The organism is Corallococcus sp. RDP092CA (assembly GCF_041903675.1).
Classification (GTDB): Bacteria; Myxococcota; Myxococcia; order Myxococcales; family Myxococcaceae; genus Corallococcus.
This window is the reverse complement of sequence record NZ_JAYESI010000015.1, coordinates 1-57,393: the sequence shown is the minus strand read 5'-3', so window position 1 is coordinate 57,393 and position 57,393 is coordinate 1. Positions and strand designations below refer to the sequence as shown.

46 protein-coding genes (1 of these 46 only partly in view) are annotated in these 57,393 nt (G+C 71.2%); 23 read left to right on the top strand and 23 right to left on the bottom strand.

Features of this window, described 5'->3' with window-relative positions:
- Window positions 1–418, top strand: partial view of an FHA domain-containing protein gene (locus U8525_RS17800; RefSeq protein ID WP_374267210.1) — the 3' portion only. 113 nt of this gene lie to the left of the window's left edge; the window shows 418 of its 531 coding nt (coding positions 114–531); its start codon lies off the left edge, out of view; it ends in the stop codon at window positions 416–418.
- A gap of 19 nt (window positions 419–437) precedes the next feature.
- On the opposite strand, the gene U8525_RS17795 is transcribed toward U8525_RS17800, so the two are convergent.
- The 4 genes from U8525_RS17795 to U8525_RS17780 form a co-directional block, all read right to left on the bottom strand.
- Window positions 438–1,394, bottom strand: coding sequence for a hypothetical protein (locus U8525_RS17795; RefSeq protein ID WP_374267208.1), 957 nt, complete (start codon window positions 1,392–1,394; stop codon window positions 438–440).
- A 307-nt stretch (window positions 1,395–1,701) separates the two neighbouring features.
- Window positions 1,702–2,217 (bottom strand): hypothetical protein, encoded by a 516-nt coding sequence (locus U8525_RS17790; protein WP_374267206.1) that lies wholly within the window; start codon window positions 2,215–2,217, stop codon window positions 1,702–1,704.
- 54 nt (window positions 2,218–2,271) lie between these two features.
- Window positions 2,272–5,391: a CHAT domain-containing protein gene (locus tag U8525_RS17785; protein WP_374267204.1), complete on the bottom strand. Its 3,120-nt coding sequence runs from the start codon at window positions 5,389–5,391 to the stop codon at window positions 2,272–2,274.
- A complete protein-coding gene (locus U8525_RS17780; protein WP_374267202.1) occupies window positions 5,388–5,933 on the bottom strand; it encodes an RNA polymerase sigma factor in 546 nt (181 codons plus the stop codon). The genes U8525_RS17785 and U8525_RS17780 overlap by 4 nt, the downstream gene beginning before the upstream one ends.
- A gap of 207 nt (window positions 5,934–6,140) precedes the next feature.
- Between U8525_RS17780 and U8525_RS17775 the strand changes: the two genes are divergently transcribed.
- The 7 genes from U8525_RS17775 to U8525_RS17745 all read left to right on the top strand — a co-directional run bounded on the left by U8525_RS17775 (window position 6,141) and on the right by U8525_RS17745 (window position 13,203).
- Window positions 6,141–6,455, top strand: a complete 315-nt coding sequence (locus tag U8525_RS17775) for a hypothetical protein (RefSeq protein WP_374267200.1) — start codon at window positions 6,141–6,143, stop codon at window positions 6,453–6,455.
- Between the two features lie 127 nt (window positions 6,456–6,582).
- Window positions 6,583–7,596, top strand: coding sequence for an N-acetyltransferase DgcN (dgcN, locus tag U8525_RS17770; RefSeq protein ID WP_374267198.1), 1,014 nt, complete (start codon window positions 6,583–6,585; stop codon window positions 7,594–7,596).
- A 60-nt stretch (window positions 7,597–7,656) separates the two neighbouring features.
- Window positions 7,657–8,385, top strand: a complete 729-nt coding sequence (locus U8525_RS17765) for a YebC/PmpR family DNA-binding transcriptional regulator (protein ID WP_374267196.1) — start codon at window positions 7,657–7,659, stop codon at window positions 8,383–8,385.
- A 279-nt stretch (window positions 8,386–8,664) separates the two neighbouring features.
- Complete coding sequence (locus tag U8525_RS17760) at window positions 8,665–10,296, top strand: DUF2339 domain-containing protein (protein WP_374267194.1); 1,632 nt, start codon at window positions 8,665–8,667, stop codon at window positions 10,294–10,296.
- A 135-nt stretch (window positions 10,297–10,431) separates the two neighbouring features.
- Window positions 10,432–12,039 carry a patatin-like phospholipase family protein gene (locus tag U8525_RS17755; protein ID WP_374267192.1) on the top strand — a complete coding sequence of 536 codons (1,608 nt, stop codon included), beginning with the start codon at window positions 10,432–10,434 and terminating at the stop codon, window positions 12,037–12,039.
- A gap of 89 nt (window positions 12,040–12,128) precedes the next feature.
- Window positions 12,129–12,536: an MGMT family protein gene (locus U8525_RS17750; protein ID WP_374267190.1), complete on the top strand. Its 408-nt coding sequence runs from the start codon at window positions 12,129–12,131 to the stop codon at window positions 12,534–12,536.
- A 121-nt stretch (window positions 12,537–12,657) separates the two neighbouring features.
- Window positions 12,658–13,203, top strand: a complete 546-nt coding sequence (locus tag U8525_RS17745; RefSeq protein ID WP_374267188.1) for a D-alanyl-D-alanine carboxypeptidase family protein — start codon at window positions 12,658–12,660, stop codon at window positions 13,201–13,203.
- Window positions 13,204–13,226: 23 nt separating this feature from the next.
- Here the strand turns inward: U8525_RS17745 and U8525_RS17740 are convergent, their stop codons facing one another.
- Entirely contained in the window at window positions 13,227–15,626 is a 2,400-nt protein-coding gene (locus U8525_RS17740) for a PAS domain S-box protein (protein ID WP_374267417.1), read from the bottom strand.
- A 348-nt stretch (window positions 15,627–15,974) separates the two neighbouring features.
- On the opposite strand from U8525_RS17740, the gene U8525_RS17735 reads away from it, so the two are divergent.
- Entirely contained in the window at window positions 15,975–17,690 is a 1,716-nt protein-coding gene (locus tag U8525_RS17735) for a tetratricopeptide repeat protein (protein ID WP_374267186.1), read from the top strand.
- 78 nt (window positions 17,691–17,768) lie between these two features.
- Here the strand turns inward: U8525_RS17735 and U8525_RS17730 are convergent, their stop codons facing one another.
- Window positions 17,769–17,975 (bottom strand): hypothetical protein, encoded by a 207-nt coding sequence (locus U8525_RS17730; RefSeq protein WP_374267184.1) that lies wholly within the window; start codon window positions 17,973–17,975, stop codon window positions 17,769–17,771.
- 69 nt (window positions 17,976–18,044) lie between these two features.
- Between U8525_RS17730 and U8525_RS17725 the strand changes: the two genes are divergently transcribed.
- The 5 genes from U8525_RS17725 (at window position 18,045) to U8525_RS17705 (ending at window position 24,353) form a co-directional block, all read left to right on the top strand.
- The gene (locus U8525_RS17725) at window positions 18,045–18,446 is read left to right on the top strand and encodes a hypothetical protein (RefSeq protein WP_374267182.1); all 402 of its coding nucleotides are present in this window, start codon (window positions 18,045–18,047) and stop codon (window positions 18,444–18,446) included.
- Between the two features lie 142 nt (window positions 18,447–18,588).
- Complete coding sequence (locus tag U8525_RS17720) at window positions 18,589–20,826, top strand: DUF4139 domain-containing protein (protein WP_374267180.1); 2,238 nt, start codon at window positions 18,589–18,591, stop codon at window positions 20,824–20,826.
- Window positions 20,826–22,385: a mucoidy inhibitor MuiA family protein gene (locus tag U8525_RS17715; protein ID WP_374267178.1), complete on the top strand. Its 1,560-nt coding sequence runs from the start codon at window positions 20,826–20,828 to the stop codon at window positions 22,383–22,385. Before U8525_RS17720 ends, U8525_RS17715 begins: the two co-directional genes overlap by 1 nt.
- A gap of 11 nt (window positions 22,386–22,396) precedes the next feature.
- Window positions 22,397–23,161: an alpha/beta fold hydrolase gene (locus tag U8525_RS17710; RefSeq protein ID WP_374267176.1), complete on the top strand. Its 765-nt coding sequence runs from the start codon at window positions 22,397–22,399 to the stop codon at window positions 23,159–23,161.
- Between the two features lie 7 nt (window positions 23,162–23,168).
- Window positions 23,169–24,353, top strand: coding sequence for a DUF6348 family protein (locus U8525_RS17705; protein WP_374267174.1), 1,185 nt, complete (start codon window positions 23,169–23,171; stop codon window positions 24,351–24,353).
- 9 nt (window positions 24,354–24,362) lie between these two features.
- Here the strand turns inward: U8525_RS17705 and U8525_RS17700 are convergent, their stop codons facing one another.
- From U8525_RS17700 to def, 5 genes are all read right to left on the bottom strand, one after another.
- The gene (locus tag U8525_RS17700) at window positions 24,363–24,890 is read right to left on the bottom strand and encodes a hypothetical protein (RefSeq protein WP_374267172.1); all 528 of its coding nucleotides are present in this window, start codon (window positions 24,888–24,890) and stop codon (window positions 24,363–24,365) included.
- A gap of 63 nt (window positions 24,891–24,953) precedes the next feature.
- The gene (locus U8525_RS17695; RefSeq protein WP_374267170.1) at window positions 24,954–26,114 is read right to left on the bottom strand and encodes an FAD-dependent monooxygenase; all 1,161 of its coding nucleotides are present in this window, start codon (window positions 26,112–26,114) and stop codon (window positions 24,954–24,956) included.
- A gap of 29 nt (window positions 26,115–26,143) precedes the next feature.
- Window positions 26,144–26,992: an MBL fold metallo-hydrolase gene (locus U8525_RS17690; RefSeq protein ID WP_374267168.1), complete on the bottom strand. Its 849-nt coding sequence runs from the start codon at window positions 26,990–26,992 to the stop codon at window positions 26,144–26,146.
- Window positions 26,993–27,011: 19 nt separating this feature from the next.
- Complete coding sequence (locus U8525_RS17685; protein ID WP_374267166.1) at window positions 27,012–28,079, bottom strand: NADH:flavin oxidoreductase/NADH oxidase; 1,068 nt, start codon at window positions 28,077–28,079, stop codon at window positions 27,012–27,014.
- A complete protein-coding gene (gene def, locus U8525_RS17680; RefSeq protein WP_374267164.1) occupies window positions 28,076–28,702 on the bottom strand; it encodes a peptide deformylase in 627 nt (208 codons plus the stop codon). The genes U8525_RS17685 and def overlap by 4 nt, the downstream gene beginning before the upstream one ends.
- 138 nt (window positions 28,703–28,840) lie before the next feature.
- Here def and U8525_RS17675 point away from each other — a divergent pair, with 138 nt between their 5' ends.
- Window positions 28,841–29,338, top strand: coding sequence for a hypothetical protein (locus tag U8525_RS17675; protein ID WP_374267162.1), 498 nt, complete (start codon window positions 28,841–28,843; stop codon window positions 29,336–29,338).
- 3 nt (window positions 29,339–29,341) lie between these two features.
- Here the strand turns inward: U8525_RS17675 and U8525_RS17670 are convergent, their stop codons facing one another.
- A complete protein-coding gene (locus U8525_RS17670; RefSeq protein WP_374267160.1) occupies window positions 29,342–30,493 on the bottom strand; it encodes a fatty acid desaturase in 1,152 nt (383 codons plus the stop codon).
- 301 nt (window positions 30,494–30,794) lie between these two features.
- Between U8525_RS17670 and U8525_RS17665 the strand changes: the two genes are divergently transcribed.
- A complete protein-coding gene (locus tag U8525_RS17665) occupies window positions 30,795–32,192 on the top strand; it encodes a BamA/TamA family outer membrane protein (RefSeq protein WP_374267158.1) in 1,398 nt (465 codons plus the stop codon).
- A gap of 60 nt (window positions 32,193–32,252) precedes the next feature.
- Here U8525_RS17665 and U8525_RS17660 read toward each other — a convergent pair whose 3' ends face one another.
- From U8525_RS17660 to menA, 4 genes are all read right to left on the bottom strand, one after another.
- Complete coding sequence (locus U8525_RS17660) at window positions 32,253–33,509, bottom strand: c-type cytochrome (RefSeq protein ID WP_374267156.1); 1,257 nt, start codon at window positions 33,507–33,509, stop codon at window positions 32,253–32,255.
- 90 nt (window positions 33,510–33,599) lie between these two features.
- Complete coding sequence (locus U8525_RS17655) at window positions 33,600–34,715, bottom strand: hypothetical protein (protein ID WP_374267154.1); 1,116 nt, start codon at window positions 34,713–34,715, stop codon at window positions 33,600–33,602.
- Between the two features lie 15 nt (window positions 34,716–34,730).
- Window positions 34,731–36,641 carry a hypothetical protein gene (locus tag U8525_RS17650; RefSeq protein ID WP_374267152.1) on the bottom strand — a complete coding sequence of 637 codons (1,911 nt, stop codon included), beginning with the start codon at window positions 36,639–36,641 and terminating at the stop codon, window positions 34,731–34,733.
- A 249-nt stretch (window positions 36,642–36,890) separates the two neighbouring features.
- Window positions 36,891–37,775, bottom strand: coding sequence for a 1,4-dihydroxy-2-naphthoate octaprenyltransferase (menA, locus tag U8525_RS17645; RefSeq protein WP_374267150.1), 885 nt, complete (start codon window positions 37,773–37,775; stop codon window positions 36,891–36,893).
- A 531-nt stretch (window positions 37,776–38,306) separates the two neighbouring features.
- On the opposite strand from menA, the gene U8525_RS17640 reads away from it, so the two are divergent.
- A complete protein-coding gene (locus U8525_RS17640) occupies window positions 38,307–40,751 on the top strand; it encodes a transglycosylase SLT domain-containing protein (protein WP_374267148.1) in 2,445 nt (814 codons plus the stop codon).
- A 54-nt stretch (window positions 40,752–40,805) separates the two neighbouring features.
- Here the strand turns inward: U8525_RS17640 and U8525_RS17635 are convergent, their stop codons facing one another.
- The gene (locus U8525_RS17635; protein ID WP_374267146.1) at window positions 40,806–41,621 is read right to left on the bottom strand and encodes a hypothetical protein; all 816 of its coding nucleotides are present in this window, start codon (window positions 41,619–41,621) and stop codon (window positions 40,806–40,808) included.
- Window positions 41,622–41,897: 276 nt separating this feature from the next.
- On the opposite strand from U8525_RS17635, the gene U8525_RS17630 reads away from it, so the two are divergent.
- Window positions 41,898–43,316, top strand: coding sequence for a M28 family metallopeptidase (locus U8525_RS17630; RefSeq protein WP_374267144.1), 1,419 nt, complete (start codon window positions 41,898–41,900; stop codon window positions 43,314–43,316).
- A 60-nt stretch (window positions 43,317–43,376) separates the two neighbouring features.
- On the opposite strand, the gene U8525_RS17625 is transcribed toward U8525_RS17630, so the two are convergent.
- Window positions 43,377–44,261 (bottom strand): fatty acid desaturase, encoded by an 885-nt coding sequence (locus U8525_RS17625; protein ID WP_374267142.1) that lies wholly within the window; start codon window positions 44,259–44,261, stop codon window positions 43,377–43,379.
- Window positions 44,262–44,482: 221 nt separating this feature from the next.
- On the opposite strand from U8525_RS17625, the gene U8525_RS17620 reads away from it, so the two are divergent.
- From U8525_RS17620 to U8525_RS17610, 3 genes are all read left to right on the top strand, one after another.
- A complete protein-coding gene (locus U8525_RS17620) occupies window positions 44,483–45,145 on the top strand; it encodes a TenA family transcriptional regulator (protein ID WP_374267140.1) in 663 nt (220 codons plus the stop codon).
- Between the two features lie 176 nt (window positions 45,146–45,321).
- Entirely contained in the window at window positions 45,322–45,948 is a 627-nt protein-coding gene (locus tag U8525_RS17615; RefSeq protein WP_374267138.1) for a DUF47 domain-containing protein, read from the top strand.
- Between the two features lies 1 nt (window position 45,949).
- Window positions 45,950–46,975 (top strand): anion permease, encoded by a 1,026-nt coding sequence (locus tag U8525_RS17610; protein WP_374267136.1) that lies wholly within the window; start codon window positions 45,950–45,952, stop codon window positions 46,973–46,975.
- 48 nt (window positions 46,976–47,023) lie between these two features.
- Here U8525_RS17610 and U8525_RS17605 read toward each other — a convergent pair whose 3' ends face one another.
- Window positions 47,024–48,721 carry a hypothetical protein gene (locus U8525_RS17605; protein ID WP_374267134.1) on the bottom strand — a complete coding sequence of 566 codons (1,698 nt, stop codon included), beginning with the start codon at window positions 48,719–48,721 and terminating at the stop codon, window positions 47,024–47,026.
- Between the two features lie 315 nt (window positions 48,722–49,036).
- Here U8525_RS17605 and U8525_RS17600 point away from each other — a divergent pair, with 315 nt between their 5' ends.
- A complete protein-coding gene (locus U8525_RS17600) occupies window positions 49,037–50,452 on the top strand; it encodes a radical SAM protein (RefSeq protein WP_374267132.1) in 1,416 nt (471 codons plus the stop codon).
- On the opposite strand, the gene U8525_RS17595 is transcribed toward U8525_RS17600, so the two are convergent.
- From U8525_RS17595 to U8525_RS17580, 4 genes are all read right to left on the bottom strand, one after another.
- Window positions 50,430–51,260: an acyl-CoA desaturase gene (locus tag U8525_RS17595; RefSeq protein ID WP_374267130.1), complete on the bottom strand. Its 831-nt coding sequence runs from the start codon at window positions 51,258–51,260 to the stop codon at window positions 50,430–50,432. The two genes, U8525_RS17600 and U8525_RS17595, sit on opposite strands and share 23 nt — an antisense overlap.
- Window positions 51,261–51,360: 100 nt before the next feature.
- On the bottom strand, window positions 51,361–55,638 hold the full coding sequence (locus U8525_RS17590) for an AAA family ATPase (RefSeq protein WP_374267128.1): 4,278 nt from the start codon (window positions 55,636–55,638) through the stop codon (window positions 51,361–51,363).
- An 18-nt stretch (window positions 55,639–55,656) separates the two neighbouring features.
- On the bottom strand, window positions 55,657–56,058 hold the full coding sequence (locus tag U8525_RS17585) for a hypothetical protein (protein ID WP_374267126.1): 402 nt from the start codon (window positions 56,056–56,058) through the stop codon (window positions 55,657–55,659).
- A gap of 117 nt (window positions 56,059–56,175) precedes the next feature.
- On the bottom strand, window positions 56,176–56,727 hold the full coding sequence (locus U8525_RS17580) for a molybdenum cofactor carrier protein (protein ID WP_374267125.1): 552 nt from the start codon (window positions 56,725–56,727) through the stop codon (window positions 56,176–56,178).
- Window positions 56,728–56,968: 241 nt separating this feature from the next.
- Between U8525_RS17580 and U8525_RS17575 the strand changes: the two genes are divergently transcribed.
- On the top strand, window positions 56,969–57,274 hold the full coding sequence (locus U8525_RS17575) for a hypothetical protein (RefSeq protein WP_374267123.1): 306 nt from the start codon (window positions 56,969–56,971) through the stop codon (window positions 57,272–57,274).
- The last annotated feature ends 119 nt before the right edge of the window (window positions 57,275–57,393 follow it).

Here is a 57,393-nt window from a genome sequence, read left to right as displayed (position 1 = left end):
CGCCGCGCTCGCGCCCACCCGCATGGCGGACCCCGGCGACGTCGAGCAGGGCATGCTCGCCCTGCTCTTCGAGTTCGACGACCTGCTCGTCGCCACCCTGCCTACCCTCCGGGACTCGGAGGTGCTGCGCATCGGCCGGCGGCTGGACTGCGAGCTGGTGCTGGACGACGCGTCCGTGTCCAAGCAGCACGCGGAGCTGAAGTGGAGCCGCGCGGAGGCGCGCTGCACGGTGCGCGACCTGGGCTCCACCAACGGCACCTTCGTCAACGCCAGCACCATCGGCCAGCGCGAGGTGCCGCTGCGGGGCGGCGACATCCTCAGCTTCGGCAACGTGCAGTTCTGGTACCTGCTCACCGACGCGCTGCATGAACGGCTGCGCGCGGGCGCGGCCTCCGGCCTGGGCTCCCACTCCGGGTGAAGGCCGCCCCACGTTCACGTCACGGGCAGGCGCCGCAGTCCGCCGCGCACGCGTTGTAGGTGTTGGACGCGCCGCAGGACTCCGTCACCTGGCAGGTGCCGTCGCCGCAGACGGCCAGCTCCGCGGCGCGCAGGCGCGTGGTGAGCGGCTGGAAGGCCAGCCCTCCCGCCGTGCAACTGGTGAAGGTCAGCCCCACCGTTCCCTCCGGCGTGCACACGTCCGAGCAGCGCCCCACGTAGGTGAGCGGCGCGCACGTCATGCGGGGCACCCCGGAGCCATCCACCACCGCGCACGCGCGCGTGGTGCTCTGGGTCGCGTCCAGCGGCGGGTTCTGGCTGCCCGCGTACACGCCCTGGCCCTGGAAGAGGTTGCCGAAGAAGCACGACTCCGGCCAGGCGAAGGTGGCCAGCTCCTCCTCGGACGCGGGGATCTCCGTCCCCGCCCCATCCCGGCCCAGCACGGAGATGGGCACGCTCACGCCGAAGGGGTTGGCGTGCGCCGCCAGGCACGCGGAGATCACCTCCTGCTCGGCCACCGTCGCGGGGGCGCCGCCGGCCCACCCCGGCGCCAGGCCCAGGAGCCCCGCCCAGGTGTACTCCGTGCTCGTCTCGGGATCCGTGTACGAGCGCGTCTGCCCGGCGGGGACCGCGCAGCGCACGACGTAGCGCATGACCTCGTCCGCGAGCGCTGGCTCCATGTCGAACCACGCGCTGAACTCCTGGGATGACAAGCCATTGAAGGACAGCCCGTTGAACGACAGGCCGTTGAACGACAGGCCATTGAAGGACAGCCCGTTGAACGACAGGCTGTTGTAGCTGAGCGCCCCCTGCTCCCGCGTGGCCGGCGGATCCGCTGGCGAGGGCTCGCGCGCCCCCGGGCCACAGCCCGTCCCCAGCACCACCAGCGTCAGCCCCACCCTCGCCCACCGCGCGGACATGCCCCCACCGCGGCGCTGCCCGTTCTCCACGTTCCCCATGTGTGCTCCCTCCTGCCACCGCGGATGCTCCGGCCCCACGGTCATTCGGACGAGAAGGGCGTCAAAGACAAACGGGCGAGCTGCGCCCCCTCACGCACGAAAAGTGTGAGCACGTTGTACGTGTGGCAAGGCGCGCGAAGTGCGGGAAACGCGGGAGCAACGGCAGGGCCGACACTCGGGGCGTCTGGGGTTGAACGCGCGGCCCGGCATCCATCCAGGAACGTGAAGGCCGTGGGCCCCCGGGGTGAGGGCACGTGTCCCTACCCCGGCGCCACGGCCGTCCGGCGCTTCGCGTGAGCGACTGGGATTACCGCTGGGCCGGCGTCGCGACCTTCACCTGGGCCTTGTTCAGCTTCATCGCGGCGAGCTCGCGGTTGATGTTGGCCAGGTCCGCCTGGGTGATGAGGCCCGGATCGTGTCCGCCCGGGGGGCCGCCGCCCTTGGGGCGCGGGCCTTCGGGCGCGACGGCGCCGCCGCGTTCCGAATCCACGAAGGCCGTGCCACCCCCGGCCTCCACGGCCGACAGCGCCTTGAAGCCCGAGGTGGCGCTGGCCGCGTCCTTCTGGGTGAGCTGCTTCACCAGGGTGAGCTTCCCGCTGCTCCGGTCATACCGGTACAGCCGGGTCCCCCTGGCGCCCTCGTCCACGGCCACGTCCACCGCGCCGGTGGCCTTCTCCGTCGCCGGGCTCGCGACGGGCTTCGCCGGGGCGACCTTCACCGGGTGGTTCCGAACCTTCGCCTGCTGGGCGCCAGCCTGCGCCGCCGACAGGGTGACGAGTCCCACGGCCACCGCTCCCACTGCGGACTTCCAACGCGTGATCATGCTTCCTCCCAGCTCTCTTACGCACAGCGGCGCGAATATTCGCCGGGACGCTCCCTATTCGAACGCGACCAGATCCTGGACCCACCGGGCGCTGCCCCGCTGGAGCCACCTGGCGCGTGTGTCCCGGAGCGCCTGGGCCGGAGGGGTGCCGCGCCGCACTGACTCCACCAGCGCCTGGAAGAAGGCCCCGGCCTCCACGTCCGGCACCTCCGTGGAGGGCGCGACCACGGCCCGCGCGCCCGCCTGGATGAGCGCGGAGGGAAGGCTCGACACCGCGTGGTAGCGCCACGCGCCCACATTCGCGTCGCAGGCGGCCAGCATCACCACCGGCGCGCCCCGGAGCGTATGCCGCTCCAGCTCCTCCGCGGTGAGCGCGTAGCGGCCGGCCGCGTCCGGGGACAGCGCCAGGAAGGCCGCGTCGGACACGGTCCCGGAGAGGCCGTGCGTGTGCAGCTCCACCTCCGTGGCGTCCTCCATCTCCGCGAGCACCGCCGACGGCGTGGCTGCGCGGCCCCGCAGGTGGACGTCGCCCGGGCCCGCCACGCCCTTCCACGGCATCAGGCGCGCCAGCCCCAGCGTCGCGGGCGGCTCCACGTCCGACACCACCAGCCGCTTCGGGGCGGGCGCCACGGCCGGGGCCTCCACGCGGTGGCCGCCCGGGGCCAGGTAGCTCCACGCGCGGTCCGCGGGCAGCAGCCCCGGGCGCCCCTGGAGGATGGGCTCCGCGAGCACCCGCACCCCGTCGCAGCCGGCGAGCGCCTGGAGGATGGGCTCGGGCACCGCGGGCACCTGCTCGCGCAGGGGGCGCTGGAGGGCGTGGAGGTACTGCCCGCTGCTCGCGCCCGTGGGGCCCCGGGCCACGAAGAGCAGCCGCTCGTCCTGGCCGGCCAGCGCCAGCAGACACGACGTGGGCGCGGCGCGGTCCACCTCCTCGGCGAGCAGGTCCACCGCGGAGCCCCACTCCCTCGCCCGGCCCGCGTCCATCGCCAGCACGTGGTGGCTGTGGGCCCAGGCCTTGCGCGCCTCGATGTCCGTGGAGCGCAGGAGCGCGGACCCGGTGATGACGCCGCGCAGGATCTTCTGCCCCGCCTCGCGGTCACGCTCGATGAGGATGCGCCCTTCGATGTGGTCCACGAGCAGCCGCTCGCCGGGCGTGAGCGACGGGTCCTCGCGCAGCACGCGGATGCGCTCACGGACGCGGTCCAGCTCGCGGCCCGGCACCGTGCTGCCCTCCAGCCGCAGCAGGTCTCCGGCGACGGCGACCTCCAGGAGCGTGGGCGCGGTGGGACAGGAGAGCGAGTCCTGCACCTCGTGCCGGGCCCGCCTCGCGTCCAGGTCCTCCACGAAGAGGAGCGCGCGGGCGTGGTGGTACTCCGAGCGCCGCGCGCAGTCCTCCGGCGCGTGCTGGAGGTATTCGTCCAGGTAGGCGCGGGCCAGCGCCGGGGCGTGGCTCAGCCGCGCGCTCGTCACCAGGTCGGACAGGAGCAGCTCCTCCTGGTACCAGCTGTCGGTGCGGAGCGCCTCCTCCAGCGCGGCGCGCGCCAGCGCCTGTGCCTCCTTGCGGCGATCCAGCCGGTTGTAGAGCGCGGCCAGGTGCCGCTGGAGGTCCACGCAGCGGTACCCGAAGCCCGCGCTCCGGCACGCCGCCAGCCCGCTCTCGAGCGACGCCTCCGCCGTCTCCATGTCCCCCCGGTCCTGCGCCGCCTGCGCCCGTCCCCGGGCGAGCGGGGCGTCGTACCAGGCGGGCTCTCCGGACTGGCGGACCAGCAGCGTCAGCTCGTCGACGAGGCGGTCCTCCTGGTGGAGCAGCAGGATGGCGCCCAGCAGCAGGTCGTGCTCGCCGGAGCGCCGCAGCCGCGCGAGGAACGCGTCCGCCTCCGCGCCCTCCAGCGACCGCGTGCCCGCGAGGAGCTCGCGGTAGGTGTTGGCCAGCGGGCCGCGCTTGCGGAAGTCCCCCGCCGCCACGCGCGTCACGTAGGCGGTCGCGGTCTGCGTGTGGTTGGCGTCGTCCAGCACCTCGGCCAGGGGCATCAGCGCCTTCACGCGCGCCACGGACGGGGCGGCCCGGACCGCGTGGTAGAGGTACAGCCGCGCCAGGTCCGGGTTGCGCCGCGCCATCGAGGCCGGGTACGGCGTGCCGTCCAGCGCCAGCGCCATGCCGGCCGCGTTCATGGCCTGCCACGAGTCCCGCCGCGCCAGCGCGCCCTTGCGCAGGCCGTCCGCGCGCTCGGTGGCCTCGGTGCTCCAGCCGGGCTCCTTCGCCTGCGCCACGCGGGAGAGCTCCGCCGCGGCGGCCAGCTCCAGCGAGAGCGCCTGGAGCGCGAGGCCCCGGTTCCAGTGCAGCCGCGCGTCGTCCGGCGCCGTCTCCAGGCCCACCTCCAGCAGCATCAGCGCGCGCTCCGGCTGGGCGCGGCCCAGGGCCGCCAGCGCCAGGTCTCCCAGGACGGCGGGCGACGCGGGCAGGCGCTCCAGGATGCGCTCCGCGCGCTCGAAGTCCCCGGCCGCGAGCCACGCGGTCGCGACGCCGTGCAGATCGCCCCGGGCCTCCAGCTCCGACAGGGCCTTGAGGTCCAGCTCCGGCCGGCCCTCCGCGCCGCCGCGCAGCGTGCCCGTGGGGCGGTACTCCGCGAGCCCCGGGTGGCTCGGCCGGCCCTCCAGGGGGCGCGCGGAGGCGAGCGCGAAGGGCAGCGCGCGCTCGGCTTCAGTGGAGCGCCACGGACGTCCCACCGCCAGCACCGCGAGCACCACCGCGGCGGCCGCGGCCGCGAAGCCCGCCACGCGGCGGCGATCCCAGGCCGCGCGGGCACGAGGGCGCGCGGACGAGGACCGCGTCGCGGCGTCGGGCGCTGACGGGCTTCCCGTGCCGGGAACGGACCGGAGCCCCGGACCCGAGGCCGAAGCGGCGGAGCCGCCTTGCACACCCGAAGACGCACCGGACCGGACGTCCATGCCGGAGGGCCTCCCGGCCTCCGCGCTCACGGACTCCTGAGGCCGCGCGCCGGACGCGGCGCGGTCCTCCGCGGCGGCCTGCACGAGGAGGCTCGCCTGCACCTGGTCCTCCAGGGCGGACTGGCACTCCGCGCAGGCCGCGAGGTGGACCTGGAAGGCCTCGGCCTCATCGAGCGGAAGCTCCCCGTCCACGAAGGCGGCGAGCTGTTCACAGGAGACGGTCACGTCGGGCCCCCCGCGGTGCCTTGCCGGGCAAGGAGCAGCTCCTTGAGCTTCTTGCGCGCCCGGAACAGGCGGGTGCCCACCGTCATGGACGGGATGCCGAGCCGCCGGCCGATCTCCGCGTAGCTCTGTCGCTCCATGTCCTTCATGCGGACCACCTCGCGCAGCTCCGGGGGGAGCTGTTCCACCGCCTGCCACACGTCTTCCAACGTGTAGCGCGCCCACGTCTCCGGGGCGGGCTCGACCTCCGCCAGGGTATCCCCCATCGCGTCGGTGAACTCCTCCTGGGGGTGGCGCCGGTCGTACCGGCACCAGTCGAGGAAGCGTCGAACGAGGATGGACGCCAGCCACGCCATGGGAGGCGCGGACCGGTCATATGTATGAAACGCGCGGAAGGCCCGCTCGTAGGTCTCCTGCAGCAGGTCCTTCGCGTCCGCCGGGTTGCGGCCCCGGCACAGGATGCGGGCCCGCTCCTCCAGGGCCGGCGCGCACCTCGCGATGAGTTCCTGGAACTCCGCGGCGTCCTCACGAGAAGCCGAAGGCACCTCCGGCGCGGATGCGGAGGACTCTCCGGGTGGCCGGGGGACGGCGCGGGGTGATCGCGGGCGGAAGACCACGGGGGCGTTCCTAGCAGGAGCCGCCCCGCCCGCGAAGTCCGTCGACACCCTCCCCGGCGCTTCCCGCCTCGCGGGTGGGGGTCCCAGGGCGGCGGCCCGGAGGGCTGGCAGGAGGGGGTCCCCAGGCGGACGCCCGTGCGCAACCGGGTCTTGGAGACGCCCAGCGCCGCGCCGATGCCCCTGACGCGCATCTTGCTGGAGCCCGTCCCGCCCGTGCCGCTCTTGAAGCGCAGGAGGCAGAGCCCGTTCGGGAAGAAGATGCCCGGCGGAAGCCGGCTGCCGGCGGTGGTCAGCGAGCCCAGCGCGTACCAGACACCGCGCTTGTCGCCGAACGAGGCCCCGGAGCGCGCCACGCTCCTGCAGGTGCTCGCGTTGACGCTGCTCGACGCCGGGATGACCTCCACGAACGGCTGGGCGAGGCGGCGAACACGAACGCGGCGGAAGACATGAAGCGCATGAGGGGACTCCGGGGCCGAGGGGAAGCCCGTGTCCGGGCTCCTCCCTGTTACGTCCGGTGTCGCGCTTATTCCCCCGCGCCATTTCCACGCCGTTTTTCGGCCGTGCTAAGGCACCGCGCGTGGACATCGACAAGCCCTACCTGCTCTTCCTCGGAGACGTGAAGGATCAGCTCGCGGCCAAGACGGCCCACGGCATCGTGGACTGGCGGCGCGAGTGGTGCGTGGGGCAGCTGCGCCTCCCGGGCTGCGCGGCGGACTGTGGGCTGCCGGACATGGACCTCGCCCAGGCGAAGGATGCTGGCGCGCGCACGCTGGTGGTGGGCGTGGTGAACCCGGGCGGCGTGCTGGCGGACGCGTGGGTGGACACGCTGGTGCGGGCGCTGGAGGCGGGCCTGGACGTGGCCACCGGACTGCACCAGCGGCTGTCCTCCTTCTCCGCCGTGGCGCAGGCCGCGGCGAAGCATGGCCGCAGGCTGCTCGACGTGCGCTTCCCGGACCGGGACTTCGCCACCGGCCAGGGCACGAAGCGGCCCGGCCTGCGCGTGCTGACGGTGGGCACCGACTGCGCGGTGGGCAAGAAGTACACGGCGCTGGCGCTGGAGAGGGAGCTGCGCCAGCGCGGGTGGAAGGCGGACTTCCGGGCCACCGGCCAGACGGGCATCCTCATCTCCGGGCGCGGCGTGGCGCTGGACGCCGTGGTGTCCGACTTCGTCTCCGGCGCGGCGGAGTGGCTCACGCCCGCGAACGACGCGGATCACTGGGACGTGGTGGAGGGCCAGGGGTCGCTGTTCCACCCCTCCTTCGCGGGCGTCACGCTGGGCCTGCTGCATGGCACGCAGCCGGACGCCTTCATCGTCTGTCACGAGCCCACGCGCACGCGCATGCGCGGCGTGAAGCACCCGCTGCCGTCCATCCAGGACGTCATCGACCGCACGGCGCTGGAGGGACGGCTGACGAACCCGGCCATCCAATGCACGGGCATCGCCATCAACACCGAACACCTGGGCGAGGACGAGGCGTTGAAGCTGCTGGAGGCCACCGGCCGGGCGCATGCCCTGCCCTGCGTGGACCCCCTGCGCACGGGCGCGGGCCCCCTGGCCGACGCGCTGGAGAGCCGCTTCCCGCGCGGATGACACGGGCTCCCGCTCCGAAAGCCTCTCCACCGGAGCGGCTCACGATATATTGAGGACACCATGGGACGCATTTTCGAGACACGCAAGGCGACGATGTTCGCCCGCTGGAACAAGATGGCGAAGGTGTTCACGCGCATCACGAAGGACATCGTGATCGCGGTGAAGGCGGGCGGGCCGAATCCGGAGTCCAACCCCGCGCTGCGCCGGGCCATCCAGAACGCCCGCGCGGCGAACATGCCGAAGACGAACGTGGACGCGGCCATCAAGCGCGCCAGCGGCCAGGACCAAGCGGACTACCAGATCCTCCTGTACGAGGGTTACGCCCCGCACGGCGTGGGCATCCTGGTGGAGGCCGCCACGGACAACGTCACGCGCACGGTGGCCAACGTCCGCTTCCCCTTCACCAAGCTGGGCGGCAGCATGGGCACGGCCGGCAGCGTGTCCCGCCTCTTCGAGCACATGGGCGCCATCCGCCTGGACGCGGAAGGGGTGAACCAGGAGGAGCTGGAGCTGGAGCTCATCGACCACGGCCTGGAGGAGATGGGCGAGACGACGGGCGAGAAGGGCGAGAAGCAGCTGCTCCTGCGCTGCAAGTTCGCGGACTTCGGCAAGCTCCAGTCGGCCATCGAAGCCAAGGGCCTGACGCCCGTGTCCACCCAGTCCGAGTACATCCCCCTGCCCGGCACCCTGAAGGAGCTGCCCGAGGATCAGGCGACGGAGGTGCTCAAGCTGGTGGACATGCTGGAGCAGGACGACGACGTGCAGCACGTCTTCCACAACCTCGCCTGAAGCACCGGCATCCGGCCCCCGTGCGAGCCCCCCGGGGGCCGGAGCCAAGCCCGCACGGCGTCAGAGCTGCTGAAGCTCCGCCGAGGTGGGCACCCGCTCGAACACGCGCGCTTCACCGGTGCAGCCGTGGACCGGCGTGCCGCGCTGGGCGCGGCCGGCGCATCATCCGACCTGGCACCGGGCAAGCCGGAGAGTGGATTCGTCGTAGATTGAAGGGATGCCGGGCCCGGGCCCGAAGGTTCCCCGGGCCGGGATGCGTGCGGGTGTACGAGGAAGTCCATGGCGGACGAGGGTGATGGGCAGGACCTGCGGGACACGGTGAAGCGGCTGGAGGCGACGGTCTCGGCGCTGGAGGCGCGGCTCGCGAAGCTGGAGGCTGGCGAGTCCCCGCGCCCCGCGGCGATGCCACCCGCCGTCGCGCCCACCGCGGCGGCGCCCGAGCAGCGGGACCTGGAGGCGCATGTCGGCACCTACTGGTTGAGCCGCCTGGGCATCGTGGCGCTGATCATCGGCATCGCGTACCTCATCACGTACCACTTCGGAGAGCTGGGGGTGCTGGCGCGCGTGGGCGCGGGCTACCTGCTCAGTGCGGGGCTGGGCGCGTTCGGGTTGTGGCTGGCGAGGCGGCACCAGCTGTTCGGGCGCATCGTCTTCGGCGGCGGCCTGGCGCTGGCGTACTTCGTCACCTACGCGCTGCACTTCATCCCGGCGGTGCGGGTCATCGACAGCGAGGTCCTGGCGCTGGTGCTGCTCGCGGGGTTCGTGGTGGCCATCGTCACCATCGCGCACCGGATGCAGTCGGAGACGGTGGCGGGCATCGCGCTGTTCCTGGGGCTGCACACGGGGATGCTCAGCGACATCACCGCGTTCACGCTGCTGTCCACCACGCTGCTCGCGGCGGGCGCGCTGTTCTTCCTGGTGCGCAACCGCTGGGTCATCGTTCCCCTGTCCAGCCTGGTGGCGGTCTACAGCACGCACGTCGTCTGGGCGGTGCGCACGGGCCACATGGCGCCGGGCGCGCCCGAGAGCGACCGGCTCTTCTTGAGCCTGAGCTTCCTCGCGCTCTACTTCCTGCTGTTCTCGGTGGCGCTGCTGGTGCGCCCGCGCGACCTGCCCGTGCGCGCGAGCCTCGCGTTCACCCTGCTCAACTGGGTGGGCCTCACGTCGCTGGGAGCCTACGAGGTCTCCCAGGAGCAGGACTCGCGCCTCTTCGGCTTCCTCCTCGTCGTCGCGGTGGCGCACGGCGTGGGGGCGGCCGTGTCTCGCCTCCAGCGCGCGCCCGCGGCGCTGACGCACGCGTACCTGGCCCTGACGGCGGTGACGTTCGCGCTGGCCATGCCCGCGCGCTACGAGGACGTCGCGCTGGTGGCGGCGTGGACGGTGACGGGGCTCGTCGCGGGCCTGGCCGCGCGCGGGGTCGAGTCCCCGGTGCTGCGGGGCGTGGGCGTGCTCATCCTCTACGTGGCGTTGGGCGCGTGTGAATGGGAGACACCGGGGCGTCTGACGCTGCTCACCGGGCTGGTGGTGGCGTTCGTGCTGGTGGAGCGCGGCGGGACGGTGCGCGTCGCGGGGCTGCCCGCGCCCGAGGCCCGCGTGCCCTTCACCGCCCTCTGCGCGGCGGGCGCGGGCCTGGCGCTGGTGGCGCTGGTGGGCGCGCGGATGCCCGGGGGGCTCGTCACGCTGGGCTGGGTCATCGCCGCCTTCCTCCTCTTCGGCGTGGGCTTCGCGGTGCGCGAGCGCTGGTACCGGCTGGCCGCGCTCGCGGTGCTGGGGCTCGCGCTGGGGCGGCTGGTGCTGGTGGACGTGGCGAAGCTGCCGCCGGATCAGCGCGTGCTCACGTTCATCCTCCTGGGCGTCATGCTGCTGCTCGTCTCATTCACATACACGCGGGTGCGCGACCGGCGCGGGTGAATCCGGGGGATGTCTCCGGACACCGCGCGGCGGCGCCGACGACCTTCCAGGCAGGCGGAGGCGGCGAACGCGTACCGGAGGAACGCGCTGCTGGCCTAAGCTCCCGCCGTCCTCCCGCCGCGTCACCACTCCCCCATGAGCCAAGCCGTCACGCCCCCTGTCTCCGAGAAGCACGGTCCACTCGGGCCGCTCGCGCTGTGCCTGTCCGGTGGGGGTTACCGCGCGGCGGCGTTCCATCTGGGGGCGCTGCGGTTCCTCGACACCGTGGGGCTGCTGTCCGATGTCGTGGGCCTGTCCACCGTGTCCGGCGGAACGCTCACGGGCCTGGCCTGGGTCGTGAGCCAGCTGGACGGCAAGCCCTTCAAGGCGTTTCACGAGGCGTTCTCCGCGTACCTGCTGCGGACGAACGTGATCGCCGAGGCGCTGACCGGACTGACCTCCAACCGCGACCACGGCAGCCACGCGTGGGCCAGCCTCATCCGCTCCGCCGCGGACGTCTACGCCCGGCCCGACTTCCTGGGCGACCGGCGCTTCGGAGCGGTCCTGGACTCGGGCGGCCTCCAGCTCCAGGAGGCCATCTTCAACACCACCGAGTTCCACACCGGCCTGGACTTCCGCTTCCGCTACAGCACCAACCCGAACAGCATCCTGGGCAACAACGGCCACCGGCTGCCGCGCCCGGTGGCCAGCCACGCCCGGCTGGCGGACATCGCCGCCGCGTCGTCGTGCTTCCCGGGCGGCTTCGAACCGCTGGTGTTCCCGCAGCAGTTCCACTGGCCCCGGGACTACCCGCTCGACACCGCGCTCGCGGCGCTGGGGCCGGGCTACCAGAACGGCCTGCCCCTGATGGACGGTGGCATCTACGACAACCAGGGCATCGACAGCCTGTTGCTCGCGTTCACGCGGGCGGAGCCGCCGCCCACGCTCGTCATCTCCGACGTCAGCGTGCAGAACCCGGAGATGTACAACGTGCCGGAGAACCCGACGAAGCGCGGCTGGGTGACGCTGAACGGTGTCTCCTGGTTGGCCTACGGCCTCTTCTTCCTCACCCTGCTCTCCGCCGCCATCCTCGCGTGGCGAGGCATCGAGACGGCTCGCGCGGGCGACTGGGAGCCCCGGGACTCCTTCCTCTATCTCGTCCCGGGCGTGCTGACCGCCTCGGTGGCGACGGCGCTGGTCTGGGTCCGTGCGCGACTGACGGACGTCATCACGCTGGTGAAGCGGCAGCTGGACCTGGACGTCTGGCCCTCCTTCAAGAAGCTCACCGTGCCGGAGTTCGCCCAGATGCTGGTGCTCCGCGCGACGTCGCTGCTGGCGCTGACGTCCCAGGTGTTCATGAAGCGGGTGCGCGGGCTCGTGTTCGGGCAGGTGTATGGGGACTCGCGGTTCAAGGACCGGCGCATCTCCAACCTCATCTCCGCGCTCACCGTGGACCGGCCGAACCTGTTCGCGAAGCACCCGTGGCTCAAGCCCGGCGCGCACCTGGTGGCCGCGGGCACGCAGGCCTGTCAGATGCCCACCACGCTCTGGTTCACGGACGCGGCCCAGTTCACTGTCGTGGAGGGCGCGGGCGCGGCCACCCTCTGCTACGTGCTCCTGCGACACATCGTGGAGCACCACGCCGGGCAGTACGAGGCGCCGGGCCTGCCGCTGAATGACCTGTACGAGCGCCTGCGCAAGGAGTGGGCGGTGCTCAATCAGGCCAGCGCTCCGTCCCAGGAGCGGCAGGCCGTGGCGGCCTAGCGCTCCCGGGGCTGGCGGATGCCTCGGGTTTGGCGTGCACCGATGGATGCCGTGAGTAGGATTCGGACAGGCCCTCTCCTGGAGACCCCATGACGTCCCCCACCGACCTGCAGGACCCCTACGAGCGCATCTACCGGGTCTGCGAACAGGTCCCCGCCGGACAGGTGGCCACCTACGGGGACATCGCCACCATCGTCGGCGGGGCCTGCGACGCGCGCACCGTGGGCCATGCGATGGCGGCGCTCGGGTCGCGCGCGGCCACCGTGCCGTGGCAGCGCATCATCAACCGCACGGGAGGGATCAGCACCTCCGGCTACCGCCAGCGAGAGCTGCTGGAGGCCGAGGGCGTCGCGTTCGACGACAAGGGCCACGCGCGCATGGACCAGCACCACTGGAAGGGTCCGAGCGAGGCCTGGGCACGCGCCCACGGCTTCCAGGTGCTGCCGCCCCGGGACGCGCCCGCGCCCGCCCCCGAGGCACAGCTCAAGCTCTTCTGAGCCTCACCGGGCGTCCGGGCGACCGGGCACGAGGGGAGAGCGCTCGGCGGCACGCCTGCTTTTCACGGGGGAATAAAGGCGGCAGCCTCGTGTCCTCGCCCGCTGCTTGGACCTCCGAAGAATGTCCTCTCCCCTGCTCCGTCGAGGCCTCGTGCTCCTGGTCTGTCTGCTGGCACCTGTCGGGTTCGCGAAGGACGTGAAGGTCCGCAAGGCCAAGGCGAAGGTCCCGCGGCTGGTGCGGATCCACACCGGCCACCGGCTCCACCGCGACGCGGCGGACGCCTTCGAGCGCATGGCGGCGGACGCGCGCACGGCGGGACAGAGCCTGCTCGTCACGAGCGGGTGGCGCTCGTATCAACAGCAGCGCTACCTGTGGCGCCGCTACCGCCAGGGCCTGGGGCCCAAGGCCGCGCGTCCGGGCCGCTCCAATCACAACCGAGGCCTCGCCGTGGACCTGGTCGTGGGCAGCGAGGAAGCGTCTCCCACGTATGACTGGCTCGCGGGGAACGCGTGCCGCTTCGGCTTCCGCCGCACCGTGGCGTCGGAGCCCTGGCACTGGGAGTACCGGCCGAAGACCACCCGCGCCCCCGCGGACGGCGAGGACTGCCTGGGCCGTCCCGTGACCGAGGAGCCCACGACCACCGTGGTCCGCCAGGACGCGAGCTAGACGAGTCGAAGCCGCACGGCCTGTCAGTGGGCCGCGAGATGCGGCAGCTCCACGGTGAACCTCGCGCCCTGCCCCGGCTCGCTCTCGACGTGGATGCTTCCGCCGTGGGCCTCGATGACCCGTCGCGTGATGAAGAGGCCCAGCCCGAGTCCTCCGTAGCTGAGGGAGGCGGCGCGCTCGAAGCGGTCGAAGATGCGCCCCTGCGCTTCGAGCGGAATGCCCACGCCGTGGTCCTCGACGGTGATCCGCGCCCTGCCCTCGCGCGCGGTCACCTCCATCCGGATGGGGTGCCCCTCGCCATACTTCATCGCGTTGGTCAGCAGGTTGAGCATGACCTGCTCCATCCGCAGCCGGTCCCAGCGCCCCCAGACCGGCGCGCTCGACACCAGCTTGAAGTCGCAGCCTGACTGCTCCAGCTGCTGTGCGACGTGGCCTGCCACGTGCCGCGCCACCGACACCAGGTCCAGCTCCTCCCTGCGCAGGTCGATCCGCTTCTCGTGGACGCGTGAGACATCGAGCAGATGGTCCGCCAGGTTCGACAGCCGCTGGAGCTGTGTCCCGAAGACCTCCAGCATCCGCTCCACCTTCTCCGGGGGCAGCGGTCGCGGAGACTTGAGGGCGGACTCCATCTGCTGCACCCGCAGCCGCATGGAGGTCAGCGGGGTCTTCAGCTCATGGGACGCAATGGACAGGAACTCGTCCCGAGCGCGGATGGAGTCCTGCGCCGAGAAATAGAGCTGGGCATTCTCCATGGCGAGCGCGGCCCGCCGGGCCAGCTCCTCCGTCAGCGCCAGCTCCTCCGGCGAGTACGCGCGGTTCGGTTCGGGAGAGACGAGATACAGCACGCCCAGGATGTGGCCTCGCGCCTGAAGGGGAACGCTCAGCGAGGAGCGGCCCTGGAGCGTCCGCACCTCCGCCCACCGCTCCTCCTCCAGCGCCCCTGCGTCCAGCAGGCCCTGTGGCACGTCGGACACCTCCGGCTTGCCGGTGGCCAGCGCCCAGATCGGACCGTGCGGGGACTCGGGCACCAGGGGGTGGCGTCGCAGGAACTCCCGCACGCTCGCGGCGCGGGCCGGTGAGCGGTCCGCCACCGCCACGGGCAGCAGGGCCACGGTGTCCGTCCGCACGAAGAAGACACACAGCTCCGCGAGCAGGGGCACGGCCAGCTCGGCGACGCGCTGGAGCGTGGTGGCGGGGTCGAGCGAAGCCACCAGCTCGCGGCTCGCCTCGGCCAGGAACCGCTGTGACACCTCGGCCCGCTTGCGCTCGGTGATGTCGGTGGCGATTCCGCAGAGCGCGTAGGCCGCGCCGGCGGCGTCGAGGAGCGGGAACTTCTGCGTGAGGTGGACGTGGATGCCGTCATCGTGCAGGAGCCGCTCCTCCCGCTGCACCGGGATCCGACTCTGGAGGATGTCCCGGTTGGCGTGATGGAGGGCCTCGGCGATGTGCCGGGGAAAGACGTCGAAGACGAGCTTCCCGGCGACCTCTTGCCGGGTGCGGTGGAAGAGCCGCTCCCACTCGCGGTTCACGAACAGGAAGCGCTCCTGCGTATCCAGCAGGAAGAACACGGTCGGCGCGTTGTCCAGGATGGCGCGCAGCCGCATCTCGCTCTCCTGGAGCGCCTCCTCCGCCCGCTTCCGCTCGGTCACGTCGATGAGCACCGCGAGCGAACGGACCATCTTGCCCGCGGCGTTCCGCTCCACGATGGCGGACAGGAGGACGTCGACGACCTCTCCGTTCTTCTTCACGATCTGGTACGGCACGTCCCGGCACGCGCCGGTCTTGAAGTACTCGGGCAGGACGACCTCGCGGGCGAAGCGCCGGGACTCCGGCGTCAGGAACTCCACCGACTCACGCCCGAGCACCTCCGCGCGCTCGTACCCCAGTGTGTCCAGCCAGTAATCGCTGACGCTGATGAGCCGTCCGCGCGAGTCAATGGATTGCATCATCACGGGCGTGTTGTTGTAGAGCGACCGGTACTTCTCGGCGCCCTCGCGCGCCGCGTCCTCGGCCCGCTTGATGTCGGTGACATCGCTGAAGACGGAGACGCCGCCACGGACCATGCCCGTCAGGTCGTGAACCGGACTGGAGCTGACGTGCAGCCAGGTCCCCGCCGGCCTTGAGGCGTTGCGCAGGAAGACCACCGCGCGGTTGACGGTCTCGCCGCGGAGCGCCCGGCTCATGGGCAGGCGCTCGGGCGGATAGAGGGTGAGCTGGTCGGGCAGGTAGAACCCGTAGTGCCTCGGCCACCGGCTGACGGGCGCGTCGGTCGCCCCCATCCCCAGGATGTGCTCCCCCTTCGGGTTGATGAACACCAGACGCTGGTGCTCATCCGCCACCAGGAGCCCTTCCCCCATGCTGGCGAGGACGGCATCGAGGAGACGACCGTGCCCTGGTGGTGGGATTCGAGGAGGCGGATACATGGGGCTGTCGTGCAGGCGAGCCATGGGACGCATGGAGGAGAACAAGCTCCGCTCCCCTCAACGATGGGGGCTCGCCAGCCCATGTGCCAGACGTCGCCGCCTCCATCGGCACACCTGGCACTCAGCCAACGCCAACGCATGACCTCGTCGCCAGGACAAGGACCAGGCGTGGCGACCTACGCCTGGGTCCGTCCCTCTGTTTGACGGACGGCCTGCTCGCGGAGCGCACCCAGTGGGCGGAAGCCCTGGTGCGTGCGGCCCGACCTCGGGCGTGCGTAAAGACAAACGCAAGCCCGACGCCATGCAGGCCGTGCCCCCACGATCCCGAGCGGGCACCGGAGTGTTCCCGTGCTCTCAGCGAACGCCCTCCGCTCACCCGATCCCAGCTTCCATGCCGCCCGCGAGATGAGGCTCCCCATTCCTGACGCAGTGCGCTCCAGCGGGAGCCTTGACGCCGCCTTTCGCATTCCCCAGGGGCTGGTGGATCTGCTGGAGGAATGGAGGCCCCTCGGGCCCCAAGGGCCTTGGGTCTTCGTCTGTAACAACTTCGAGCACGGTGGCGCGCTGAATCGGTTGTTCTTCAGGGAATTGATGCGCCGACGGGGAACGGTGCTGGACTTGCGCCTGGTGCTGGCTGTCGCGCCTGGAACCGGAGACGACGTGGCGCGACAGTTCGACCTGGCGGTTCCGCGGGTGCAATGCCCCCTGGACCTCCCTGGAGATCCGCCGACCGCTCCGCCTGAGCCCGATGAAATGGCGCGCAGGGCTCGCGAACTTGCTCCCGAAGTGCAGGATCTCGCCGGACTGGAGGATGTCCTCCCGCGGCTCATCCGCTATTGGCAGGGAAGCAACGAGCCCGGGCGAGCCCTTCAAGCCCTGGTCCACGCGGCCTCCGTCTACACCTCGCGAGGCTTCTACGAGGATGCGCTCGTCTACGGTGAAGCGGCGCTGGCGCAGTTGGAGCGTCAATGTCCTGACAACATCGAGCAGCGCATGCACATCTACAATCGGCTCTCCAACTGCTACTCCGGGTTGCGCCGCGTGGATGAGGGGCTGGCGATCGCAGACAAGGCCATGGCCTCGACGACGGACCCCGGCTATCTGCTGGCCTGGTGTTACATCCAGGCGATGTATTACGCCCGCTACCTGCCACGGCGGGACTACGCTCGGGCCGAGGCCTATCTGGAAGAGGGGCTGGAGCACATCGCGCGGGCGGATCTGCCGCTTCATGGGCGACTGTTCCGCAAGGCCTTCAATCGCAATGGCCTGGCGATGATCCGCCACTTCCAGAAGCGCTACGACGAGGCGATCGAGCTGTGCCGTACCGCCTTTGACGAGCTGGATGCACACCTGGCGCCGGGTAAGCACCAACTCCACCGCTCTGTGCTGCTCTACAACGTGGCGCAGGTCTACACGGTGCTGGGAAAGATGGATGAGGCGATCGAGATGTACACGGCGGCCATGCGCATGGACCCCCACTACTCCGAATACTTCAACGAGCGCGGCAGCCTGTACTTGAAGGTCGATCGCCTGGAGGAGGCCGAACGGGATTTTCTGCGCGCCATCGAGCTGAGCCCTCCGTACATGGAGGTCTGGACGAACCTGGGGCAGTGCTACAACCAGATGGGCAGGACTGAAGAGGCAGTGAGTGCCTATTCGCGCGCCTTGGACCTGCATCCCAATCAATGGCTGGCGTTGGCAGGGCGTGGCTACGCCTACGATGCGTTGGGCGACACCGAACGCGCGCTGGCGGATTTCGACGAGACGCTGCGCATCAATCCATCGCAGCCTCTTGTCTATGCGAGTCGCGCGGTCCTGCGCTATCAGGGAAGGCGCGTCGTCGACTCGCTGAGCGACCTGGATCAAGCCATCGCCCTTGCTCCCGACATGGCGGAGTTCTACCAGAACCGTGCCGCTGCGCTGAGCGACCTGGGCCGCGTGGAGGAGGCCGCGCGGGATCTGCGAAAGTTCCTGGCGCTGAGCCCTGCCGCGGAGGATCGAACGGAGGTCGAACTGAGACTCCAGGCGCTGGAGTCCCGAAGGGCAAGCGCGATGGAAGCGTGAGCTGACGCGACGGAGCGGCGGCCTTCGAATCCTCCAGTCGGCCCGACCCGTACAACTGGGTCGGGCCATCGGCTCAGCTCACTGGAGCTGTTCGAGCAGGGCAGCCTGGAGCGCCTTCCGGTTCTCGTGGAAGCGCTGGTTGGGATACGGCCGCGCGCCGCTCAGGATGGCTTCGTACTGCAGGACCGCCTTCAGCGGACGTCGGGGCGTGGGGTCGGGGTCGGAGGACTCCGAACAGGCGCTCAGGACCAGCACGGCGGGGCAGATCAGGGCTTTCCAAGTCACTGCGGTCGACCTCGGGGAATGGACGGCCGCTGGCGCGCGGACAGTCCAAGGCGGGATGATGGCAGGGCGATGCGCGACCCGAAGCGGATGATGGCGGTGGGGGTATTCCTGGCGGCGACGCCCGCGTGGGCCAGCGACATGTGTGGATTGGGCGGCCTGCTGTTGCTCCCGCCCGTCTATCTATGGGTCCCCATCGCATGGATCATCGGTCTGGTGGTGAAGAAGCCTGTCTCCGCGCGCATCGCCATGGGGACACTGGTCGTCCTGGGCCTCCCCGCCCTGGGCACGAGCGTCCTCTGCCTCAATCGTTCCTTCCACGGAGCGGTGCTGCACCACCCGTCGATGCTCTTCTGGTCCGTGCTCGCCCTCGCGCTGCTGGCCGCGTCCCACGGCTGGGCCTTCTGGCGGCTCATCGCGCGTCTCTCAGGGCCGCCGGAAGGCAGCAAGCCTTCACCGCCGACGGCTGGCTAGCGCATGAGAACTACTGACCGCGCAAGCCTCCCACGGCGCGGTGCGTGATCCACGCCGTGGGCGCAGTCAGTTCCTTCCTCTCCGTCGCCATCCATGGGTGCCTCGGGGTAGCGTGCGGCCCTCTCCACGGAAGAGGGGGCCCATGCGCGTCGTACCGTCCGTCCTGGAATCCGTCACCGTTCACGCCGAGGGCGCGCTCTGCACGCGCGCGTTCGTGCTCTCACCTGAGAACGGCCACCTGCCCGGCCAGGTCCGCATCGACGGCCTGCCCCTGGCGCTTCGCACGGGCTCGCTGCGCGCGCGGGTCGTGGAGGGGCCCTCCGGGCTCCTCGTCCGCGACCTCAAGCCCACCTTCGACGTGCGGCTGCCACCGGAGTCGGAGCTGCCCGCAGAACAACACGCGCTCGAAGCGGCGGAGGCCGCGCTGGCGTCCGTGCACGGCCGGCTGGAGCGGGTACGCGAGGAGCTCGCGGCGCTCCGTGGCCTGACGCCCACCTGGCCGGCCCAGCCCAAGGGCCGGCCCCCACGCGAGGCGCCCCTGACCGCGCTGCTGTCGCTCACGAGCTTCGTGGACTCGGAGCTGGCGGAGTTGCAGGCCCAGGAGCTGGACCTGGCGCGCCAGCACCGCGACGCCACGAACGAGCTGGAGCTGCGCCGCCGCCGCGTGCAGGAGCTGTCCTCCGCGAAGAGCGTGGACCGGGCCCGGCTGTTCCGCGCCGCGCTGCTGACGCTGTCCGGACCCGTCGCGGCGGACACAGACGCACGGCTGGTGCTGGAGTACGCGGTGGCCGGCGCGCGCTGGGTGCCCACCTATGACCTGCGCCTCCCTCGCACGCTGGAGGAAGGCACGCTGCGCATGCGCGCCGCCGTCATCCAGCGGACCGGCGAGGACTGGGCCGGCGTGCGGCTGGCGGCCTCCACCGCGAGCCTGGAGCGGCGCGCGGAGGTGCCGGAGCTGAAGTCGCTGCGCATCGGCCGCAGCCAGCCCCCGCCCGCGCGCTCCGGCTGGCGTGAGCCCGCGCCGGGCCTGGAGGAGCTGTTCGCGGGCTACGACACCCTGTACAGGGCCCGCCCGGAGCTCACCCCGCCCAAGCCCCCGCCCCCTCCGATGCCGGAGCCCGTGCTGAAAGAAGCGGACGGCGCATCCGCGGAGCTCGAGTCCTTCAAGGACCGGGCCTCGTTCGGAGGCGCCCCCGGAGCGGCGCCCAGCGTGTCCGCCCCTCCTCCGATGCCGCCGCCCATGGCGGCCCCCAAGTCCTCGGGAGGCTTCCTGGGCGGAGCCCGTCCCTCGATGTCCCGTCGCAGCATCACCGGCGACGAAGCCATCCCCGCTGCGAGCCGCCCCTCGGCCCGCGGCGGTGGCGGCATGGAGCGCCTGCGCAGCAAGAAGCGCAGGGCCATGGAGGAGGAGCTCGATGACGCTCCGATGGCGGACCTCGCGGACGACGAAGGCTCCGGCGGCGACGGGCTTCGCCGCGCGGCGGGGCTGGAGCCGGCGGAGGGCCTGTTCGACTACGACTCGCTGACGCTGGCCTCCGCGGCCGCCCCGGGACAGCGCGGCAGGCTGCGGCCCCGCTCCGCGCTCGTCTCCCAGGCGATGCTGTCCATCACCTCCGTGAACGTGCAGGTGGAGGTGGTGCGCCTGGAGGCCCAGGCCTTCACCTTCGCCGAGTCCGTGAACAGCGTGACGCCCCCCACCTGGTCCATGCCTCCGCGCGACTCCGCCCGCCACTTCGATGCGCGCTTCGACGCGGAGGCGCTCGCGGACGTGCCCTCCGATGGCGCGTGGCACACCGTGCCCATGCTGACGGTGCCGCTGAGCCTGCGGGCCGAGTACGTCTGCGTGCCGTCGGTGGAGCCGCGCGTCTTCCGCACGGTGCGCCTGGACAACGCCTCGCCGCACCCGCTGCTCGCGGGGCCGGTGGACGTGACGCTCGGCGACGAGTTCCTGATGACGTCGCCCCTGCCCACGCTGGGGCCGGGCGAGACGCAGCGGCTGGGACTGGGCGTGGAGGAGGCGCTCCAGGTGGCGCGCAACACCCGCTTCGACGAGGCCTCGGGCGGCCTCTTCGGCAACGGCACCGTGCTCACGCACCATGTCTCCGTGGAGGTGGCCAACCACCTCTCCCGCCCCGCGACCATCGCCATCTCCGAGCGCGTCAGCGCGGTCCCCGACTCCCAGAAGGACATCAAGGTGGAGGAGGCGGAGGTGGTGCCCCCGTGGCAGAAGCCCACGCCGCTGCCGGGTGAGGACGCGGTGGAGGGCGAGCGGGTGTGGCGCGTGAGCGTCCCCGCCGGAGAGAAGCGCTCGATGAAGGCGACGTGGGTCGTGAAGCTGCCCGCCAGCAAGATGCTGAGCGGCGGGAACCGGAGGACGTGATGCGCACTTCCATTCTGTTGCCCCTGGTCAAGGTGACGGTCCTGGAGGACCGCGCCCTCGTCGAGCGCAGCGGCACGGTGACCCTGCCGCCGGGCCCCTGCCGGCTCGTGGTGGACGGACTGCCGGCGGTGGCGGTGGACCGCTCGCTCCAGGCGAAGCTCACCGGCGGCCTGGTGACCCAGGCCAGCCTGCGCCGCTCCTTGCGCGCGGTGCTGCCGGAAGCGCTGCGCGAGCACCACTCGGAGCTGGCCCGCCGCGCCTTCGAGCGCGAGCAGGTGCTGGCGCGCGCCCAGGCGGAGGTGCGGCGCCTGGAGGCGAAGCACGGCCTGCTGGAGACCGCGCGCCGGGACATCCTCCGCGCCATCGCCGAGCGCACCGGCGCTGGCGAGGCGGAGCCCTCGCGGTGGAAGGAGCAGCTCGCCACCATCCGCCAGGAGCAGACCGCCGCGGACGAGCAGCTGCGGCAGGCCCGCCGCGACCTGGGCCGGCTGGAGCGCCAGCACCTCCAGGAGCGCCGCGACGTGCTGTCGCGCACGGAGGCGCCGGAGCCCACGGTGGACGTGCGCGCGGAGCTGGACGTGAGCCACGCGGCGGGCGGCGAGGCGACGCTGACGCTCACCTACCTGGTGCCCTGCGCCGCCTGGCGCCCGGCCTACCGCGCGGTGCTGGGCCTCGCGGAGGCGGCGTCCTCGGTCACGTTGGAGTGCGAGGCGGTGGTCTGGCAGAACACCGGCGAGCCCTGGAAGGACGTGACGCTGGCCTTCTCCACGGCGCGGCCCACGCTGGGGGCCACGCCGCCCAGGCTCACCGAGGACTGGCTCTACCTGCGGGACAAGACACAGCGCGAGAAGCAGGTGGTGGACGTCTCCCTCCGCGAGGAGTCGCTCCAGGAGACGGGCGAGGCGGGGACCCCGAAGGCGGCGGACGCGCTGCCGGGCATGGACGACGGCGGCGAGCCGGTGACGCTGTCCGCGCCGCACAAGGCCACGGTGCCGTCGGATGGCGAGGCCCACCGCGTGGCGCTGTTCGCCTTCACCTCCCCCGCCACGTCGGAGCTGGTGGCCTGCCCGGAGCAGTCGCCGCTGGTGCACCGCGTGGCGCGCTTCGACAACACGGGGCCGGCGGTGCTGCTCGCGGGTCCGGTGGACCTGGTGCGCAACCACGGCTACGTGGGCCGCGCGCAGCTCAAGTTCGCGGGTCGAGGCGAGCGCGTGAAGCTGGGCTTCGGCAGCGAGGACTCGCTGCGCGTGTCGCGGCAGGTGGACGTGGGCGAGGAGACGGCCCGCATCACCGGCCGGCGCACGCGCACGCAGAAGGTGAAGCTGTTCGTCTCCAACATGGGCGCGAAGCCCGCGGCGCTCGCGGTGGAGGAGCGCATGCCGGTGTCTGAGGTGGAGGCCGTGGAGGTGGCGCTGCTCAAGGACGCCACGAAGCCCGCGCCCGCCAAGGTGAGCGACGAGGGCATCGTGCGCTTCGAGCTGAACGTGCCGCCGCGCGCCCGTGAGGCGGTGACCTTCGGCTTCACGGTCTCCAGCGCAGCGAAGGTCGCGGGCCTGTAAGGAGCCTCTCCATGCCTTTCGCGACGAAGTCCGGCCGCCGCATCCACTACGAGGTCCAGGGCAGGGGCCCGCCGCTGCTGCTCCTGCATGGCCTGCTCCAGGTGGGCGCGCACTGGGGGCTCAAGGGGTACCTGCCCGCGCTGACGGACCAGTACACGGTGGTGACGTTCGACTCGCTGGGGCACGGCCAGAGCGACACGCCGCACGACCTGGAGGCCTATCGGCTCCGGCACCGGGTGGAGGACGCGCTGTCGGTGCTCGACACGCTCTCCATCGACCGGGCGCATGCGTGGGGCTACTCGATGGGAGGCTGGACGGTGTGTGGCCTCGCGTCCCTCGCGCCGGAGCGGCTGGCGTCCTACGTCGTGGGCGGCTGGGATCCGGTGGTGGGCCTGCCCGTGGCATACGCGGCCCTGGAGAAGCAGCTCAAGCCCGGCACGACCCCGGACTGGTTCCAGGTGCTCATCATGGGGGCACGGCGCGCGCCGGAGCTGGCGGAGGCCATCGACGCGGGAGACCTGGAGGCGCTCCGGCTGTGCCTGGAGGCCTGTGAGACGTCGGCGGGCCTGGATGAGGCGCTGGTGCAAGCCAGCAAGCCGGGGCTGCTCTATTGCGGCGCGATGGACCCGTACCACGACTCCATGAAGGCCGTGGCGCAGCGGGCCGGCGCGGCGTTCGCGACCATCGAGAACGCCGACCACGGCGGCGCCTGGGCGAAGGCGCCCAAGGTGCTGCCGCACGTGCTGCCGTTCCTCGAGTCGGTCACGCGGTCCTGAGGATTCCATGACGCCCACGTCCGCGAACGAACCCCTGGGAGAGCTCCTCCGCGCCCACGGTGTGCCATTCCAGGAGGAAGACGGCTGGCTCCGCGTGGAGCCCGGAGGTCCCCGTCTTCAAGCCCAGATCATCGCCACGCGAACCGAGCCCGACCTCTGTCTGCGGCAGCTCGATGTCGTCCTGGAGCCCTGGACGGGCCGGTGGGTCATCGAATCCGCGGGAGGCTTCGGCCCGACGGAACAGGAGGCATGGGAGGACGGGCTCCAGAACTTCACGCGAGGAAGTCTCCACGTCCTCCTGTCCACCTTCCTCCTGCCTCCCGATGATCACGTCACCGTGGAGACGTGGCGCGTCGGCGGCATCGACAGGAAGGTCATCCTCGGCGACATCGTGAGTCGCGGTGATGGCACCGCCCCGAGTCACGAGGAGCCGTGGATCGCGACGCTCGAGGAGGCCATCAAGTCGCTCCCCCTCCCCTCCGGCACGCATTGGGTGCGCGTCTATTACTGCCAGATGGATGGAGCCCGGCTTTCATTGGAGGTGCTGCTCGACAACGAACCCTGGCAGGCGCTGGCGGACCGGCTCGACAAGGCCTCCTGGCCAAGCGCTCCGGGGTTCCTCAGTCGAAGGTTGTTCCTGACGCTCCAGGGCGGCGTGGACGTGAGCCGCGCGGTCGCGACCTGGCTCGGGCTCTCCGAGGACGATGATCCGATTGCCCTTTTCCAGGAGCAGGGCGCGACCCGATTGGAGGCGGAGAAGCTCGACGCGTATCTGCCCCTGGCCTTTGGCGAGCCCATGCTGAAGCGGTTGGGCGCGATGGCGCCGATCTCGGCCGAGTTCACCGCCAATCCCCCGATGATCCAGCGGACAATATTGTTGGCGGAGGAGCCGCTGTGGCGCGAGGCCGTTCAGCTGGCTGAGGAGGCCTTCCAGGGGAAGACCCGCCTCACGCGCGAACAATTGGTCCACATCTCCAACTCCGGAGCGACGGTCCGAGCCCTCAATGGCTTGCTGAACCGGGGCTCGGATCCCAAGGACGTGCGTTTCACCCCAACCCTCATCGTGCTCTCGCCCGAAGCGATGTCGGAATGGTCGACGTCGGTACCGTTCGTCCCACCGCCTCCCGCCGCTCCGGTGACCGTGGCCACTGCCCCGGTGGCACCCCGACGCCCCTGGTGGAAGTTCTGGTAGCCGTCCGTTTCACCTCGATGACTGGATGGCGATCACCCGGACATCGAACTCCTTGCATCCGGCGTCCTTGCAGACGCCGTTGAGCCAGGCCTCACCCTGGCCGAACATCACGCCGTCCGCATTGACGAAGAGGTCCGCGTAGCGCTGCCGCGTGATGACCCTGGCGATGTCGGGCGTGACGATGGCCTCGTAGTGCCGCATGAACGCAGCGGCATCCGGCAGCTTCACCTTCCTGCCGCCCACGTTCGCGGTGAAGGGATACGCCACCAGGGCGGCGACGGCCCTCACGTCGTGCGCGGCCACCGCCTTCTGGAACGCCGTGAAGGTCTGTTCATACTTCGAGGGATCTCCGAGGACATTCTGGATGCGCGCGTTGACCTCGGCGGCGCCTTCGGCGGTCCCGGCATCCGGAGGCACGACGGCGAGGGACGGCGGCGTCGCGGGAGGTCCTGCCGTGGCGGCCTGCGGCTCGGTGCGCTGACACGCGGACGTGGACACGAGGACGAGGGCGGCAAGCCGCTTCGGTTTCGTCTGCATGTGTTCCCCCGCCAGGGCCCCGACAGCGCGCCCCTGGCAAAGACAAACTCTACTGAGCTCGCCTCAGCGCGTGTCCTGGACAAGCGTCCGTAGCTGCCGTCGCGCGGTCGACTCAGGAACCCGGCGGAATAGCGCATCGCGGACAAAGCACGCGAGTCCACTTTCCCATTGAGCCACGCGTCCCACCTGAAGTGAGCGAACGACCAGCGTGTTGGCGCGTTTCACCCGGCGGGCCTCGTAGGCCCGCAGCGCGTCCTCCACGCGCCCTGGCGCCGCGAGACACTCTCCCAGCACGACGCCATCTTCGATGGCCTGACACCCGCCCTGCCCCAGGTTCGGCGTCATCGGGTGCGCGGCGTCCCCCAGCAGCGTCACCCGGCCCCGGCTCCAGCGCCGCACCGGCGGACGGTCGTGGATGTCCGTGCGCAGGACGCGCTCGGGCGACGTCGCCGCGAGCAGCCGCGCGATGGGCGCGTGCCATCCCTTGAAGCGCTCCTGGAGGACAGCGAGCGTCTGTCCCGGCGCATCCTCCGCGCCCGCGGGCGCGTTCAGCGTGGCGTACCAGTACACCTCGCCATGCCCGATGGGCACGACGCCGAAGCGCGCGCCCCGGCCCCACGTCTCGGTGAAGTGGCCCGCCTGCACCAGCTCCGCGCCCGCGCAGACACCGCGCCAGCTGGTATAGCCGGAGTAGCGGGTGGGCCGCGCTCCCAGCAGGCCGGTCCGCACGGAGGAGCGCAGCCCATCCGCGCCCACCAGGACATCGCCCGTGAGGGTGCCGCCATCCGACAACGTCACCGTGACGCGCTCGCCGTCATCCTGGAAGCCCGTCACGGCGACGCCCAGCCGCACGGCGTCCTCCGGGCCCGCGTGGGCGCGGAGGACGGCCTGGAGGCGGGCGCGGTGGAGGGCCACCATCGGAGCATCCAGCTCCGCCTGGAGCGACCGCGCGTCCACGCGGGTGATGGGGGCTCCGGTGGGTTCGAGGATGACGGTCCGCTCGGCGCGCTCGCCCTCCGCGACCACCGCGTCACACAGGCCGATGCGGCGCAGCGCGACCGAGGCGTTCATCTGCACGATGAGGCCCGCGCCCACGGGACGCAGGGCATCGGCGCGCTCGAACACGGTGGCGTGGAGGCCCGCGCGCTGGAGGGCGCAGGCCAGCGTCAGGCCTCCAATGCCAGCACCGGCGATGAGGACGTGACGCGGGGATGAGGACGTCATGGCAGCCTCCAGGCAGGCCGGCCCCCGGGTCAACCGAACCAGCGGCCGGCGTCAGGCGCGAAGACTCGCACGCGCTCGAGCAGCGACGCGGGCAGCCGGGCCTGGAGCGTCGCGTGGACCTGCGCGGGGCTGTAAGCCTGACTGAAGTGCATCAGGACCAGCGCCTCGTTCTGGAAGCGGTCCGCCAGGGAGGCGATCTCCTCCAGGTGGATGTGGGCCCGCTCCTGCGCGTCGCGCACGGTGCGCTCCGCGTCGATGAACGTGCATTCGAGGATGAGCACCCGGCTGTCGAACAGCGACGGCTGGCGCTCCAGCACGTTGGAGAGCGTGTCGGTGCAGTAGGCCAGCTCCAGGCGCTCGACCTCGTCGAACAGGGGCTCGCCGGCCCGGCGGCGACGGCCGATCTCCGCGGGCGGCAGCTCGCGGAACCCGGCCTTGAGCTTCGAGACGCGGCGCAGGAACTGGTACCCCAGCGACGGCACGGGGTGGTGCGTGCGGAAGGCGCGGACCCACACGTCCTGCTGCACCTTCACGGTGTCGCCGGGGCGCAGCGGGACGGTGCGGATCTCCGACTTCATCCGGTGCAGGCGCCCCAGCGCCGCGAGCGCCTCCTGCACCGGCGCTTCGATCTCCGCCGGCAGGTAGATGAACGGCGGCCCCCTCCCCACGAGCGCGCGGATGCCCAGCAGCGAGCCCAACGCGCTCGCATGGTCCGCGTGCCCGTGGCTGAGGAAGATGCGGTCCGTGGTGGCGAAGGAGCGGATGGGGATGCCCGCGTCGAGCAGCACCCCCAGCTCCGGCACCAGGAGCGACGTATACACGCCGCCCACGGACACGCCGCGCACGGTATAGGGGCCCGCCTGCACCTCGGTCAGCATGCGCGGGAGCCTACGCCGATCAGTTCTTCGCGCGCTCGTACTGGTGCGGCCACAGCACGTCCGAGCGCAGCTCCTTCGCCGCGCGCAGCGGCCAGTACGGATCCCTCAGCAGCTCCCGCGCCAGGAAGACGACGTCCGCCTGCCCCGAGGCCAGGATGTGCTCGGCCTGGTACGCGGAGCGGATCATCCCCACCGCGCCCGTCAGCAGGCCGGTCTCCTTGCGCACCCGCTCCGCCAGGTGCGTCTGGTAGCCCGGCCCCACCGGAATCTTCGCGGACGGCACCACGCCGCCGGACGAGCAATCCAGCAGGTCCACGCCCTCCTTCGCCACCAGCCGCGCCAGCGCCACGGAGTCCTCCGGCGCCCAGCCTCCCTCCACCCAGTCCGTGGCGGAGACGCGCATGAAGAGCGGGAGCGACTCCGGCCACTTCGCGCGCACGGCCCGCGTCACCTCCAGCGCGAAGCGCGTCCGGTTCTCGAACGTCCCGCCGTACCGGTCCGTCCGCTTGTTCGACAGCGGCGACAGGAACTCGTGCAGCAGGTAGCCGTGCGCCGCGTGCAGCTCGATGACCTGGAACCCCGCCGCCTTCGCCCGCACGGCCGCGTCCGCGAACGCCTTCACGATGCGCTGGATGCCCGCCTCGTCCAGCGCCGTGGGCACCGGGTAGCCCTCCTCGAACGCCTCCGTCGTGGGCCCCAGCACCTGCCAGCCGCCGTGCTCCGGCTCCACGCGCTTGCCCGCATCCCACGGCCGGGGCGTGGACGCCTTGCGGCCCGCGTGCGCCAACTGGACGCCGGACGCGGCGCCGTTCTGGTGCATGAACCGGTTGATGCGCGCCAGTTGCTCCACGTGCGCGTCCTTCCACAGCCCCAGGTCCTGCGGCGAGATGCGGCCCTCCGGCTCCACCGCCGTGGCCTCCGTCAGCACCAGCCCCGCGCCGCCCACCGCGCGGCTGCCCAGGTGCACCACGTGCCACTCGTTCGCGAAGCCGTCGTCGCTCGAGTACTGGCACATGGGAGACACCACCACGCGGTTGCGCAAGGTGATGTCCCGCAGCTTCAAGGGGGTGAACAGCTTGCTGCTCATGTCGGGTCCTTTCGGGGAGTCGAGGGGGGCTGCTCCGGCAGTCCCAGCGCCGTGCGCACCTGGGCCGTGCTCCTGCCCAGCCAGTGCCGGCGGTGGTTCTCCTGCGTCGTGAGGCTGCGCGTCTCCATGCGGTCCACGTAGAGCGTGCCGTCCAGGTGGTCCAGCTCGTGCTGGAGGATGCGCGCGTACCAGCCGCGCGCGGACACCGTCACCGGCCGCCCGTGCTCGTCCAGCGCCTCCACGCGCACGCCGCGCGCCCGGGCCACCAGCGCCGCCAGCCCGTTCACGCTCAGGCAGCCCTCGTGGAACTCCATGGGCGTGGGGTCCTCCACCACCAGCCTGGGGTTGATGAGGACGTGGAAGGCCACCGGCGCCCGCTCCCGGAGCGCCAGGTCCGCGGGCGACGCGCCGGCCTGGTACTCCGCGCGGTCCTCGATGACCACCAGCCGCAGCCCCACGCCCACCTGGGGTGCCGCGAGCCCCACGCCGGGCGCGTCGCGCATCGTGTCGCGCATCAGCTGGATGAGCCGCCGCGTGTCCTCGCTGCCGATTTCTTCCGGGGTCAGCTCCCGCGCGCGCTGGCGCAGCACCGGCTCCCCCGCCTGGACGATCTTGAGCACCATGGTGGCCCCACCGTAACAACCGCTCTCCCGCCGCGCCGCATCGCCGTGGGGCCGACATGGGCCCGGCCGCCCGGCGCCCCACGGAGAGGGCAGCCCCTGGCGTGGAGGGGTGCCACTGACGGTAGGCTGTGTCGCACCATGGCTCGCCGCAAGAAGGCCGAAGAAACCTCCGCGCGCGTGCGCAACCTGCTCGCCCTCGACGCCGCGGGCATCATGCGCCGGCTGGCCGCGCGCCGGGACGAGATGTTCCTCCTCTTCTCCCGCCTGCGCAGCCGCGACCCGCTGGTGGAGACGGTGGCCTCGCGCTACGCGGACGGCGCCTTCGCCCAGCTCATCCACCTCACCGAGCAGGAGCAGGCGGTGGTGGACCACTTCTACGCCCGCCTGGACGAGCTGCGCTGGTACTTCACCTACACCGAGGACATGCCCGGCACCGCGCACCAGACCTTCGGCGCGCTGCACCGCCGCCTGGAGGAGAGCTACCGCCTGTTCGTGGAGACGCTGGGGCTGCCCGTCCAGCCCGACGGCACGCGCGTGGTGAACGCGGAGGCCGTGCGCCGCGAGGACACGGCGCCCGAGGCCACGCCCGTGGCGCTCGCCCCGGTGTCCCGCCGCCGTCGCGCGCCGCCCGCCTGACGCTCAGGCCGCGGAGGCCTCCGCCCGGGCGTCCGCGGCGGACATCGCGGGCGCCGCGGCCTTCACCAGCCGCCTCATGGACGCCTTGCCCACGACGACGTCCACCATCTTCCGCGCGCGCGTCCAGACGCTCTCCTGCACGTAGGGGATGCCGTACTTCTCGCAGAGCGCCTTCACGTGGGGCTGCGCCTCGCGGTACTTCAGCATCGGCAGGTCCGGCCAGAGGTGGTGTTCAATCTGGTAGTTCAGCCACAGGTGGGCGAAGTCGTTGAGGTCGCCGCCCGTGCGGTAGTTCGCGCTGCCCACCACCTGCTGCACCATGCGCTCCGCCTTGTTCGCGGGCGCCGAGTCGAAGCGGTACAGGTCCTCGCCGGTGTGGTTGGGCCCCACCACGAAGAACGTGTGCAGGTTGGTGACGACGTCCGCCAGCACGGAGTTGCAGAGCACGCTGAACGCCGCCCACGGCCCCAGCACCAGGAACGCCGCCGGGTACAGCCCGAAGTAGACGGCCGCGTAGGGCAGGTAGCAGCGCGAGACCAGCTCCCAGACCTCCGCGCGCGTCAGCGCCCCGCCCTCGCGCCGCCCCTTGCGGCGCAGCGAGCCCAGCGTCTCCGGCGCGTAGTAGCTCGCGCGCCACGTGAGGGCCAGGAGCCCCAGCTGCACGTAGCGCAGGGGCAGCGGCCGGCCGGTGTCGCGCAGCGTGCCCTCCGCGTTGCGCTCCAGCAGGTCCGGATCCGCCTCCTCGCCGGTGTGCGAGTGGTGCAGCACGTTGTGCTCGAAGACCCACGCCTCCGGCAGCATCCAGTCCAGCCAGTCCACGAACCGGCGGGCGCCCTTCGCGAAGCCCTTGCTGGTGCGCGACGCGGGCATGCCCGGCACGCGGTCATAGCCGCGGTGCCCCACGTGGTGCATGAGCAGCCAGCGCGTGGAGCGGCCCAGGCCCAGCGCCACGGCGGAGAGCGGGTTGGGGGCGATCCACGCCGTGGCCACGCCCAGCACCGACGCCACCCTGCCCCAGCGCTCCATCTTCCGCAGGTGCGCCGCGTCCGCGTCCCCCAGGTTCGCGTCCAGCCGCGCGCGCAGCGCCTTCAGCTCCCGGTAGAAGCCCTCCACGTCCACGGAGGCCAGGTCGAAGTCGGGGGCGGCGCGGGACATGCGAAGGGACTCCTCGGGTGCGGGACGGGGACCACGGCCGATGCGGGCCGCACGGTAGCCTCCACCCGCCCCCGCGCAAAGCGCCCCGTCCCGCTCACCCGCCCGGCGGGAAGGCGTCCGGTCCGGGAGCGCCGCCTCGTCGACGAGGCGGGTGGGCCCGCGTGTCGGATGGTCCTCCCGTGGAGCCTCGGGCAACCCGGCCCCCGGGCGGCGCGCGCCGAACGTTGAGCATCGCGCGCCCGCGCCGGCCGACACGCGCCGAAACAGCCAGGACCCAAGGAGGGTGCGGTATGAGCAGGGCGTGATCCCCCACCGCGTCCGCCGTCACCTGTCCGTCCTCGCCATGGCCCTGCCGGGCCTGGGAGCCCCCCTCGCCCACGCCGACGAGGACACGCCCGCCTCCACGCCCGACCGCCGCGAGGTGGCGGAGGTGACGGTGGAGGGCGCGAACAAGACGACCTCCGGGACGGTGCGCTCGTTCGGGCGCGTGGACGTGGGCGACGAGGTGGACAGCGAGGAGCTGGAGAAGGTGGAGCGGCGCCTGCTGGCCACGGGCCTCTTCCAGGAGGCCCGCGTGAGCACGGAGCCCCTGTCCGACGGGCGCGTGCGGCTGGTGCTGCGGGTGAAGGACAAGGCGTCGTGGGTGGTGGCCCCCACGGTAGCCCTGTCCTCCGCGAACACCGGCGGCGGGCTGCTCTACGCGGAGAACAACCTGGGCGGCCGCGCGAAGAAGGTCGCCGTCGCGGCGCAGGTGAGCACCGGCGAGAGCGGCCTGTACGTGGGCTACCTGGACCCCATCCTCTTCGGCCTGCCGCAGCTCAAGTTCAGCCTGGAGGGGCAGCTGAAGAGCGACCGCGTGGATGAATACCGCCCGGGCCCCAGCCAGGACGATCCGGAGATCCTCCGGCGCACGCGCCTCAACTCCGCGTCCATCAGCTCCGAGCTGGGCTTCATCCTCTTCGAGCGCGTGCGCGCGGCGGCGAAGTACCGCCTCGCCAGCATCGACGCGCAGTCCCCGGACGCCAAGAAGCCGGTGACGAGCCAGGCGTTCTCCACCGGCCCGGCCCTGCGCGACACGTCGCTGCGCTTCATGGTGGGCCTGGACTCGCGCCAGACGCTGCACGCGGTGACGGAGGGGCTCAACCTGGAGGCCTCCTACGAGGTGTCCTCCCCGGGCGTGTGGAGCGACTTCCGCTACCGCAAGTTCGGCCTCCTCTACCGCCACGGCCTCCGCTTCTTCACGGAGAACAACCTGGTGCTGCGCGGCGAGCTGGCCCTGGGCAAGGACCTGCCCTTCCACCAGGAGCTGGTGATGGGCGGCAACACGCTGCGCGGCTTCCAGTACCGGCAGTTCCGCGGCGACACCCGGCTCACCTTCACCGCCGAGTACCACTTCCCGCTCTTCAAGGTGAAGTCGCTGGCCTTCCGGGGCGTGGGCTTCTCCGACACGGGCGCCATCGCCTGGAGGGAGCTGCCCTCGGACGGCGTCCTGCTCGACCCGAGCGGCCGCCTCATCCGCGGCTACCTGCCGCAGACGCTGGCGCAACAGAAGGCCGTCACCGTGGCCCAGGGCGTGGGCGCGGGGCTCCGGCTGTACCTCAACAACGTGGTGCTGCCCCTGCTGGGCGTGGACGTCGCCTACGCCGTCAACTCCGGCCAGGTGCGCTTCTACCTCGTGGCCGGCGTCACGCCCTCCTGAAGCGGCCCGCCCCCGCGTGTCGACACTCACGCGGGGGAGCAGCTCACACCGACGCCAGGCTCAGGGCGTGGTGCCTTCGCTCACGCCGCCGCCCGTCTTGCCCAGGACGTACCTGGCCAGGGTCAGGGCGTTGTTCTCGTCGACGAGCGACTCGTAGGTGGGCATCTGAGTGCCGGGCTTGAAGGACTCCGGGTTGCGGATCCACTTGGCCACCTCCTCCGGGGACTTGCCCTTGGCGCCCTGGAGCTTGGCCTCGTAGGCCTTGCCGGGGGCGTGGCAGGTCGCGCAGCCGAGGGCGCTGAACATCTTCTCCGGGTCGCTGTTGGAGGGCTCCACCTTGGGGCGGCCGTGGGTGGGCGGCGGCACCACCGTGTCGTTGGCCTTCACGGAGCGCAGGAAGGTGTAGAGGGCCGCGAGCTCCACGTCGTCCGCGTAGCGGTACTTGGGCATGGGCGGGCGCAGGATGAAGCCCCCGGGCGTGATGCCGGTGATCATCGCGTGCTTGAACTCGTCCAGCGTCCACTTGCCGATGCCGGCCGTCTCGCTGGGGGTGATGTTGGGCGACAGCAGCTTGCCCTCGCCGCCCAGCGGCACCAGGTCGAACTCGAAGCCGCCGCTCAGCAGCGTCTCCGGGTGCTGCATCTTCACCGCGCTGCTCTCCAGGCCCGGCGAGTGGCAGAAGGTGCAGTCGTAGACGGCGGAGGCGAGGTAGCGGCCGTACTCCACGGAGTCCGCCGCCTTCGCGGGCACGGGCACCGGCTCCGTGCGGCCCTTGTCGTTGATGCCCATGGCGAACGCGAACGCCATGCGGCCCGGCGGCGTCAGCTCGGAGCGCGGCGGCTGCTGCTTCTCCGGCGCGAAGTCCGGGTGCCCGGAGCGCATGAACCCGATGACCGCCGCGATGTCCTTGTCACCCATGTTGGGGAACGGGGGCATGGGGCGGAAGTGGTGGTTCTTGTCGATGCCGTTGATCACCATGCGGGCGATCTCCTGGTCCGTCCAGGCGCCCACGCCCTTCTCCATGTCGGAGGTGATGTTCGCGGAGTAGAACGTGCCCAGCTCGGCCGGGAAGTCGTGCATCCGGCCGCCCACGGGCTTGGTGTTGCCGCCGCCCGCGTGACACTCGCCGCACACCGCGCGGAACACCTGCTCACCGCGGGCAATGCCCTCCGGAGTGCTGTCCCGCACGATGTTGGGCAGCGCGACGTAGTCATACGTCTTGTTGATCTTGTGGGTGGCGACACCCATGGCGGTACCCGCGCCAATCAAGGCCAGCGCGACCAGGACGCCTACGGCGATCAGGATCTTCTTCATCATGGGGACGGTGCTCCGAACGAACGGGGACACGGCACTCCGCCACCCCACGGGACGGGGATGGACGGAGCGGAGGCGTTGCGACGGCGACTGCTACTGCCCGGGCAGACAGGTGGTGAGGGGCGGGATCGACACGGTCGTCGTGGGCACGGTGCTGTTCAGCTGGAGACCGGCGAACGTGACGAGGCCCGGGACCTGCGGGACATCCAGCGGCTGGAACACGAAGCGCGGCCCCTGCCCCGGCGCGATCTCCAGCGTGTCCTTCACCGTGTAGGTGATGGTTGCCGGAGGCCCCATCAGCGGAGGCTGCACGACGACGATGATGCCCACCGAGCTGCTGGCCGCCGGCGGGCCCGGCGGGATGAAGAAGCCGCGCGCGGACTGCAGCGGCGCCAGGGCCGGAGGCAGCGCGCCCGGGGGCGCCCACTCCACGTGGAGCACCCGGCCGCTGGACGCCTCCACCGTCGTGTTGTCCGCCGGCACGCGGAACACGGGGAAGCCCGGGGCGTAGAGCCAGAACACCGTCACGCCGCCGTACTTCGCCGGGTTGAGCAGGTCCGCCACCGTCACGGTCGCGGGGGCGCTCTCCGCGCTCAGGGAGCGGGCCACCGCGTCCAGGATGCCCTGGTCGCTCATCTGGAGCGCTTCGAGGCCCACGCACGCGCTGTGGGCCGGCACCACCGGGCGCACCGTCATGGTGGTCAGGTAGTTGCCCGCCGGCACGGGCGGCAGCGGGAAGGGCCCCGCGACGTCGTTGGCCACCGTCCCCGGCCCCGGCACGGACAGGACGAAGTACGGCGCGCCCCTGCGGGTGGGCACCTTCTCCATCGTCCACAGGCCCTGCGCGTCGGAGGGCACGGGCGCGCCCGGCGCGGGCGGCTGGCCGGTGGCGGGATCCGGCACCGTGTCCTGCAACGTGACGAGCGCCCCGCGCACCACCGAGCGCTGGAACAGCGGGCTGAACTCCGCGTACAGCGGCGGCAGCGGGCACTGCGCGGGCGGCACGGCGCAGTTGGCCAGGTTGAAGAAGTAGGCCTCCGGGTCCACCGCGAAGCCGGAGAGCCGGGTGGTGAGCCCCTCCGGCTCGCGGTTCTCGTAGACGGGGCGCGGCGTGAAGTTCGACGCCGCGGGGGTGGAGGAGTTGTCCTGGCAGCCGGCGTTCAGCAGGGCCGCGCCGAGGAGCGTTCCGACGAAGAGGGCTCTGTGCATGGCGGGTCGCGTCCCCTACTTCGCGGGGAGGATGTGGCTGGAGGGAACCTGATCGCCGCCGTGGCACGTCTGCGCGCAGTTCCCGAACTTGCTGGGCGTGCCGCGCTGGCTGAAGGCGATCTGGAAGAACTCGTCACCGTGCTGCGAGATGTGGCACGAGCCGCACAGCCCCAGGCTGGGCCGCTCGGCGCTCTTGCGCGTCAGGTGACACACGGTGCAGTCCGCGCGGTTCGCCGGGTAGTTGGGCGAGTTCATGTGGATGCGGTGCACCATCTCCTGCGTGCGGCCCACGGTGTCCGTGTCGTAGTGGTGGCAGACCTTGCAGCTCTCGATGTGATCCACCGACAGCCCGTGGCGCAGGTTGTCCAGCGACAGCACGCCGCGGTGGCACAGCTGGCAGTTGCCCACGTTGCCCGGGTACGTCGTCGGCTCGTCCTGGCCCACCTGGAAGAAGAAGGGGTTCAGCTTCGCGACGCGCTCGCCCATGGACCCGCGGTTGAACTTCACCAGCGCCACGTAGGTGCCCGGCTTCGCGTTCTCCGGCAGCGTGAACGTCTGGCGCGTGGGCCACTTGTAGTCGATGAGGCCCGGCGTCAGGCCCGTGAGCGTGGCGTCATCATAGACGGGGAACGGGAACGGCCTCGCGTAGAACTGGGGCGCGTCGCTGGGGTTGCCCAGCACCTTCAGGTCCTGCAGCGGCCCCGCGATGGCCACGTTGGACATGGTGTCGTTCTCCCCCGTGATGGAGAAGACGCCGGGGACGAACGTCAGCACGCCGTTGGACTGGCCACCGATGATGTCCCGCGCGCTGGGCAGCAGGTCGCTGGAGTGCAGGTGGGCCCCCGAGCTGTCGCGCAGGTCCACGTAGACGCTCACGTCCTCGCCGGGCTTGTAGAAGCTGCCCTCCTTCGGGGGCGAGAACACCAGCCGCGAGTCCAGGCCCGGGCTGCACTGCACCGGGTTGCCGGCGTCGTCGGTGCACGTGGACGGGCGCTCCTCCGGGATGACGTACGTCACCGGGAAGTAGAACGGCTTGTCCGGCAGCTGGCTCCAGGTGGCCTTGAGCGCGCCAGGGCCCGACAGGCGCGGGATGCGCAGCACCTTGAACGGGTTGGTGCTGCCCACCCAGTCCACGCGCGCGATGGTGCGCGTGGTGGGGCTCTGATCCAGGCCGCCCGCGAGGCCCGTCACCGTGCCGGGGTCCTTGTCGCCGGGGAAGCGCGGCGCCTTCAGGTTCTCCGAGCGCCAGGCGAAGCGGCTGTGGCCGGCGTAGGGCGAGGAGGCCAGCAGCTCCGAGCGCAGGTACGTCTGGCTCGCGCGCGAGGCGCCCGTCTCGTCCAGCACCTCCACGGTGATGGTGTCGTCCTTCACCTTCTGCCAGTTGGCGTTGCCGAACTGCACCTCACGCGTCCAGCAGTCCTCCACCGCGCCCGCGAGGCTGTAGAAGGTCCACTCGTCCGGCCCCTGGTTGACGTTGGTCCAGTCCAGGCCGGCGAACACCGACTGGGTCTTGATCCAGTTGAGCGCCGGCGTCAGGTCGGTGGGGTTGGTGTGCTGGTTGACCACGCTCTCCGTCACGGAGAACTGGTTCAGGAAGTACTGCGTGTCCGACAGGATCTGCATCGTCCCCGCCGGGGGCGACAGCGTCAGCGGGTTCTGCGCGAGCGGCGTGATGCACACGTCCGGGTATGGGATGGGCACGCCGTTCTTCGCCGCCATCTGGCCGTTGGGCAGGAAGGCGCAGCCGTTGATGTACTGGAGGCTGAGGCGGATCGCGCCGGAGTTGAGGCCCTGGTACGGGTCGAACCGCTTGGCGCCGCGGCCCGTGGTGGACCCCTCGTCGTCAGTGACCTTGAGGAGGTTGCAGGACAGCAGGGGCACCAGCAGGGCGCACCACGCGCTCTTCAACAGGATTGAGCGGTTCATGGAAGACGAGGCCGGAGGCAGTCAGGGGGAGGAAGGGGAGCAGGTGTCCTCACGCGCGGGCCCACGCGACCCACCATTCCCGACGCCGCCAGCGCTCCGCCACGCGGAGACGGTGAGGTCCGGGAAGGGTTGGGAGGAGAACACCTCATCGGTTCAAACTGACCACATTATGAGAGTCCGCGCAATTCGTGGACTTCGAATCGCGCGGGGGGACTTGGGTGGCCCGGTCGCATGACTCGGGGCGTCGGGCTAGAGGCTGAGGCCGGCGGACAGGAGCAGCGCGAAGACGAGCCCGAGCGCCGCCGTCTTCCCCAGGTAGGGGTTGAGCGCGCCGCCGTCCTCGCGCCAGATGGCGCGGATCTGCTTCACCGCGAGCGGCAGGGCGGCCAGCGTGAAGAGCCAGGCCTTGGGGTGCTCGGGCATCACCGCCCAGGCCACCACCGGGAGCACGAACGCGCCCGCCACCGCCACCGTGTACTCCCACTGCCCGAAGCGCTGGCCGAAGCGCACCACGAGCGTGCGCTTGCCGGCGACGACGTCCGTCTTGCGGTCGCGCAGGTTGTTCACCGCGAGGATGCCCGCGGAGAACAACCCCATGGACAGCCCCGCCAGCACCACGGCCGGCGTGACGTGGTGGGTGAGCACCCCGTAGCTGCCGCTCACCCCCAGGAGCCCGAAGATGATCAGCACCAGCACGTCGCCCAGGCCCAGGTAGCCCAGGGGGACGGGGCCCGCGGAGTAGAAGACGGCGCCTCCCAGGCAGAAGGCGCCGCCCAGGAACACCGGCCACCCATCCGCCTGGGTCAGCAGCAGCAGCGCCAGCGAGGAGCCGGTGAACGCCAGCGCCGCGGCCGTGGCCACCTCGCGCGCCGTGAGCCAGCCCTTCTGCGTGACGCGCGCGGGGCCCAGGCGCGCCTCGGTGTCCGCGCCCCGCTCGAAGTCCGCGTAGTCGTTCACCAGGTTGCTGACGATCTGCATGAGCACGAAGCCCACCAGGAACGTGAGCGCCGGGAGGGGCTGCCAGTGCCCCTCCGCGTTGGCGAAGGCCCAGCCCAGCAGCGTGGGGGCGATGGACGCGGTCAGCGTCTTGGGCCGCAGGGCGAGCCACCAGACGCGGGCCAGAGGGGGTTTCACTTCAACCGCGACACTCGACGACGGGGGAATCGGGGCGGCCATGAGTCTCCGGGGGAGGGAGCAGGCCCACGGTAAAGCTACAGACCCAGGGGCTGCAAGAGGAGCCAATGATTCACATCGATTCTCCTCATGTATCACCTGTCACATGCCTCCCCCACTCCGGGGTCGGAGCGAATTGTCACCACCGCGTGACGACGCGGGGGTGACAGGAAAGGCAGACGTCACTCGCACCTCCGGTGAATGGCTGGCCGCGCGGTCGGGACCCCTACGAGGTGGCGCTCCGCATCCCGCGCGACGCGCCGCGCGGAGCGCCGCGCCCTCACGGCAGGCGGGCGCCCCTGGGTATGTAGCGCCCCAGACGCCACCCGCGCGGGCGCCGGGCCGTTGGCTTTCGTGCAGCGCTCCCGGTGTGTGCCGTGGGGCGGATGCACGAAAGCCAACGCGGGCCTGTCAAGCGGACAGGCGGGCAGGTTCCAAGCGGGGTCGCAGTGCCAATCCATCGGGGTCCCTGACGGATGAACGAGGGCTGGCATGGACGGACTTCGAGGAACGGCGGCGGTCTTGCTCGCGTGCGCGGGCCTGTGGGCTCCGGGCGCCGCGTGGGCGCAGGCGCCCGACGAGGACGACTCCGGCGACGTGATGTCGGAGGAGAAGCTGGAGGCCCTGCTCGACACGCCGACGGCGCAGCCCTCGCAGGACGAGGTGACGGCGGAGGCCTTCGGGCCGGAGCGGCTGACGCCCTACTTCGCGGAAGGGCTGCTGGCGAAGGCGAAGGCGGAGCTCGACCGGGGCCGGTACAAGTCCGCGCGGGCGCTGCTCGCGACGGAGGCCCCCCCTTCCCTCCCCGGCCGCTTCCTCCAGGCGCAGAGCGCGTTCCTGGCGCGCGACTTCACCACCGCCGCCGCGGAGTTCACCGCGCTCGCGGAGGACTATGTCCCCTTGCGCGACCACTGCCTGATGAAGGCCGCGCAGGCGCATGAGCGGCTGCACAAGCCGCTGCGCGCGGCGGAGCAGTACGGCGCGGTGAGCCCCAGCTCCCCGCTCTACCCGGAGGCGCGCTTCACCATGGCGCGCGTGCTCAAGCGCCAGCTGAAGATCCCCGAGGCGCTCGCCGCGCTCCAGGAGTTCATCGACCACCGGCAGGCGCGCGGGCCGGATCCGCTGCGGATGAAGGCGCTGCTCGCGTACTGCGACCTGGCGCGCGCGCAGGGACAGTACAACGCGGAGCACCGCGCGCTCCTGGAGGTCTGGGCCACCGCGCCCCTGTCCCGGGAGGCGGACCGCGCGCGCACCCTGCTGCGCGACCTGCCCCTGCCCATGAAGTGGCGCGTGCGCCGCGCGGAGGCGCTGGTGGAGCTGCACCAGAACGTCGCGGCCATGAACCTGCTGGCCCGCTCGGGCCCTCGCACGGAGCTGCCGGACGAGCTGGCCTGCCGCGCCCAGCTCACCCTGGGCCGCGCCCTGCGCAAGGAGCGCCAGCACCGCCGCGCCATCCAGGTGCTGGAGCCTGTGGCGCGCGAGTGCCAGTCGCCCGAGCAGCGGCCGCAGGCGCTGTACCTGCTCGCGTACTCACAGTCGGTGGTGCAGCCCGAGGCGGCGGTGGACACCTACGCCACGCTGGCCCGCGACTACCCGGAGCACGGCTACGCGGACGACGCGCTGTTCTTCCAGTCCTGGACGCAGCAGCGCCTGGGCCGCGCGGACGAGGCGCTCCAGAACTACGAGGCGCTGGCGAAGCGCTACCCCGCCGGCAACTTCGCCGCCGAGGCCCTCTTCCGCGCCTTCTGGCTGCACCTGCGCAACGGCGAGGCGCAGCAGGGCCTGGCGTCGCTGATGGCGGTGGAGCAGCTGCCGGAGGCCGCGCGCACCGATGACGCCCTCTGGCGCGCGCGCTACTGGCAGGCCCGCGTCCAGGAGAACGGCGGCGCGCTGGACGCGGCGCTCGCGCGCTACGAGCTCATCGCCACCGAGCGGCCCACGGGGTGGTACGGGCTGCTGTCCCGGACGCGCCTGGCGCAGCACGCGCCGGAGCGCCTGGCCCGGCTGGCGGAGGCCTCGGCCCGGCCCGCCGCCGCGAAGACGGTGAACACCGCCGCGCCGGCCGACGACGAGGTCTGGCCCCTGCCGCCCGGCCCGCTCCGGAAGGACCCGCGCTTCGCGGCGGGCGTGGAGCTGCTGCGCCTGGGCCAGCCGGGCGTGGTGGAGGAGCTGCTCGCGGTGGACACGCGCGGCCTGGCGGAGGCGCCCGCGCGGCTGCTCTACCAGACCATGCGCCGCACCGGCCGGGGCCGGGCCACGCGCCAGGTGGCCCGCGTGACGCTGCGCCAGGAGGCCGCGGGGCCGCTCAGCGCCGCGTCCCGCCCGGTGTGGGAGGCGACGTGGCCGCTCGCGTTCCGGCCGCTCATCCAGGGCTACTCGCGCGCCGCGCGCGTGGACCCCGACCTCTTGCAGGGCCTCATCCGCGAGGAGAGCCGCTTCAACCCGAGCGCGCGCTCCGCCACCGGCGCGCTGGGGCTCGCGCAGCTCATGCCCGGGACGGCGAAGCAGGTGGCGGACTCGCTCAAGCTGGCGTCGTTCGAGGTGTCATCGCTCCTGCAGCCCGCGCAGAACATCCGGCTGGGCGCGGCGTACCTGGGCTCGCTGCTCAAGCACTTCGACGGCAACCCGGCCTACGCGGTGGCCGCCTACAACGCGGGCCCCGCGGCGGTGGAGCGCTGGCGCAAGGCCCTGCCGGACGCGGAGCTGGACGAGTGGGTGGAGCACATCGCCTTCGACGAGACGCGCGACTACGTGAAGCGCGTGCTCAGCAGCTACAGCGCCTACAAGCTGCTCTACGCGAACGAAGTCCCCGCCTCCTTCGCGCCGGCCCGCAAGGCCCCGCTGGAGGCGACGCGCGCGGTGAGCCCCGCCGCGGGCGTGGGCGGCAGCGGCCGCAACATGGCGACGCCCACCTCCTCCGTCTCGGGACAGCGCTAGCCGCGCGCCGGACGGGAGCGGGGCTCCCGTCCGGCGCTTGGAGCGGGGTCCGCGCTACTTCGCGCCCTTGGGCTCGGTGATGGACTCCGAGCGGATGGTGTACTGGCTGGCGATGGCGCGCGTGTCGATGCCCGTGAAGTGGCGGTACGGGTACGCGCCATCCGCGATGGTCTCGATGAACTCCACCGAGTCACCGGTGATGGACTTGCCGTCGATCTCCACGGTGAAGGTGCTCTTCTCCGCGTCCACGCGCCACACGCACGCGCCCACGCTCGTCTCCGCGGAGCCGGTGGACAGCCCGTCGACGTCGAAGTTGTTCAGGAAGTGGTGGTTCAGCTCCGCCCAGCGGATGAAGTCCCGCCAGTTGGTGAAGACGATGACCATTCCGGCCGGCTGGTGGCTGGTGCCCTGGAGCACGCCGCCCTGGTAGATGTTCATCTGGTACGCGGAGCCGCCCGGCGAGCCCGTGAACGCGGGGGCCATGGTGACCGTGTTCGCCTCACGGCCCGGCGTCACCTTCAGCGTGCTGACGACCTGATCGCCGTCGCGCGCGGCCAGCTGGTAGCCCCCCCTGGCGCCCAGGCTCATCGCCACGCGCTGCTCCCACTTCACGGCCTGCGCGAAGCCGCTGGAGACGCCGTCCTTCTGGGTCGCGAGCTTGGACACCGCCAGGCCGTCCTCCACCGCGTCGAGCCGCGCCTGGCCCAGCGCGCAGCTGGTGATGCCGTCGAACCGCTTCACACACTGGGACGCCGCGGCCTCCTGCGCCTCCAGGGAACCCGAGGGCTGGCCGTCGTCGGCGCCGCCCGCGCAACCCGTGATGCTCAGCAGCATGGAAGCCAGCAGGAGCCCCGTCCTCTTCAGATGCATGCACTACCTCTTGGTGTGGGTGGACTGCGCGCCGCTCCACTGCACCCCGCGCGCCAACACCTGAAGTCCGTCTGCCTTCACTCGTGCCATGCGTTGTTTGAGAAAACGGAGTAGCGCGGAATGTCACATGAAACATGTGATTTGTAGCAAGGCGGGTCTCACCCGGAGCAGCAGGACCGCCGCACTTCCGGGCGGAAACGCTCCGCGGCACACAACTCCCGGGCGGGTCGGGTGGATAATGAGGGGAGCGCGGTTCCTCCCCCCGGATTCCCCACCATGGCCTCGAAGATCAACGACAGCACGCGTCCCCTCACCTCCCTCTCGCGGCTGTCCTCGCAGGACGCCCGGACGTCGGAGGCGAAGCCCCGGAACCGCCCCCTCGCGTTCAAGGACGGCTTCGAGTCCTCCAGCGCGCGCCCCGCCCCGGGCCAGCTGCCCCAGCTGCCCGCGCCGCCGCCGGTGCTGTCGCTGCCCGCGCCCACCACCCCGGCGCCGACGACGCCGGTGCCCCCGGAGGCGCCCACCGAGCCGCCCGTGTCGGCCGACTCGGACCCGATGACGCACATCGAGTACCTGTCCTCGGACGCGCTCCAGGGGCGCGACAGCCCCTCCGCCGGCCTGGACGCCGCTTCCGCCTACGTGCAGGCCCACGTGCAGAAGTACGGCCTCGAGGGGCCCAACTCCAACAACCCGGAAAACCCGTTCCAGCAGAAGTTCAACGTCTACTCCTGGCTGGGCGCGGAGAAGGCCGGCGAGACGGCCGGCGCGGCCCACGCCGAGCACGCCGAGCACAAGGAGTTCGGCCACACGACGTTCCAGGAGGGCTTCTACCTGGATGAGAAGATGCCCAAGGACACGCTGAAGCTGCTCAACCAGCAGTACGAGCAGGCGATGAAGGCGACGGGCCAGACGGCGGTGCCGGCGCGCGCGGGCAAGCAGCGCAGCGTGGAGGAGCTCCAGCAGGTGGCCACGGCCACGGGCCAGGCGGTGAACACCATGGCCCTGCTCAAGGGCAGCGGCCCGCACAAGGACGAGGTCATCGTGGTGATGGCCCACCTCGATCACGTGGGCGTGGACCGCAAGGGCCAGGTGTTCAACGGCGCGGACGACAACGCGTCCGGCAGCGCGGTGCTGATGGCGGCGGTGCCGGAGCTGGCGGAGGCCGCGAAGAACGGCAAGCTGGACCGCTCCGTGCTCTTCGTCTGGACGGGCGCGGAGGAGAAGGGCCTGGTGGGCTCGCAGTACTTCGTGGACCACCCCATCCCCGGGCTGGAGATGAAGGACATCGCGGGCGTCATCAACACCGACATGGTGGGCCGCTGGGATGATCAGCGCCTGTCCGTGGTGGACACCAACACCAAGGGCCAGCCCAACTACTTCCGCGACGTGGTGGACCAGGCGAACCAGCAGCTGGCGGATCCGTTCGACCGCATCAACCGCGACATCAACGTCTACCGCGACCGGCAGGACGGCGCGTCCTTCGGGAAGAAGGGCGAGGACGTGCTCTTCCTCTTCGAGGGCCTGTCCAACCCCGAGGGCGGCGGCGACCTCATCCCCGAGTACCACCGGCAGGATGACGACATCGAGAAGATCATCGAGGACAACGGCGGCAACAAGCCGCGCCGCGTGAAGGACCTGCTCGTCAACGTCATCGGCCTCGCGGCGAACCGTACGACGGAGCCGCAGTCGAACTAGCGCCCTGCCTCCCGCCGGAAGCAGGGCTTCCGGCGGTGGCCACCCGGGGAGTCTGGACCGCTAGGCGGCCAGCTTCTCTTCGCCGCCCTCCACGGGCCCGCCGGTGAGCGCCGCGAGCTCGTGCTCGCTCAGCACGAGCTTCTCCTCCGAGCCGCGCCAGACGAACGGGATGCCCGGCTGCCGGTACAGGTTCGCGGGGATGTCGCGCGCCAGCTGCGCGTGCAGCTCCGGCAGCTTGGACCAGTGCAGCCCGTGCCGCGTGTGATGCGCGGTGTGGTAGCCCAGGTTGCCCGTCATCAGGTTGTAGCCCTTGTGGAGGATGTTGTACGACGCCTCCGAGTGGTTGGCCGTCTCCAGGCCCACGTGGTGGAAGTACGTGGCCCAGGTCGTCACGTAGAGCGACGCCATCATGGGCAGGAGGAACACGAACAGCGCGTTGTAGGGGTTCACCCAGAACAGGCCCGCCAGCAGCACCAGCTGGAGCGCGGCCATCCCCACGAACGTGCGCAGCGCCTTGGGGTGGTGCTTCCGGCCCACCCGGAACGCGCGCGGGTACGCGGTCAGCGCCGTGCTCAGCGAGTACTCCACCTCCCCCATCGTCGTGCCGTCGTCCCGCTTCCAGCGCGACTCGTCCTGCGTCTGATCCAGGTAGTTCTTGTGGTGGCCCAGCACGTGGTGGAGGAACCACGCCTGCGACGTCACGCCCGTCTGGAAGCCGAAGACGATCTCCAGCAGGCGGTTGGGCAGCGCGTGCTTGAAGAACGACAGGTGCTGGTGGTGGTGGTTCCACGAGCAGATCCACCCCTTGGGGATGATGCCCAGCCCGAACCACAGCACCGGCACCCACCAGCTGCGAGCCGTGAGGAACACCGTCACATCGAGCGCGAACACGCCAAGGAACATCAGGACCGGGATGCGATCTTCAGGGTGCCGGAACAGGGTCATGCGCCTTCCGTGACAAGGGGAGCCACTGCAGAAATGCCGCTTTTCCAACTGTAGGCCGCATTCCCCCACCCCGAACAGCCCACCCTCGCCCGCCCGCACGTTCCACGCTGGCGGTAAACAACGTAGTCGCGTTGAACTTGTATTTCCATATTTCCAAGAATAGCAGTCCTGCATTGTGATAAACGCCGACCCAGCCCTTTTGGACCCACCTGGAGGCGGCAATGCGGAACCAGACCATCGAGGCGGCACTGGCGAGGAATCCCCACCGTGAGCAGCTGATCAAGCACCGGTTCTTCGAGGTCGTGGACGAGAAGGCCTTCACCCGCGATCAGGCGGAGCTGGTGCTGGGGCAGTGGTGGCACCCCCTGCACTACTTCCCCAGCTTCCTGGGCAAGCTCATCGCCGTCTGCCCGCAGATGGAGATGAAGACGGCGGTGACGCACATCCTCAACCAGGAGGTGGGCGAGGGAGACCCGGCGCGCGCGCACGAGCGCTTCTTCATCCAGACGATGACGGACGCGGGCTTCACGAAGGCGGGGGTGTCGGAGGCGGACATGACGCCCGCGACGCGCCGGCTCATCGACGGCTACCAGCGCGCCACGGACGACCACCTCACCGGCCTGGGCTTCCTCTACGGCACGGAGGTGGCGGACCTCACCATGGTGGCCAAGCTGGGCAAGCTGGTGCGCCGCACCACGGGCCTCAAGGCCCTGCCCTGGGTGGACATCCACGTGAAGCAGGAGCCGGACCACGTGGAGACCGCCGGCCACACCGTGGGCCTCCAGTACTCGGACGAGGAGCTGGCCACCATCACCCGCGGCGCCGAGGAGATGTGGCAGCTCTGGGTGGGGTTCTTCGAGGAGCTGCGCAACCGCGTCGTCTGAGCGGCGGCCTGCGTCAAGCGCAACCCCTCGGAATCCGTACGCTTTCGCACGGAACACTGGCGAATCTCTCCAGGTAGGGTAGTCACTCCCGCGTCACGGGAGTGCCACCCCCAGAGGCGCCACCCTCCTCCCGCGGCGGACCGTGTCTGTCCCTCCAGGCGCCGAGGGAGATCCCCATGCTCGAAAAGCTGATGCCGAAGTCGGACGAGTTCTTCGACGACTTCGACGCGCAATGCGCGAGGACCGTCCAGGGAGCAAAGCTGCTGCACGAGCTCTTGAGCGACTACCGGGACGTGCCCGCGCGCGTCCAGGCCCTCAAGGACGTGGAGCACCAGGGCGACGAGGTCACCCACGCCGCCTTCAACCGGCTCCACCAGCAGTTCATCACCCCGTTCGACCGGGGGCAGATCCACACGCTGCTGTCGCGCATCGACGACGTGCTGGACCTGACCAACGCGGCGGCGGCGCGCCTCTTGTATTATGAGATCGACTCCAGCCGGGCGGACGCCACGGAGCTGGCGCGGCTGCTGGTGCTGTCCACGCAGAAGGTGCAGGAGGTCGTGGCGGCGCTGCGCCTCATCAAGAAGCCGGAGCAGATCCTCGCGGGCTGCAAGGAGATCAAGCACCTGGAGACCCAGGCGGACGAGGTGCTGCGCGCGGGCATGGGCCGGCTGTTCAAGAGCGGCGTGGACACCCTGACCATCATCAAGTGGAAGGAGATCTACGACCTCATCGAGACGGCCACGGACAAGTGCCAGGGCGTGGCCAACGTCATCGAAGGCGTCGTGCTGGAGCACTCCTGAGATGCTGCTCGCAGCGGTCGTCACCATCGTCGTCGTCGCGCTCGTCTTCGATTTCATCAACGGCTTCCACGACGCGGCGAACTCCATCGCCACCGTGGTGTCCACGCGCGTGCTGTCGCCGAACCTGGCCGTGGCCTGGGCCGCGTTCTTCAACTTCGTCGCCGCCTTCGCGGGCGGCGTGCACGTGGCCAACACCATGGGCAAGGGCATCATCAACTTCGACATGCTCCGCGCCGCCGGCCCCACCGCGGTGCTGATGGTCATCTTCTCGTCGCTGATGGGCGCCATCGTCTGGAACCTGCTCACCTGGTGGTGGGGGCTGCCCTCGTCGTCGTCGCACGCGCTGGCGGGCGGGATGATTGGCGCCACCCTGCCCGTGCTGGGCCTGCCGGGGCTGGTGGGCAGCGGCATCGCGCGCATCGCGGCCTTCATCGTGCTGTCGCCGCTCATCGGCATGGTGCTGGGCGTGGGGATGATGCTGGCCAGCACCTGGTCGGTGCACCGTCAGACGCCGCTGCGCGTGGACACCTGGTTCCGCCGGCTGCAGTTGGTGTCGTCCGCCATCTTCTCCTTCAGCCACGGCACCAACGACGCGCAGAAGGTCATGGGCATCATCGCGGTGGTGCTCTTCGGCACCATCTGGCGCGACCGGCCGTTCCACATCGACTGGTGGATGATCATCGCCTGCCACGCCGCCATCGCGATGGGCACCTTCTTCGGCGGCTGGCGCATCATCCGCACCATGGGCCACAGCCTCACGAAGCTGGCGCCCATTGGCGGCTTCAGCGCGGAGACGGGCGGCGGCGTCACCATCATCGCGCTGGCGGAGCTGGGCATCCCCGTCTCCACCACGCACACCATCACCGGCGCCATCGTCGGCGTGGGCTCCACGCGCGGCTGGCGCGCCGTGAAGTGGGGCACCGCCGGCCGCATCATCTGGGCGTGGGTGTTCACCATCCCCGCCGCCGCGCTGGTGTCCGTCATCGTCTACGGGCTCACGCTCGCGGTGGTGCGGCTGGTGGGCTGAAGCCGGGCGGGCCCCGCCTCGAACAGGCGGGCCCGCCCCTGCCCCCGGCTACTCCGGGCTGTTGAGCGCGTTGACCACGGACGGCGCCCCGCCCAGCGCCGGGGGCACCCAGGGCACCACCTTGCGGTTGCGCCACTGGACCAGCTTCAGCGACGGGTCATCCAGCGGCACGTCGAAGGTGAAGGAGATGCGCGTGGGGCCCTCCGCGTCCGCCTCCTCGATGCGCGCCTTCATGCCGCCCACGTCGAACTCCTGGCCCTGCTTCACCGGCCAGTTCTTGCCGCGGTAGATGCGCTCCTCGAGGATGTTGAGGTAGTGCTGCCCCTTGGGCAGGGACAGCTCCAGCGAGTTGGGGCCGGTGCGCGTCACGTGCTGCTCGCCCGACTTGTAGGACAGCACCCACCAGTTCCTCGGCAGCGGCATGCCCGTGGACCACCACTGCACGGAGCCGTAGATGCCCACGGTGCCGTTGGGGGCGTTGAGCACCACCACCCGCTGCTCGGGCAGCTGCTTCAAGTCGAAGGCCTCCGTGTAGCGGTCGTGCACGCGCTTGAACATCGCGTCCACCTCCGAATAGAGGGTCGCGGTCTGCCACCAGACGTAGGGCGCGCCCGCGATGTGGATGACGGCCATCACCGCCGCGCCCGCCAGCACCGCGCCCGCGCGCGGCTTGAGCGCGCGGCCCCGCCACGCGGCGCGGAGGATGACCGCCAGCGCCACCGCCATGCCCAGGCTGGGCACGATGAGCGTGCGCGCGCCGGCCAGCGGCGAGCTGCCCAGCCACGTGGACGCGAGCGAGCCCACCAGCAGCCACTTCAGCGTCTTGCGCTCCGCCGGCTCCACCTGCGGCCACACGCCCCACAAGAGCAGCGCGAAGAACACCAGGCCCACCAGGCCCAGCACCTGGAAGGTCCCCACGTAGGACGGATCCAGGATGTAGTCGTTGGGCGCGCTGAGCGTCAGGCCCGCGATGGCCGCTGGCACGCGCTCGAACATCGCCAGGAACCACTGCACCGGCGCGCCGGCGAGGTCCAGGTGCGTGTCCTGCCGGGCCGCGCCGTAGCCCAGGACCTTGTACATCGTCAGGAAGGCGGCCATCAGCGCGCTGAACGGGATGAGCGCCTTGAGCCGCTCGGACGGCTTGCCCGGGCCCGCGAAGGCCTCGTAGGCGAGCACGTAGGGGATCATGATCAGCGTCGTCTCCGCGCTCGCCAGGCCCAGCGCGAAGGCGATGAGCGAACCGGCCAGGGCGCCCTTGCGCTGGCGCTCGCGCCACTCGATGTGGAGCCAGAAGCCCAGCACCGCGAAGAGCATGGACACCAGCAGCACGCGGTAGGACAGCCAGCCCACCGCGGCGCCGTGCGAGCCGTTGACGGCGAAGAGCACCAGCGCCAGCCCCGCGATGCCCGTGGGGAGGATGCGGCGGAACAGCACGGCCACCAGCGCCACCAGCCCCACGTACCAGAGCAGTGAGTGCACGTGGTAGGCGACGGCGACGCGGTTGTAGAGCAGGTGATCCAGCCCGAAGAGCGCGCTGCCCAGGGGCCGGAAGAAGGCCAGCTTCACGCCCGGCTCCACGAACCACGGGAAGATGCCGGCGTGGGCCATCTGGGCCGTGTGCTCCGGGATGCCCGTGGCCGTGCGGTACACGTCGAAGTGGGTGTTCGCCAGCGGCGCCGGCTGCGGCAGGTTGTCCCAGACGCCCAGCCAGACGTAGTCGTCGAACATCCAGCCGGTGTTCAACATCGTCAGGCTCAGGAGCGCCGCGGCCGCGACTGAAATCCAGAAATAACGTCTAAACGGCCAACCCGGGGCGGCTGGCGGAGGGGAGGTATCCATGTTTCAAAGATCTATCAGCCCCGCCCCCACACGAGATAGGTCCTCCCGGGTCGTCCGCTGACACCGGAAGCACGCGGAGTGCGGCGCGCGCGACGGAGATCCTTTGCCAGCGCCCGGACTCCGGGTGATCCTCGAAGGACGAAGGGGGACGCGGTCCGGCAGGTGAGAACACGAACGCGCGCGCCGTCTCATCCGCTCCGCGCCGCCGCCGGGCCCGCACGCATGCGCATCGCCATCATCGCCACGTACACCCATCCGACCCGCCTGCGCATCAAGGAGCCCTCCATCATGCAGTCCTCCGTGCCGGAGCTCATCGCGGGCCTGTGTCCGGAGCACGCGCACGTGGAGATCTTCAACGAGAAGGAGGCGGACATCCCGCTGGACCGGCACTGGGACCTGGTCTTCTTCTCGTACCTGCACTCGTACTACGAGCACACGAAGGTCCTCTCCACCCTCTTCCGCCAGCGCGGCATGACGACGGTTGCGGGCGGCCGACACGCGAGCCACTTCCCCGACGACGCAGCGAGGTACTTCGACGCGGTCATCACCGGGGAGCCGGAGCCCAACGTGCCCGCGCTCATCGCGGACTTCGAGAAGGGGGCGCTGAAGCCCCGCTACAGCCTGCCGTCGCAGGGCGCCGCCGCCATCCGGCCATACCGCTACGAGCTCATCGACTTCACGCACAACAAGGTGCGGCTGCCGGGCATCGAGGCGTCGCGCGGCTGTCCCTTCACGTGCAACTTCTGCGTGCTCACCGGCCACGAGCGCTACCGCTTCCGCCCCATCCCGGAGGTCATCGACGAGATCCAGACGCGCATGCGCTGGAACCCGAACTTCCTGGGGTTGATGGAGGACGCGTTCATCTTCCTGGACAACAACCTGGGTGGCTCTCCCAAGTACCTGCGCGCGCTGTGCGAAGCGCTCATCCCCCTGAAGAAGACCTGGGGCTGCGCCCTCACCTTCAACGTGCTCAAGGACGAGGCGCTGGTGAAGCTGATGGCGAAGGCGGGCTGCCGCTACGTCTACACCGGCCTGGAGTCGCTCAACCCGGACTCGCTCAAGGCGATGAACAAGGGCCAGAACAAGCTGTCGGAGGTGGACGCCGTCATCCGCCGCGTCTTCTCCTCCGGCATCCTCCTGTCCTTCGGGCTCATCGTGGGCTCGGACGGCGACACCAACGAGTACCTGCACCGGCTGCCGGAGTACCTGGCGGACCTGAAGTACTTCTCCGTCACCTTCCTGGGCATCGTGTGCCCCTACCCGGAGACGCCCTTCTTCCGCGAGCTGAAGGCGCAAGACAGGCTGCTGCCCGGCACCACCAGCCGCGACTACGACGGCTACACGCTGTGCCACCGGCCCAAGCACCTGCACGCGTCGGAGGTGGTGGAGCACTTCCAGCGGCTGTGCCGCACGCTGGGGAGCCTGCCCAACATCGCCCGGCACTACGCGTCCAAGCTGATGATGAGCGACCTGCCCCGCTACAAGCAGACCATCCTCTTCTCCGGGCCGGAGATCGTCAGCATCCGCAACCCGGTGAAGAACCCGGCGCGCCGCTACATCGCCGGGCTGGATGCGCTCGAGGCGTGGGACGCGGAGCGGATGCTCGCGCTGGGGCTCACGCCGCAGGTCCTGACCTGAGCCGGGACGGCAGGCGCACGTCCCACGCCAGCCCCAGGGCCTGGAGCGCGCGGATGAAGAGCCAGCCCGGGTCCCACTGCCACCACACCCACCCGTGGCGCGCGGACGCAGGGAAGGCGTGGTGGTTGTTGTGCCAGCCCTCGCCCAGCGCCAGCACGCTCACCCACCACACGTTGCGGCTGAGGTCGCGCGTGTCGTGGACGCGCTGCCCGAACGCCGCGTGGCACACGGAGTTCACCGCGTAGGTGCTCTGCATCCAGCACACCACCGGCAGGAAGAAGTACGCGGGCACCGTGCGCCAGCCGAACGTCAGCCCCACGAAGAGCACCGCCAGCACCTGCGGCGCGATGCGGTAGCGCAGGAGCCAGTGGTAGTACCGGTCATGCGCCAGGTCGCGGCACCAGGTGCGCCAGCCGTCCTCGTCGGTGGAGGCCTCGTTGAGGATCCACCCCATGTGGGCGTACCAGAAGCCGCGCACCGGCGAGTGCACGTCCCCGTCCGCGTCCGCCTTCGCGTGGTGCAGCCGGTGGTTGGCGGCCCACAGCAGCGGGCTGCCCTGCGCGGTGAGCATGGCCACCGTCACCAGCGCGTACTCCACCCAGCGGGGGCACGCGAAGGCGCGGTGGCACAGGAGCCGGTGCAGCCCCACCGTCGTGCCCAGGCCAATGGACACGTACACGGCCAGCGCCACCGGCAGCGCGTGCGGCGGCCAGGGCAGGAAGAACGCCAGCGCGGCCAGCGCGTGCACCACGACCATGTAACCGACGATGACGGGACTGAGCTGGAAGCGGAGCGGTGCGGTGTTCATGGGCCCGGAGCGGAGTCGACGAGGAGGCAGGCAGTCTAGGAGCCCCGCCTGACGGGACAAGGAATGCACCCCGTGCGCCCCGCGTCACATCACGCGCGCGTCACGGGCCGGGGGGCGGCACGAGCGCCGCGGCGGGCGGGGCCTGGAGGGCGGACTCGAAGCGGTCCATGCGCCGCAGCTCCGCGCGGGCCTCCACCTCCGTGAAGATGTCTCGCGCGCGGGCGAGGAAGGCCTCGCGACGGTGCGGCAGGGCCACCGCCGCGTCGAAGTAGGCCACGCCCGTCTCCCAGCGGTTGGGGCTCTTCTCCAGGACGGCGATGGCCTCCAGGAACACCGGCTCCGCGGCCCTCGGGCCCTTGCGCAGCGCCAGCGAGCGCGCCGTCACCCGCAGCGCCGGGCCCTTCAGGTACGGGTAGAGCCGGGCGATGACGCGCGCCTTGATGCAGGACAGCCGGACGATCCTGAGCAGCTTCCGGCGCGGCACCACCGTGGCGCCCGCCTCCAGCGCGAAGAGGGCCGCCTCCGCCGCGTCCACCAGGCCCACCTGGAGGAAGGGCACCATCACCTGGTAGCTCCAGATGCTCTTGAAGCAGCGCACCGCGACGAGCGCCGCCTCCTCCACCTGGTGCTCGCGCACCGTGACGTTGGCCAGGTGGTTGAGGCTGGCGCACTGGTTGGCCAGGTCCGCCACCTCCTCGCTGATGCGCAGGCCCTGCTCCAGCTCCGCGCACAGCTCGCCCACGTCGCCCTCGCCCAGCAGGTAGCGGCACATGGGCGCCCACGAGTGCGCCCAGCCCTGGTGCATCAGCGCGTTGAGCTCCACGCCGATGGCGCCCATCTGCTCGTAGAGCGCCACCGCGGCGCGGAAGCGCGAGTGGAGGAACTCGCCCGTGGCCTGCATCATCAGGGACGTCTGGCGCTCCCAGCGCTCGCCCACCTGGCGCAGCGTGGAGACGGCCTGCTCCTGGAACTCCCGCGCGCGCTGGAGCTCGTTGGCGAAGAAGGCCTGGATGCCCAGGCGGCTGAGCGCGAGCCCCTCCGCCACGGGGTCCTTGGAGCGGCGCGCGTACTCCAGCGCCTTCTCGCAGTGGTAGCGCGCGCGCTTGAGCAGGCCCGCGCCGAACAGCAGCGTGCCGTAGTAGCCGCGCGCCAGGCTCATGGCGTAGTCGTTGCGCGAGCGCTCCGCCATGTTGGTGGACACCAGCGTCGCCCAGGTGAGCTTGGTGATGTCCGCGAAGTAGTAGATGCGGATGAGCGAGTTGAGCGTGGAGAGCTGCTGGAGGTAGTTGCCCAGCCGCGCCGCCGGCAGCGGCCGCAGGATGAACGGCAGCAGCGACGCGAGCCCCCGCAGCAGCAGGTTCGCCAGCGTGCGCAGGCCCAGCGCGGGCAGGCTCCCCGGCAGGCTGCGGCCGCGCAGCACCAGCGACTTCTCCAGGTGCTGCGTGGCGAGCGCGGACTCGCCCTTCTCCTGGTGCGCGCGGCCCAGGCCCAGGTGCAGCTCCGCCTGGCGGGGGACCTCCTCCTCGTCCACCAGGCACTGCTCGAACATCAGGATGGCGTTGGCGTAGTGGCCCGCCTGGAGCAGCGTCTCCGCCAGCTCCTGCATCACCCGGCGCGTCTGGAGCAGCGTCACCTCCGGGTCCACCGGGACGACGGTGCCCAGCAGCTCCAGGCCGCGGTTGTAGTGGTAGAGCGCGTCGTCGTTCGCGTACTGCGCCCGCGCGCTGCGCGCCGCCATCAGCGTGTACTCCAGGCCCTTGTCCTCCACGTTGCCCGCGAGGAAGTGGAAGGCGAGCAGACCCGCGGAGCCCGCCAGGTTGTCGCTGGCGCGGGCCTCCAGGTAGCGCGCGAGCCGGCGGTGCAGGTCCTCGCGCGCCGACACCAGCAGCGTGTTGTAGGCCACGTCGCGGATGACGATGTGCTTGAAGATGCAGGTGTACGGCTCCTCCGCCTCCAGCAGGATGAGGCCCAGGCGCTGGAGCGTGTCCATGGCCTCGCGCAGGACCCGGTGGCCCAGGGTCGGCACCAGCGCCGCCACGCCGTCCAGCGTGAAGATGCGCCCGATGACGGACGCCACCTTCACCACCAGCTTCTCCGTCTCGCTGAGCAGGTCGATGCGCGACAGCACCACGTCCTGGATGGAGTCCGGGAGGATGAGGTCCTGGAGGCCGCGCTTCAGCTCCATCCGCTGGGAGCCGGGCTCCACCGGCCCCAGGTAGCCCTGCTCCGCCAGGCCCTCCACGATGGACTCGATGAAGAACGGGTTGCCCTGCACCTTCGCGAGCAGCCGGTCCTCCAGCGCCGCGTCCGGCGGCGACAGGCGCAGGTGCACGCGCAGGAGCGCCCGCGTGTCCGCGTCGTCCAGGCTCACCAGCTCCACCGGGCGGAACTCCGGCAGCTCGCGCAGCCCCCGGAGCTGGTCGCCCGGGCGCATCGTCGCCAGCACCATGATGCGGTGCGAGCCCACGCGCCCCGCCAGGAACTGGAGCAGGTCCAGGGAGATGTAGTCCGCCCAGTGCAGGTCCTCGAAGAAGAGCAGCAGCGGCTGCGCGCGGCTGAGCTTCTCCAGGAGCTGGAAGACGATCTGGAACACCTTCTGCTGCTTGCGCCGCGCGTCCATGCCCGCCGTGGCGGGCCGCTCCTCCAGGGACACGCCGAGGATGCCCGCGACCACGGGGATCCACTCCGGCCCCACGTCCTCCAGGCCGTCCAGCCCCTGGCGCAGGCGCGCGAGCTGCGCCTCGGTGTCATCCGAGTCGAGCAGCCCGAACGCCTGGAGCAGCACCTCCTTCCAGGGGAAGAAGGGGGTGAAGGCCTCGTAGGAGTAGCAGACGCCGTACAGCGCCCGCGCGCCGCGCTCCTCCGCGTCCTCCAGCACGCGCGCGCCCAGGCGCGACTTGCCGATGCCCGCCTCGCCGGACACCACGCACACTCGGCCCTGGCCGTCGAAGACCGCGCCGAGCGACTCGCGCAGCATGTCGAGCTCGCGGCCGCGGCCGATGATGTCGCCCCGGCCCTTGATGAAGAGGCTGCGGCGCGTCTCGCCCAGCAGGCGGTACACCGGCACCGAGCGCGAGACGCCCTTGAGCTTCGCGTCCTCCACGAACTCGGTGGCGAAGCCGCCCTGCTGCGAGCGCGCCTGGGTGTTGGAGCACAGGTGCACGCCGTCCTGGCGCCCGCCGTGCGCCATCAGGCGCGCGGCGATGTTCACCACCTCGCCCAGGGCCGAGTACCCCTTGCGCGTGGGCGAGCCCATGTCCCCGCAGTAGGCGTGGCCGGTGGCGATGCCGATCTGCAGCTCGTCCAGGAAGGGGAACTGCTCGCGGGCCTTGAGCAGCTTGCAGGCCAGCCGGCACGCCAGCACCTCCTTGTTCTGCTGGGCGGTGGGCGCGCCGAACAGGACGTAGAGCACGTTGCCCTTGTCCGTGAAGTCCGTCATCAGCAGCACGCCGCCGTGGTGGGCGCTCTCGCGCTGGACGTACTCGTAATAGGTGTTGAGGTCGCGGGAGAAGGCCTCGGGATCCGCCTCCGCGCGCGCGTGGGTGAAGCGCACGAAGAAGCAGGTGACGTCGCGGAAGTCCCCCGCGAACTCCTGGTGCGCGGTGGTGATCTTCGTGAACAGCACCGGGTGCAGCAGCAGCGCGCACCGGCCCACCAGCTCCGCTCCGCCCGTGGGCGCGGGCAGCGGGCGCTTCACGGACACCACCGGCGCGTCCGCCGCCAGCCGGTGGGTGCCGCCCTCGCGGGGCTCGCCCCTGCGCGCGGCCTCCGGCAGCGCCGCCCAGGCGCGGGGGCTCAGGACGACCTCCGACACCGCGGCCTGCTTCTCCGCGGCCACCGCCTGCGCCAGGGGCTCTCCCACCAGCGCCGGGTGCATCCACAGGCCGGTGGCCCCCATCACGATGCGGGTGGCCTCGCCGAACCCGATGCCGATGCGCGACGACACGCCGAAGCGCTGGCCCAGCAGCTCCAGCCGGGCGAAGCGCGCGAGCCTGCGCTGCACGTGCAGCGCGCACACCGCCGCGCGCTGGACGACGTCCGCGTCCGCCTCCTCGGGCGCGGCCTCGAAGCACGCGAGGATGGAGTCTCCGGCGAACTGGTAGATGTCCCCGCCGTGGTCGCGGACCACGTCGATCATCTCCGTGTAGTAGTTCGTCAGCAGGCGCTGGAGCGAGTCGATGCCGCGCGGCCCCGCGCCGCTCAGCCCCACCACGATGGGCGTGAAGCCCGCGATGTCCAGCAGCAGGATGGCGCCCCGCACGCCCTCCGCCCGCGGCAGCGCGTCCGCCTCCTGGGTCCCGAGCCGCGCGAGGATGGCCGCCGGCATGTAGGGCGCCAGCATCGCGACGACGGGATCGATGGGCTTCAGGGAGGACATCCTCGGGGGGCTTTCCGCTCAGGCCAGGGTGGCGAAGCGCAGGTAGAGGGCGCCCAGGCACATGGCGCCGTAGAGGGGGATCTCCGCCGTCTCCGGCCAGGGCTGCTGCTTCCTCACCGCGCCCCAGATGTGCACCGCCGTCATGATGCCGCCGATGAGGCCGATGAGCTCGAAGATGACCAGGTGGCGCTTGGGGTCCGGGATGAACTGCACCACCGCGATGATGACCGACAGCGCCACGCCGCCCAGGCAGCGCGCGAAGTAGACCGTCAGGTCGTTGTTGCCCGTGGGCAGCTCCCACCCGAACCAGCGCGCCCAGCGCAGCGGCATGAACAGCAACGGCAGTGCGTAGACGACCAGGAAGACCGAGGTGGAGACCGCGAGGAACCAGCTGGCCAGCGGATAGTCGGGGTTGATCATGATGGCGGACGTGGCTGGGGCCGGGCGTGCTCCCGCCGGGCGCGGCACCCCTGCCCCACACCCTTCATCCTAGAATCTTTTCACACCCCGTGGGGCGCCTTCGCCCCGCGCCCCACCCTACCTGGGCCCGCCCGCCACCTCACGCGTGGCGGCGAGGAGGAACTCGGCCACGCGCTCCAGGGAGGTGGTGCGCTCGGCCTCCGCCGGGAAGCGCCGGAAGACCTCCTGGGGGCCGTGAAGGATCAGCGGCTTGCCATAGCGCAGCGCCAGGACGGCCTCCGCGGCGGTGCCGGCCTCACCGGGCAGCGCCACCAGCGCATGCGGCGTCAGCACGTTGATGTGGTTGCGGCTCATGGGGTCCGTGCCCTGCTCCCCGCTGAGCGGCAGGTGCGTGTAGATGGGGATCTCGATGTCCGTGTTCGGATAGCCGGGCCGGGGCTGGTAGCGGCCATCCGGCCCCACGGTGCCGGGGATGATGCCGATGGCCGCGCCCCGCCGCCCCTCCACCTGCACGAAGGCCCCCGCCGCGGCGCTCATGACGCCGCCGCCCGCGCCGGTGAGCAGGTCGAACCCGGCCTCGGCGATCCACCGCGCCAGGGGGACGACCCACTCCTCGTGCGTCGCCCTGCCGGAGCCGAACACTCCGATGATGCGGCGGTATCTGCGCATGACTGCGTCCTCCCTGAAAGACCGGAACTACGCGACCCCTGTTCCATGCGAATCGCCGGCCAATGCGGCAAGGGATCACGAACCGGCGTGCGTCCCGGCTCCCGTCCACCCGTGGAAGGTGCGTGGCGCGAGCGTCCGACAGCCGTCGCTTGCCTCCGCCCGGGGCGCCAGGCGGGGCGGCACGACCCGTGATGTCGGACCCCTCCTCTACCTTCATCGTGACCAAGCAAGGAGGCCGCCCATGTTCGACGCCTGTGGAGGTTGTGAGCGCCGTGGCACCGCCGGAGAGGTGTTCGACTGGTGCGCGCGCTGCGAGTTGTCCCTGTGCCCCGGCTGCCTCCAGCGCGGCTGCTGCGGCAGCGTGCCCGCGGCCTCCGGGCGGGGCGCACCGCGAGAGCTGCCCGACCCGCCCGCCCCCGAGCGCGAGGCCCTGCCGGAGGACTTCGGGGGCCGCTGCTGCACGCGCGCCCGCGCCCAGCCGTGCTCGTGCGCCTTCCACTGGGTCTGCACGCGCCACGGCGACCTGCACGTCGGGACCCACGACTGAGATGCCGTGAGTCTCAGTCAACCGTTTGCGCATGGGGAGGGGTTCGGGGAGGGGGCTGTCGGCAGCAGCGGGGTGAAGGGCTTGCGACGCTTGGCGACGGAGTAGACGGCGGCCAGCAG

Coding starts and splice junctions, on each gene's coding strand:
- U8525_RS17795 (WP_374267208.1), bottom strand. CDS start 1,394: ATGGGGAACGTGGAGAACGGGCAGCGCCGCGGTGGGGGCATGTCCGCG.
- U8525_RS17790 (WP_374267206.1), bottom strand. CDS start 2,217: ATGATCACGCGTTGGAAGTCCGCAGTGGGAGCGGTGGCCGTGGGACTC.
- U8525_RS17765 (WP_374267196.1), top strand. CDS start 7,657: ATGGGACGCATTTTCGAGACACGCAAGGCGACGATGTTCGCCCGCTGG.
- U8525_RS17760 (WP_374267194.1), top strand. CDS start 8,665: ATGGCGGACGAGGGTGATGGGCAGGACCTGCGGGACACGGTGAAGCGG.
- U8525_RS17755 (WP_374267192.1), top strand. CDS start 10,432: ATGAGCCAAGCCGTCACGCCCCCTGTCTCCGAGAAGCACGGTCCACTC.
- U8525_RS17750 (WP_374267190.1), top strand. CDS start 12,129: ATGACGTCCCCCACCGACCTGCAGGACCCCTACGAGCGCATCTACCGG.
- U8525_RS17745 (WP_374267188.1), top strand. CDS start 12,658: ATGTCCTCTCCCCTGCTCCGTCGAGGCCTCGTGCTCCTGGTCTGTCTG.
- U8525_RS17740 (WP_374267417.1), bottom strand. CDS start 15,626: ATGTATCCGCCTCCTCGAATCCCACCACCAGGGCACGGTCGTCTCCTC.
- U8525_RS17725 (WP_374267182.1), top strand. CDS start 18,045: ATGCGCGACCCGAAGCGGATGATGGCGGTGGGGGTATTCCTGGCGGCG.
- U8525_RS17720 (WP_374267180.1), top strand. CDS start 18,589: ATGCGCGTCGTACCGTCCGTCCTGGAATCCGTCACCGTTCACGCCGAG.
- U8525_RS17715 (WP_374267178.1), top strand. CDS start 20,826: ATGCGCACTTCCATTCTGTTGCCCCTGGTCAAGGTGACGGTCCTGGAG.
- U8525_RS17710 (WP_374267176.1), top strand. CDS start 22,397: ATGCCTTTCGCGACGAAGTCCGGCCGCCGCATCCACTACGAGGTCCAG.
- U8525_RS17705 (WP_374267174.1), top strand. CDS start 23,169: ATGACGCCCACGTCCGCGAACGAACCCCTGGGAGAGCTCCTCCGCGCC.
- U8525_RS17700 (WP_374267172.1), bottom strand. CDS start 24,890: ATGCAGACGAAACCGAAGCGGCTTGCCGCCCTCGTCCTCGTGTCCACG.
- U8525_RS17695 (WP_374267170.1), bottom strand. CDS start 26,114: ATGACGTCCTCATCCCCGCGTCACGTCCTCATCGCCGGTGCTGGCATT.
- U8525_RS17690 (WP_374267168.1), bottom strand. CDS start 26,992: ATGCTGACCGAGGTGCAGGCGGGCCCCTATACCGTGCGCGGCGTGTCC.
- U8525_RS17685 (WP_374267166.1), bottom strand. CDS start 28,079: ATGAGCAGCAAGCTGTTCACCCCCTTGAAGCTGCGGGACATCACCTTG.
- def (WP_374267164.1), bottom strand. CDS start 28,702: ATGGTGCTCAAGATCGTCCAGGCGGGGGAGCCGGTGCTGCGCCAGCGC.
- U8525_RS17675 (WP_374267162.1), top strand. CDS start 28,841: ATGGCTCGCCGCAAGAAGGCCGAAGAAACCTCCGCGCGCGTGCGCAAC.
- U8525_RS17670 (WP_374267160.1), bottom strand. CDS start 30,493: ATGTCCCGCGCCGCCCCCGACTTCGACCTGGCCTCCGTGGACGTGGAG.
- U8525_RS17660 (WP_374267156.1), bottom strand. CDS start 33,509: ATGATGAAGAAGATCCTGATCGCCGTAGGCGTCCTGGTCGCGCTGGCC.
- U8525_RS17655 (WP_374267154.1), bottom strand. CDS start 34,715: ATGCACAGAGCCCTCTTCGTCGGAACGCTCCTCGGCGCGGCCCTGCTG.
- U8525_RS17650 (WP_374267152.1), bottom strand. CDS start 36,641: ATGAACCGCTCAATCCTGTTGAAGAGCGCGTGGTGCGCCCTGCTGGTG.
- U8525_RS17640 (WP_374267148.1), top strand. CDS start 38,307: ATGGACGGACTTCGAGGAACGGCGGCGGTCTTGCTCGCGTGCGCGGGC.
- U8525_RS17635 (WP_374267146.1), bottom strand. CDS start 41,621: ATGCATCTGAAGAGGACGGGGCTCCTGCTGGCTTCCATGCTGCTGAGC.
- U8525_RS17630 (WP_374267144.1), top strand. CDS start 41,898: ATGGCCTCGAAGATCAACGACAGCACGCGTCCCCTCACCTCCCTCTCG.
- U8525_RS17625 (WP_374267142.1), bottom strand. CDS start 44,261: ATGACCCTGTTCCGGCACCCTGAAGATCGCATCCCGGTCCTGATGTTC.
- U8525_RS17620 (WP_374267140.1), top strand. CDS start 44,483: ATGCGGAACCAGACCATCGAGGCGGCACTGGCGAGGAATCCCCACCGT.
- U8525_RS17615 (WP_374267138.1), top strand. CDS start 45,322: ATGCTCGAAAAGCTGATGCCGAAGTCGGACGAGTTCTTCGACGACTTC.
- U8525_RS17610 (WP_374267136.1), top strand. CDS start 45,950: ATGCTGCTCGCAGCGGTCGTCACCATCGTCGTCGTCGCGCTCGTCTTC.
- U8525_RS17605 (WP_374267134.1), bottom strand. CDS start 48,721: ATGTTGAACACCGGCTGGATGTTCGACGACTACGTCTGGCTGGGCGTC.
- U8525_RS17600 (WP_374267132.1), top strand. CDS start 49,037: ATGCGCATCGCCATCATCGCCACGTACACCCATCCGACCCGCCTGCGC.
- U8525_RS17595 (WP_374267130.1), bottom strand. CDS start 51,260: ATGAACACCGCACCGCTCCGCTTCCAGCTCAGTCCCGTCATCGTCGGT.
- U8525_RS17590 (WP_374267128.1), bottom strand. CDS start 55,638: ATGTCCTCCCTGAAGCCCATCGATCCCGTCGTCGCGATGCTGGCGCCC.
- U8525_RS17585 (WP_374267126.1), bottom strand. CDS start 56,058: ATGATCAACCCCGACTATCCGCTGGCCAGCTGGTTCCTCGCGGTCTCC.
- U8525_RS17580 (WP_374267125.1), bottom strand. CDS start 56,727: ATGCGCAGATACCGCCGCATCATCGGAGTGTTCGGCTCCGGCAGGGCG.
- U8525_RS17575 (WP_374267123.1), top strand. CDS start 56,969: ATGTTCGACGCCTGTGGAGGTTGTGAGCGCCGTGGCACCGCCGGAGAG.